Source organism: Acinetobacter sp. KAM396 (assembly GCF_021602765.1).
GTDB lineage: Bacteria > Pseudomonadota > Gammaproteobacteria > Pseudomonadales > Moraxellaceae > Acinetobacter > Acinetobacter towneri_A.
The window spans coordinates 1-57,671 of record NZ_BPPH01000013.1; the positions used below are offsets into that span (position 1 = coordinate 1).

Annotated in this window: 45 protein-coding genes and 4 tRNA genes (1 of these 49 running past the window's edge); 28 read left to right on the top strand and 21 right to left on the bottom strand. The window is 42.8% G+C overall.

Features of this window, described 5'->3' with window-relative positions; translation table 11 throughout:
• Positions 1-142: 142 nt before the first annotated feature.
• Positions 143-403 carry a sulfurtransferase TusA gene (tusA, locus tag L6C30_RS08330; protein WP_236162882.1) on the bottom strand — a complete coding sequence of 87 codons (261 nt, stop codon included), beginning with the start codon at positions 401-403 and terminating at the stop codon, positions 143-145.
• A 198-nt stretch (positions 404-601) separates the two neighbouring features.
• On the opposite strand from tusA, the gene L6C30_RS08335 reads away from it, so the two are divergent.
• Together L6C30_RS08335 and lnt are read left to right on the top strand one after the other, a co-directional pair.
• Positions 602-1,441, top strand: a complete 840-nt coding sequence (locus L6C30_RS08335) for a CBS domain-containing protein (protein WP_019836047.1) — start codon at positions 602-604, stop codon at positions 1,439-1,441.
• Positions 1,438-2,994 (top strand): apolipoprotein N-acyltransferase, encoded by a 1,557-nt coding sequence (gene lnt, locus L6C30_RS08340; RefSeq protein WP_230243944.1) that lies wholly within the window; start codon positions 1,438-1,440, stop codon positions 2,992-2,994. The genes L6C30_RS08335 and lnt overlap by 4 nt, the downstream gene beginning before the upstream one ends.
• A gap of 122 nt (positions 2,995-3,116) precedes the next feature.
• On the opposite strand, the gene gspG is transcribed toward lnt, so the two are convergent.
• Positions 3,117-3,551, bottom strand: coding sequence for a type II secretion system major pseudopilin GspG (gene gspG / locus L6C30_RS08345; protein WP_019836048.1), 435 nt, complete (start codon positions 3,549-3,551; stop codon positions 3,117-3,119).
• Between the two features lie 76 nt (positions 3,552-3,627).
• Complete coding sequence (gene gspF, locus L6C30_RS08350) at positions 3,628-4,833, bottom strand: type II secretion system inner membrane protein GspF (protein WP_230243943.1); 1,206 nt, start codon at positions 4,831-4,833, stop codon at positions 3,628-3,630.
• A gap of 151 nt (positions 4,834-4,984) precedes the next feature.
• Here gspF and L6C30_RS08355 point away from each other — a divergent pair, with 151 nt between their 5' ends.
• From L6C30_RS08355 to L6C30_RS08385, 7 genes are all read left to right on the top strand, one after another.
• Entirely contained in the window at positions 4,985-7,207 is a 2,223-nt protein-coding gene (locus tag L6C30_RS08355; protein ID WP_230243942.1) for a primosomal protein N', read from the top strand.
• Positions 7,208-7,279: 72 nt separating this feature from the next.
• On the top strand, positions 7,280-9,121 hold the full coding sequence (locus tag L6C30_RS08360; RefSeq protein WP_070154401.1) for a monovalent cation:proton antiporter-2 (CPA2) family protein: 1,842 nt from the start codon (positions 7,280-7,282) through the stop codon (positions 9,119-9,121).
• Positions 9,122-9,171: 50 nt separating this feature from the next.
• Positions 9,172-10,047, top strand: a complete 876-nt coding sequence (hslO, locus tag L6C30_RS08365) for an Hsp33 family molecular chaperone HslO (RefSeq protein WP_070154399.1) — start codon at positions 9,172-9,174, stop codon at positions 10,045-10,047.
• A 245-nt stretch (positions 10,048-10,292) separates the two neighbouring features.
• The gene (locus L6C30_RS08370; protein WP_070154397.1) at positions 10,293-10,757 is read left to right on the top strand and encodes a DUF2147 domain-containing protein; all 465 of its coding nucleotides are present in this window, start codon (positions 10,293-10,295) and stop codon (positions 10,755-10,757) included.
• 309 nt (positions 10,758-11,066) lie between these two features.
• On the top strand, positions 11,067-11,528 hold the full coding sequence (locus L6C30_RS08375) for a DUF2147 domain-containing protein (RefSeq protein ID WP_236162881.1): 462 nt from the start codon (positions 11,067-11,069) through the stop codon (positions 11,526-11,528).
• 382 nt (positions 11,529-11,910) lie between these two features.
• A complete protein-coding gene (locus tag L6C30_RS08380; protein WP_026437978.1) occupies positions 11,911-12,246 on the top strand; it encodes a chaperone modulator CbpM in 336 nt (111 codons plus the stop codon).
• A gap of 90 nt (positions 12,247-12,336) precedes the next feature.
• Positions 12,337-12,600: a YdcH family protein gene (locus tag L6C30_RS08385; RefSeq protein ID WP_070154393.1), complete on the top strand. Its 264-nt coding sequence runs from the start codon at positions 12,337-12,339 to the stop codon at positions 12,598-12,600.
• A gap of 290 nt (positions 12,601-12,890) precedes the next feature.
• Here L6C30_RS08385 and L6C30_RS08390 read toward each other — a convergent pair whose 3' ends face one another.
• The 6 genes from L6C30_RS08390 to L6C30_RS08415 form a co-directional block, all read right to left on the bottom strand.
• Entirely contained in the window at positions 12,891-14,129 is a 1,239-nt protein-coding gene (locus L6C30_RS08390; protein ID WP_236162880.1) for a magnesium transporter CorA family protein, read from the bottom strand.
• 224 nt (positions 14,130-14,353) lie between these two features.
• A complete protein-coding gene (pnp, locus tag L6C30_RS08395) occupies positions 14,354-16,441 on the bottom strand; it encodes a polyribonucleotide nucleotidyltransferase (RefSeq protein ID WP_171257431.1) in 2,088 nt (695 codons plus the stop codon).
• 259 nt (positions 16,442-16,700) lie between these two features.
• Positions 16,701-16,970, bottom strand: coding sequence for a 30S ribosomal protein S15 (gene rpsO, locus L6C30_RS08400; RefSeq protein WP_004975922.1), 270 nt, complete (start codon positions 16,968-16,970; stop codon positions 16,701-16,703).
• An 817-nt stretch (positions 16,971-17,787) separates the two neighbouring features.
• Positions 17,788-19,572 (bottom strand): exodeoxyribonuclease V subunit alpha, encoded by a 1,785-nt coding sequence (recD, locus tag L6C30_RS08405; protein WP_070154460.1) that lies wholly within the window; start codon positions 19,570-19,572, stop codon positions 17,788-17,790.
• Between the two features lie 67 nt (positions 19,573-19,639).
• Positions 19,640-23,359 carry a UvrD-helicase domain-containing protein gene (locus L6C30_RS08410; protein WP_374706590.1) on the bottom strand — a complete coding sequence of 1,240 codons (3,720 nt, stop codon included), beginning with the start codon at positions 23,357-23,359 and terminating at the stop codon, positions 19,640-19,642.
• Positions 23,360-23,403: 44 nt separating this feature from the next.
• The gene (locus tag L6C30_RS08415) at positions 23,404-27,144 is read right to left on the bottom strand and encodes an exodeoxyribonuclease V subunit gamma (protein WP_236162878.1); all 3,741 of its coding nucleotides are present in this window, start codon (positions 27,142-27,144) and stop codon (positions 23,404-23,406) included.
• Between the two features lie 222 nt (positions 27,145-27,366).
• Between L6C30_RS08415 and L6C30_RS08420 the strand changes: the two genes are divergently transcribed.
• Complete coding sequence (locus tag L6C30_RS08420; protein ID WP_374706589.1) at positions 27,367-27,876, top strand: hypothetical protein; 510 nt, start codon at positions 27,367-27,369, stop codon at positions 27,874-27,876.
• Between the two features lie 50 nt (positions 27,877-27,926).
• Here the strand turns inward: L6C30_RS08420 and L6C30_RS08425 are convergent, their stop codons facing one another.
• A complete protein-coding gene (locus tag L6C30_RS08425) occupies positions 27,927-29,345 on the bottom strand; it encodes a phosphate--AMP phosphotransferase (RefSeq protein ID WP_236162877.1) in 1,419 nt (472 codons plus the stop codon).
• 192 nt (positions 29,346-29,537) lie between these two features.
• Here L6C30_RS08425 and L6C30_RS08430 point away from each other — a divergent pair, with 192 nt between their 5' ends.
• From L6C30_RS08430 to L6C30_RS08495, 14 genes are all read left to right on the top strand, one after another.
• Positions 29,538-30,239, top strand: coding sequence for a hypothetical protein (locus L6C30_RS08430; RefSeq protein ID WP_070154383.1), 702 nt, complete (start codon positions 29,538-29,540; stop codon positions 30,237-30,239).
• A 171-nt stretch (positions 30,240-30,410) separates the two neighbouring features.
• Positions 30,411-31,355, top strand: a complete 945-nt coding sequence (gene ubiE, locus L6C30_RS08435; protein WP_236162876.1) for a bifunctional demethylmenaquinone methyltransferase/2-methoxy-6-polyprenyl-1,4-benzoquinol methylase UbiE — start codon at positions 30,411-30,413, stop codon at positions 31,353-31,355.
• Between the two features lie 11 nt (positions 31,356-31,366).
• Entirely contained in the window at positions 31,367-32,062 is a 696-nt protein-coding gene (locus tag L6C30_RS08440; protein ID WP_070154381.1) for an SCP2 domain-containing protein, read from the top strand.
• Between the two features lie 13 nt (positions 32,063-32,075).
• Positions 32,076-33,695: an AarF/ABC1/UbiB kinase family protein gene (locus L6C30_RS08445; protein WP_070154379.1), complete on the top strand. Its 1,620-nt coding sequence runs from the start codon at positions 32,076-32,078 to the stop codon at positions 33,693-33,695.
• 208 nt (positions 33,696-33,903) lie between these two features.
• A complete protein-coding gene (locus tag L6C30_RS08450) occupies positions 33,904-34,983 on the top strand; it encodes a patatin-like phospholipase family protein (RefSeq protein WP_070154378.1) in 1,080 nt (359 codons plus the stop codon).
• 126 nt (positions 34,984-35,109) lie between these two features.
• Complete coding sequence (gene hisIE, locus L6C30_RS08455; RefSeq protein WP_019836068.1) at positions 35,110-35,892, top strand: bifunctional phosphoribosyl-AMP cyclohydrolase/phosphoribosyl-ATP diphosphatase HisIE; 783 nt, start codon at positions 35,110-35,112, stop codon at positions 35,890-35,892.
• Between the two features lie 26 nt (positions 35,893-35,918).
• Entirely contained in the window at positions 35,919-37,421 is a 1,503-nt protein-coding gene (locus L6C30_RS08460; RefSeq protein ID WP_019836069.1) for a UvrD-helicase domain-containing protein, read from the top strand.
• A gap of 362 nt (positions 37,422-37,783) precedes the next feature.
• Positions 37,784-38,050, top strand: a complete 267-nt coding sequence (locus tag L6C30_RS08465) for a hypothetical protein (RefSeq protein WP_019836070.1) — start codon at positions 37,784-37,786, stop codon at positions 38,048-38,050.
• Between the two features lie 606 nt (positions 38,051-38,656).
• Entirely contained in the window at positions 38,657-41,494 is a 2,838-nt protein-coding gene (locus tag L6C30_RS08470) for a monovalent cation/H+ antiporter subunit A (RefSeq protein WP_236162875.1), read from the top strand.
• 4 nt (positions 41,495-41,498) lie between these two features.
• Complete coding sequence (locus L6C30_RS08475) at positions 41,499-41,864, top strand: Na+/H+ antiporter subunit C (protein WP_236162874.1); 366 nt, start codon at positions 41,499-41,501, stop codon at positions 41,862-41,864.
• Positions 41,864-43,672 carry a monovalent cation/H+ antiporter subunit D gene (locus L6C30_RS08480; RefSeq protein ID WP_236162873.1) on the top strand — a complete coding sequence of 603 codons (1,809 nt, stop codon included), beginning with the start codon at positions 41,864-41,866 and terminating at the stop codon, positions 43,670-43,672. Before L6C30_RS08475 ends, L6C30_RS08480 begins: the two co-directional genes overlap by 1 nt.
• A 2-nt stretch (positions 43,673-43,674) precedes the next feature.
• The gene (locus L6C30_RS08485) at positions 43,675-44,208 is read left to right on the top strand and encodes a Na+/H+ antiporter subunit E (protein WP_151835687.1); all 534 of its coding nucleotides are present in this window, start codon (positions 43,675-43,677) and stop codon (positions 44,206-44,208) included.
• On the top strand, positions 44,205-44,480 hold the full coding sequence (locus L6C30_RS08490; protein ID WP_151835688.1) for a monovalent cation/H+ antiporter subunit F: 276 nt from the start codon (positions 44,205-44,207) through the stop codon (positions 44,478-44,480). The genes L6C30_RS08485 and L6C30_RS08490 overlap by 4 nt, the downstream gene beginning before the upstream one ends.
• Positions 44,481-44,491: 11 nt before the next feature.
• The gene (locus L6C30_RS08495) at positions 44,492-44,890 is read left to right on the top strand and encodes a Na+/H+ antiporter subunit G (RefSeq protein ID WP_151835689.1); all 399 of its coding nucleotides are present in this window, start codon (positions 44,492-44,494) and stop codon (positions 44,888-44,890) included.
• Between the two features lie 129 nt (positions 44,891-45,019).
• On the opposite strand, the gene L6C30_RS08500 is transcribed toward L6C30_RS08495, so the two are convergent.
• From L6C30_RS08500 to tpiA, 10 genes are all read right to left on the bottom strand, one after another.
• Positions 45,020-45,424, bottom strand: coding sequence for a ribosome-binding factor A (locus tag L6C30_RS08500; protein ID WP_019836077.1), 405 nt, complete (start codon positions 45,422-45,424; stop codon positions 45,020-45,022).
• Positions 45,424-48,150, bottom strand: coding sequence for a translation initiation factor IF-2 (gene infB, locus L6C30_RS08505; RefSeq protein WP_019836078.1), 2,727 nt, complete (start codon positions 48,148-48,150; stop codon positions 45,424-45,426). Before infB ends, L6C30_RS08500 begins: the two co-directional genes overlap by 1 nt.
• A 10-nt stretch (positions 48,151-48,160) precedes the next feature.
• Positions 48,161-49,645 carry a transcription termination factor NusA gene (nusA, locus tag L6C30_RS08510; protein ID WP_019836079.1) on the bottom strand — a complete coding sequence of 495 codons (1,485 nt, stop codon included), beginning with the start codon at positions 49,643-49,645 and terminating at the stop codon, positions 48,161-48,163.
• 35 nt (positions 49,646-49,680) lie between these two features.
• The gene (gene rimP, locus L6C30_RS08515; RefSeq protein WP_019836080.1) at positions 49,681-50,205 is read right to left on the bottom strand and encodes a ribosome maturation factor RimP; all 525 of its coding nucleotides are present in this window, start codon (positions 50,203-50,205) and stop codon (positions 49,681-49,683) included.
• A 322-nt stretch (positions 50,206-50,527) separates the two neighbouring features.
• Positions 50,528-50,604 (bottom strand) — tRNA-Met (locus L6C30_RS08520).
• A gap of 91 nt (positions 50,605-50,695) precedes the next feature.
• A tRNA-Met gene (locus L6C30_RS08525) sits at positions 50,696-50,772 on the bottom strand.
• Positions 50,773-50,849: 77 nt separating this feature from the next.
• Positions 50,850-50,926, bottom strand: a tRNA-Met gene (locus L6C30_RS08530).
• Positions 50,927-50,975: 49 nt separating this feature from the next.
• A tRNA-Leu gene (locus L6C30_RS08535) sits at positions 50,976-51,060 on the bottom strand.
• A 53-nt stretch (positions 51,061-51,113) separates the two neighbouring features.
• Entirely contained in the window at positions 51,114-51,443 is a 330-nt protein-coding gene (gene secG, locus L6C30_RS08540) for a preprotein translocase subunit SecG (protein WP_004975868.1), read from the bottom strand.
• A 13-nt stretch (positions 51,444-51,456) separates the two neighbouring features.
• Positions 51,457-52,248: a triose-phosphate isomerase gene (gene tpiA, locus L6C30_RS08545; RefSeq protein WP_236162872.1), complete on the bottom strand. Its 792-nt coding sequence runs from the start codon at positions 52,246-52,248 to the stop codon at positions 51,457-51,459.
• Between the two features lie 278 nt (positions 52,249-52,526).
• Here tpiA and pilB point away from each other — a divergent pair, with 278 nt between their 5' ends.
• The 4 genes from pilB to coaE are packed head-to-tail and all read left to right on the top strand — an operon-like array spanning position 52,527 to position 56,965.
• Positions 52,527-54,239 carry a type IV-A pilus assembly ATPase PilB gene (gene pilB, locus L6C30_RS08550; RefSeq protein WP_070154366.1) on the top strand — a complete coding sequence of 571 codons (1,713 nt, stop codon included), beginning with the start codon at positions 52,527-52,529 and terminating at the stop codon, positions 54,237-54,239.
• A 30-nt stretch (positions 54,240-54,269) separates the two neighbouring features.
• On the top strand, positions 54,270-55,496 hold the full coding sequence (locus L6C30_RS08555; RefSeq protein ID WP_019836082.1) for a type II secretion system F family protein: 1,227 nt from the start codon (positions 54,270-54,272) through the stop codon (positions 55,494-55,496).
• Positions 55,496-56,356 carry an A24 family peptidase gene (locus L6C30_RS14915; protein ID WP_268920009.1) on the top strand — a complete coding sequence of 287 codons (861 nt, stop codon included), beginning with the start codon at positions 55,496-55,498 and terminating at the stop codon, positions 56,354-56,356. The genes L6C30_RS08555 and L6C30_RS14915 overlap by 1 nt, the downstream gene beginning before the upstream one ends.
• A 9-nt stretch (positions 56,357-56,365) precedes the next feature.
• Positions 56,366-56,965 (top strand): dephospho-CoA kinase, encoded by a 600-nt coding sequence (gene coaE, locus L6C30_RS08570; protein ID WP_004975860.1) that lies wholly within the window; start codon positions 56,366-56,368, stop codon positions 56,963-56,965.
• Positions 56,966-56,970: 5 nt separating this feature from the next.
• Here coaE and L6C30_RS08575 read toward each other — a convergent pair whose 3' ends face one another.
• Positions 56,971-57,671: the 3' portion of a DMT family transporter gene (locus L6C30_RS08575; protein WP_178318356.1), read on the bottom strand. Its footprint extends 220 nt past the window's final position; the window shows 701 of its 921 coding nt (coding positions 221-921); its start codon lies off the right edge, out of view; its stop codon occupies positions 56,971-56,973.

A 57,671-nucleotide genomic window follows, 5' to 3' on the forward strand; every position in this document is an offset into this window, starting at 1 on the left:
GAGGTACGCCAACCAAGCGTTTAAATTCAGAATCTGAAAAACGGTTTAAGTTCTGATATCTCATGAAACTTAGATTGAGGTGGTTTTTACTTTCGCAAGAGATCTAATATAGTGTTCTAAAAATGCTGAGGCTGATTTTTGCCTATTCGCCTTTTTTCACCAAATAATGAAATTCTTTATTACCCTGCTCATCCAAGCGTTCTTCTTGCAATAACAACTCATGCCCCAAATGCATACAAAATTTTGGAATATCCCAAGACGTCGAATTGTCAGTTGCAAATACTTCAACCACATCGCCAGACTTAGATTTGCGAATGGCTTGATGCAACATCATCACAGGTTCAGGGCAACGCAAACCGCGAGTATTCAGTTGAATGCTAGGTGTGACAGGAATTTCAGACATGCACAGACTCGGTATTAAAACATCGCGCTAGTTTAGCATAAAGCGCAGCCTTGTTTTATGTGTTCCCCATACGCAAAGCAGCACATCTGCGTGACGTAATTGCCGTCATTTTCTACCAAGATTAGCAATAGACAACTGTATTTTCTAAGGTATGATTAAGCTAAGTTTTTTAGATATAAAGAGTCTTTAGGAAAGATCATGCACGAGGAATCAGGCCCATCGTGGGGTATGCGTGGCCTAAGAAAATGGTTAGGCACAGCACCAGAAACCCGCGATGAATTGCTAAAATTAGTACAAGATTCACGTCGTTTTTTAGAACCCGATACGGTGGCAATGCTCGAAGGTGTTCTGGATTTACCTGCCACCAAAATCCGTGAAGTCATGACCCCACGTACCACGATGATTAGCTTACAGGAAGATGATGAGCTACTCGATATTTTGCATGTACTGGTCGAATCGGCACATTCACGTTTTCCTGTGTTCTCATCTGATCAACCCGACAACGTGGTGGGGATTTTATTAGCCAAAGACTTATTGCCTTTACTGACCGAACAAAGCACTAAAGTTGATATACGTGCCTTAATGCGTCAGCCGTTATTTGTGCCTGAAAGTGCTCGTTCAGACCAAGTATTGCGTATGCTCAAAAATACCCAAACCCATATTGCGGTAGTAATTGATGAGTATGGCACCACTTCGGGCTTGGTTACTTTAGAAGATATTTTGGAAGAAATTGTCGGTGAAATTGAAGATGAACACGACAATATTGACGAAGAAGCAGAATACATTATCCCCGATAACGACCCAAAAACTGCAAATACTTGGTTAGTACAAGCACTTACACCAATCGAACATTTTAATAATGTTTTAGATGCAGATTTTTCTGACGATGAAGTAGAAACTGTGGGTGGTTTATTGCTTCAGAAAATTGGTTTGGTGAGTGATTTGCAAGGGCAAGTGATTGTGATTGGCAATTGGGAATTCACCATTCTTGAAGCAGATGCCCGCACTATTCATCTGATTCGAGCCGTACGTCAATGAGGACTTTTTTTTCCAAGCTGTCTAATCCTGCAGAACATCAACAACTACCCTTAATTTATCCATTAATCATTGCTCTATTGGCGGGTTCAGTGTTTAGTTTTGCACTTGCTCCCTATCATTATTGGTGGATTGCCTTACTTTCTCCCGCTTTACTGTATGCGACCTTAAGCAAACGCACCCCGAAACAGGCCTTTTTGATTGGTTGGTCTTATGGGATTGGACTGTGGTTTGTCGGGGTTTTTTGGCTCTACACCTCTATTCATGTCTATGGCGACACCAATGCCTTTCTAAGCGTACTGATGATTGTCATTATGGCGCTGTTAATGGGGTTATTTACTGCCATACAAACTTGGTTGTATCGTCGATTTTTCCCTGAAACACCCCTGACTTTTGCACCGCTCTGGGTGTTGTTTGAATGGGCAAAAACTTGGGTCTTTACAGGTTTTCCGTGGCTGTTTGCAGGTTATGCTTTCACTGAACGCTTTTTGGATAGCTATGCACCACTGTTTGGTATTTTCGGCGTGTCTTTTGCGGTCATTCTACTGGCCTGTGCGTTGGTTGAAGTCCTTAAAAAGCGTATCTTCTGGCTGATTCCATCGGCAATTTTACTCTTGGGTGCATGGGGGGCAGCGCAGATCAGTTTTGTAACTGCAAAATCTGAAAAGCCGCTCTCGGTTTCTCTGATTCAAGGTAACATCCCTCAAGACTTAAAATGGCTCACCGAATACCAAATCAAGACCTTGGAAATTTATACCCGCTTAACCCGAACTGAATGGGGACGCGATATTATTGTCTGGCCTGAATCGTCCATTCCAATGTTCCAGACCGATATTGAACCGTTTTTGGATGCCATGAAAACACAGGCTGAAAAAACAGGCAGTTCGTGGGTGACGGGTATTCCGTATTGGGACTTGCCTGAATCACAAGTGCAGCAACATCCCATGTATTACAACAGCATTATGGCAACGGGAGATGCGGCAGAAGGATTATATAAAAAGCAACGTCTGGTGCCTTTTGGCGAATATATTCCGCTTTCAGGTTTACTCAGCTGGGTATTGCCTGCGATGCAAAATGACCCATCCATGAGTGGCTTCTCACGTGGCGCATCTGAGCAAAAACCACTCGCAATTAAGCAGCATCATTTGGGGGCAGCCATTTGTTATGAAGTGGCTTATCCAAACCTAACCCGTCGCAATGCAAGCAAAAGTGACTTTTTGGTAACAGTCTCCAATGATGCTTGGTTTACGGGTACTGCAGGGCCATTGCAACATTTACAAATGGTACAAATGCGTGCCAAAGAAAATGGACGTTGGTTTATTCGTGCCACCAATACAGGGGTGACCGCATTTATTGACCATCATGGACATATTGTCAAACAAGCGCCAATGGATCAGGAGTTTGTGCTGCGTGGTGATCTGCCTGCCATGCAAGGTCAAACGCTGTATACTCAACTCAGCGATTGGCCTGTGTTGATTTTTTCATTGCTGTTGTTAATTCTAGGGTGGATTTATCGACCACGTCAGGTAGATGTATCGTTTAAATCACGTCGTTAATAGTACTGTTCAATAGTGCTTAGAAATGACCATTCTTAAAAAAACCGAGCGCTTAATGCTCGGTTTTTTTATGGAAACTCACTAAATCAGGATATACAGATTCAGCCCATCTTCCATTTCCATTAAGGCTGATAATAAATATCGGCATCGGTGCCTTCACCACCTTGCTGACCATCTGCACCAAAAGAATACAAGTCAAACGGACGACCTTCTGAACCTGGAATCACATATTGAATGTCATTGTCCCAGCTGTCTTTCGGATAGCCTCCTTTCACATAACCGCCTGGCAACCAGTTTTTAGCCGAAGCAGGCTGATTCACCAAGGCATCTAAACCACCATCTTGCATAGAGGGATATTTTTGATTATCAAGTTTGTATTGATCGAGTGCGCCAGCCACACCTTTTAAGGTAATTACCGTGGTATCGACTTTGGCTTTTTCACCACGTCCCATTACATTCGGTACGATTAAAGCCGCCAACACACCTAAAATTACAATCACCACCATGACTTCAATCAGGGTAAAACCTGACTGTTTGCTCGATTGCTTCTGTTTCATTCCATCTCTCTCATTTATTGATATCAATTCGACATTTATTTTAGATTCTGTTTGAAGAACGATGCTTCAAAACGATTTAAATCATATTGTTCATATTCACAATTGGCAGCATGACCGCAATCACAATCACCAATACAATACTCGCCATCAGTATCAACATCAACGGTTCCAAGAGTGCCAAAAGAGTGGAAATAAGCGTAGTCACTTCACGGTCTTGCATGTCTGAAGCACGTGACAGCATACGGTCTAACTCGCCCGAAGCTTCACCACTTTTGATCATTTGTACCATCATCGGTGGGAAATAACCACTACGCTCCAATTGCGTCGCCAAGTTACCACCTTCGGTGACTTTTTCTGCCGCCAAATTGACCGCATCTCGAATGACCCAGTTGTTACTGACCGCAGCACCAATTTTTAGCGCATCCACCAAAGGCACACCCGACTGAGTCAAAATAGACAAGGTACTGGCAAAACGCGCAGCATTAATCCCACGTGATAATTTTGCAAATAACGGCAACTTTAAGGTTAAACGGTCAAAGGCATAATGCCCTGCGGTGGTGCGTAAAAAACGCGCCAACAACAATACTCCGACCACAGAAACCACCAGTAAAAACGGCCATGCAACACGGATAAAGTCACTGGCTTTCATTAATGCCACGGTGATCCACGGCAAGGCGTCTTTACTTTGATCAAAGGTTTTAACAATATCGGGTACGACATAGGTCATTAAACCCATCACAATCGCAAAAGACATCAGCATTAAAATAATGGGATAAATCATCGCCCCTTGAATTTTTTTCTGCATGGCAAAGCGGTTTTCGGTGTAATCTGCCAATTGTTCCAAAATTAAATCCAAATGCCCCGAACGCTCGCCTGCGGCAATAGTGGCAATATATAATTCTGGAAAACGCCCCGATTGTTGTAAAGCATTGGCCAATGAATAACCTTCCAATACTTTGGAACGCACCGACATTAGTAAATTTTGCACATGGGCTTTTTCACTTTGTTTACCCACAGCACGAACGGCTTCTTCTAAAGGAATCGCAGCAGCCACCAAAACCGATAACTGACGGGTTAGTAAAGCCAAATCATAGGCTGTGATTTTTTTCTTAAACCACTGTTTACCACTGTGTTTATCTTTTTGTTCAACGGCATCAACACTGACAGGAATCCATTCTTTGTCGCGTAATTGCTGACGGATTTGTCGTGCAGAATCACCCTCTAAAACACCTTTTTGCTGCTTCCCTGAAGCGTCAATGGCCGTAAATTGATATGCTGGCATTGTAATGCTCTAATTTTCCAAAATTTCTTGCAACGCGGTTGCGTCTGACCACTAAAATCATTCATATTCTTAGATATAAATTCTGTGCTCACTCTAACACATGCCAAAGTCGAGCACGAAGCCATTTTCACAGGACGATACGACTTTTTCTATGCCAGATTCAACTTTAGACCGACAGCCTGTTTATCGTATTCGAGTGGCTGTGCCCGTGTATCTTTACGACTGCTTCGATTATATGCTCAGTGCAGCTCAATATCAGCAAGCAGAAGTAGGCGCGCGGGTCTTGGTTTCTTTTGGTCGGCAAAACTTGGTCGGGATTATTGTCGAAAAACTAGCACTCGATACTCCAATTGATCCACGTTTTAAACTCAAAGCCATTAGCGAACTGTTAGATGAGCAAGCGATTTTAGACCCTAAAGTTTTAACTTTGTTGACATGGTCGGCACAATATTATCAATTCCCGATTGGTGAGGTGATGCAAAGCGCCTTGCCAAGTTTATTGCGCCAAGCCAAACCCTATAATTTATTGGCACGCACTTGGAAATTATTGGATGCACATGCCGAAGTCAAAATTACACGTTCGGAAAAACAACAACAAGCCTATAAAATTTTAAAGCTGCATCCTTCAGGCACTTCTGAAAATATTTTAAATTTGGCAGGTATTGAAACTGCAACTCTAAAAGCCTTGGCAAATAAAGAAATTTGCGCATGTGTTTTGGAAGCCCAAGATTTTAGCCCGATGCCCGTGACTTTGGCGCAAATGCCTTTAACCCCTAATCCAGATCAGAAAAAAGCAATTGACACTGTACTTAAAGTACGACAGCAATATAAGGCATTTTTGCTAGATGGTTTAACGGGCAGCGGCAAAACTGAAGTGTATTTGCACATCATGTATGAGGTGCTGAAACAGGGCAAACAGGTGTTGGTGTTAGTGCCTGAAATTGGTCTAACGCCACAAACCATTAGCCGTTTCCAGTCACGTTTTCATTGCCACATTGCCCTCTTACATTCAGGTTTAAATGATTCCAAGCGTTTGCAGGCATGGCAAGCCGCTCAAACGGGTAAAGCCTCAATTATTTTAGGTACACGCTCAGCCATTTATACCCCATTGCCAAATTTAGGCTTGATTATTTTGGATGAAGAACACGACCTGTCTTTTAAACAGCAGGAAGGTTTTCGCTACCATGCTCGTGATGTTGCGCTCTATCGTGCCCATCTGGAAAATTGCCCCGTTATTTTAGGTTCGGCGACTCCAAGCGTTGACAGCTATGCCTTAGTCGATCAAGGTAAAATGCAATGTCTGGAGTTAAATCAACGTGCTGGCACGGCACTCATGCCCAAAATCCACTTGATTGATTTAAAAATTGCCAAAAAACAGCACGGTATTAGCCAACAATTGATTGATGAAATCAAAAAACGTCTGGCCAAAAAAGAACAAGTCTTGGTGTTTTTAAACCGACGCGGCTATGCACCTGTGCTGATTTGTGAAAGCTGCGCATGGCAAGCCAAATGCCCGAATTGTGATGCCAACTTTACCTTGCATCATCAACCTTATACGCATTTACATTGCCACCACTGCGGTACAATTCATCGTAAACCTGAGCAATGCCCTGCCTGCAACCATACAGAACTCAAACCAATTGGCATGGGCACTGCAAAAGTCGAAGACAGTTTAAATGAGCTGTTTCCAACTGTAGACGTCATTCGGGTAGATCGGGACTCGACCAGCCGAGTAGGAAGTTGGCAAAAAATTTATGACCGCATCCAACGCAGTGAACCGCTAATTTTATTGGGCACGCAAATGCTGGCCAAAGGGCATCATTTTCCGTATGTGACCTTGGTGGCAATTTTAGATATTGATTCAGGCTTACTTAGTGTGGATATTCGCGCACCTGAACGCACAGCTCAACTGATTGTGCAAGTGGCGGGACGTGCAGGGCGTGGTGAGCATAAAGGTGATGTTTATTTGCAAAGTGTGCGTCCCGATCATCCACTTCTCACGACATTAGTCGAGGGAGATTACCGCAAGTTTGCCAAACAAAGTTTAAAAGAACGCAAAGCTGCACAATTACCGCCTTATCGTTACAGTGCTTTGATTCGTTGTGAATCTAAAAGTCAGGAATTAAACCAGCAATTTTTACAACAACATGCACAATGGCTTAGAGAACATTCAGAACAATTAATTGAAATTTGGGGACCGATTCCTGCGCCAATGGAGCGTAAAGCAGGACGTTTCCATGCACATATGGTGTTGTTGTCTAAAGATCGGGCACGCTTACATTTTTATATCAGGAACTGGTGGCAAAATATGTTGCATGAAAAGCCATCCAGCATGAAACTAAGTTTAGATATAGATCCGCAAGAATTTAGCTAATACTGTAAATTGAAACTTAGCTGTATCAGCACTTATTTCAATAATCCACCGCTTTAAACTTTGGATGACCACATGTCCTTATTGTTACAAATAACCATTTTTCTAGGCGCTTCATTGGTTTTGGTTCCCTTACTAAAACGCTTTGGTATTGCGACCGTATTGGGCTATTTGTTTACAGGCATTTTGCTAGGGCCTAGCGTCTTCAATATTGCCAGCGACCCCGATGATATTCAGGAACTGGCAGAATATGGTGTGGTGTTCCTGATGTTTATTATTGGCTTAGAACTGCGTCCACAACGGCTGTGGGAAATGCGCAAGCCCATTTTTGTTTTGGGTAGTTTACAGGTCGGCATCACGGGTATTCTACTTGCAATCTTGGCTTTTTTTGCCTTACAGCAAGGCATTGCCTCAAGTGTGGTGATCGGTTTTGCACTGGCACTTTCGTCTACGGCCTTTGTGCTACAAATGTTGCAAGAAAAGCAGGAACTCAGCAGTAGTTATGGACAACAATCCTTTTCCATTCTGCTATTTCAAGATATTGCTGCCATTCCATTAATTGCCATTATTCCCATGTTGGCAGGTGCAGAATCGACCCATCATGGCATTGCCTATTTTGCTGCGATCATCGCGACCTTTAGTGGTCTATTCTTATTTAGTCGTTATCTCATGCGTCCATTTTTTCGCTTTGTGGCCAAAAGTGGCGCACATGAACTGATCACGGCTGTCGGGTTGTTCATTGTGCTTGGCGTGGTCAGCATTATGGATGTACTGGGCATTAGCACCACCTTAGGCGCATTTTTAACAGGCGTCTTGTTGGCAGATTCCGAGTTTAGACATGAGTTAGAAGCCAGTATTGCCCCATTCAAAGGCCTATTACTGGGCTTATTTTTTATGACAGTCGGGATGAGTACGGAACTAGCAATCTTAATGAATACCCCTTGGCTGATTGTGGGCGGTGCATTGCTGCTCATGCTCATCAAACTGATTAGCCTCACGGCCATTGCCCGCTATTTCCAATATTCTTGGCGCAATAGTTTATTGTTGGCGACTTGCTTGGCACAAGGCGGTGAGTTTGCCTTTGTGGTCCTCAGTGTCGCACAAAGTGAAAGTGTGCTCAGCCAAGCCATGCTGCAACCCCTGACCTTAATTGTGACTTTATCGATGGTGCTGACCCCAATTTTATATTGGTTGATGAGCAGTCAAATTATCCCCCGCCTAGAACGTGAAAAAACGCCTGAATATGACGAAATTCCCGATACACATCACCCTATGATTATTGCGGGTTTTGGTCGTTTTGGACAAATTATTGCCCGTGTGGCGTACTTGCAGCATCTGCACTTTACTGCCATCGACAGCAATATGGATAAAATTGATTTCGTGCGAAATTACGGCGGTAAAGTCTATTATGGCGACGCGACTCAACCTGAAATTTTACGTGCCGCAGGCATCGAGCATGCCAAAATCTTTATTCTCGCGATTGATGATATTGAAGATTCAATGAATGTGGCACGACATATTCGCCTGAATTATCCAGCTCTAAAATTATTGGTACGCGCCCGTGATCGGCATCATGTGCATTTATTGCGGGATTTGGGCGTCAACTATATTTGGCGTGAAACGTATTTATCCTCTTTAGGCATGGCTTATCAGGCTTTACGTGATTTGGGTATTAATGAAGAAGATGCATATAAAAGTATTGAGCTGTTCCGTGATTATGATGAACAACTCTTGGCACAACAGCAGCACATATATACCGATGAACAAAAAGTGTATGAAACCCATCGTAACGCTTTGGCCGAACTAGAACACCTGTTTGAAAGTGATGCACAAAACCGTGAAATGCCCTTGGGTGTCGATTTAAAACGTGGATTGCATAACGGTCATATAGATGTAACACGTGATGCAGCAAACTGACTTGTGTTTTACAATATTGCCACCATTAAAACAGGGTTATGGAGAATTTTATGTCTGATTTACGCCAACGCTTTTTTATTGAAGATAGCCCTGTTCGTGGTGAAGTAGTTCATCTCGAAGAAACTTTGCAAACCATTTTGAAACAACGTGATTATGTGCCTGCGGTACAAGTGTTGTTGGGAGAAATGCTTTGTGCCACTGCCCTGCTAGCCAGTACCCTAAAAATTAAAGGGCGTATTAGCTTACAAATTCAGGCATCTGGGACATTTAAATGGGCCATGGCGGAATGTAACCACTTGGGTGAAGTTCGTGCGTTGGCAGAGTATGAAGAAGACCCACGCTTTTTACATGCTGAAGACAGCAGCACCGTCCTGAAAAGTTTGGTCAGTCCTGTGTTGTTTATTAATATCGAACCTGAATTTGGTGAGCGTTATCAAGGTATCGTGCCTTTAGACAAAGCCAATTTAGCTGAATGTTTAATGCAGTATTACGATTTATCTGCACAAATTCCAACCCGTATTGTGTTGGCAAGCAATGCCGAACGTGCGGGCGGTTTGCTCATTCAATTGTTACCGCGTAACAGTGAAGAAGAACAACAACGGGTCGATGAAGATTTATGGCCACGCGTGACCATGCTGACAGAAACCTTAAAAGCAGAAGAATTAACTGATTTAGATGTCAATGAAATTTTGTACCGTTTATACAATGAAGAACAAGTCCGTTTGCCTGAGGTGGAAGCCTTGCGTTTTGGTTGCACTTGCTCCAAAGAACGCTGTGCCAATGCATTAATTCAAATTGGTGTTTCTGCGGTAAGGGAAACTTTGGAATACCAGAATCCAATTACTATGGATTGCCAATTCTGCAGCACACAATATAGCTTTAGTGCCGAAGAAGCCTTGGGTTTATTTGGAGAACATCTCAGCTAAATTGCATGATCGAATGCCATGATTAATATGTGATGCAATCCAAAAAACTCAATAAAAATGAGCAGTCCATTTTGCTCATTTTTATTTGCCTGATGGCCATCTTCAAAACCTATTATTTTTTATTTTTCATGTAATTAATTTCATAAAACTTTCATACAATTAAAAAAAATACCGCATCAATAGGGTATCAGTAATCCTATATTTTTTATGCCATTAGGCTGCTTCTTCTGTGGGATATTGACTTTATGAACACCCAATTCTTCTCTCGTTTAGCATTCATCAGCGCGATTTACTGTTCAAGTTTAGCTTATGCCGCCAATGCAGACCCACTTTTAGGCAAGTGGAAAACATTAGACTACCGCACGGATTTTTCATTGTCTGACGTGATCATGAGTCAGGATAAACAAGGCGCGTATGCCGCTACAATTATAGAACTCAGTGCAGTTCCTTGCGCGCCGCGTTTGGAAAATTGCACACTCTGCACGTGTAAAAATAAAGATAAGCCGCTGTTAGGTTTTGTTCCATTAACTCACTCAAAAGCTACGCCAAGAAATACAATTGAATTTTATGAAGGTGATTATTTAGACCCACGTACTGGTAAGCAATATAAAACTCGCGCTCGCTTAAGCAACAGCGGCAAACATTTGACCCTCTCCAATGTAGACCTTGCCACCCATGCCAGACATAAAATGACGTGGGTGAAATATTAAAAGCTCACCTAATCACAAAAATTCAGTCGCGTCACGCATCACCAATACCGTTGGCTAAAAGCACAGATGAAGCAAAAATTTAAGCCAATAGGACTCTTCCTTCCAGAATCACCATCTCAGCTCTGCGTCATTTAGAATATTTTGTAAATGCAAACGCTTGTATTTTAAATTTTCACTAAAACTCTAATTGCATGCTTATTGCACCTTTTTAATGATCAATTTGCGTATTCGGATTTTTCTTGTTATAAAGCACAAAATAGAATTTTTACTCTATTCTTTTTTAATACTTAACATGTCTGGGGAACATTAATGAAAAAAAATTATAAAGGGATTTTAGCAGGGCTAATGTTAGCCGCGCTTTCTGGTCTGAGTTTTGCTCAAAGTGACCCTCTTATTGGTAAATGGAAAACCATTGATGATCGCACAGGTTATTCACGTGCCGATGTCGAAATTCAGAAAAAGCCAGATGGTACTTATGAAGGCATTATCGTGGAAACCCGTAATATTCCAGGTGCTGAAAAAATGGTGATTTGCAGCAATTGCCCAGGTAAGTTAAAGAACACACCTTTTATTGGCTTGCCGTTTATTTGGGGTTTTAAACAAGATCCCAAAAACCCACGTGAATTTATCCAAGGCCATGTTTTAGACCCAATTGGCGGTAAAGTTTATAAAGGTAAAGCACGTTTAAACGCTAACGGTAAGCGTCTAACCTTACGTGGCTATGTAGGTGTTTCGGTGATTGGCCGCAGTGTGACATGGGTAAAATACTAATTCCTTAAACTAAGATTTTGATTTATAGGGTTCTTATTCAAGAACCCTTTTTATTGCTAAATTTTGAAACAATCATTTTTAACACCACATCACCGTTCAATCCAAATAATTGAAATAAAGGATGGCATTGAACAAAAAATAGACTAATATCTATAGAACATCTATACGCATAAGCCAAATCAGCGCATCAATATAACAGACCTGAGCACAGCAAAGGATTGGCTGAATTTCACCAAAGCAATACAAATAACTGATTCTATTACAGCGCATACAGGCTAAATTAAAGAGAAGCGCTTATTGGATATCTACCAATTATTGATGTAAAGCAATCCCTCATTTCATGCGAGCCAACTCGTTTGAATTCGATCAGAAGGAGTATGCCATGACCACTATTTTATATCGTGAAATCACTTCAGACGGACAACACACAGAAATTATTGAAGAATTTAGTCAGTTAGATTTAAAAAAATTTGCCGAAGCTTGCGGGCAAAGCCCTGAATGGGTCTTACAACTTTTAGAATATGACATCCTGCCTTCCCGCCCTGCCGAACGTATCCACCAATTTTTTGGTGAAGATGTCAGTCGTGCACGCCAAGCTTATCGGCTGCAACGTGATTTCGACGCTAGTTTTTCAGCTGTTGCTATGATGCTTGACCTGATTGATGAAGTGCAAAAATTACGCAAACAAGTTAAACATCTAAGTTTTCAACATAGTTAATCCTCACGCTCTAGCTCTGTGCTTCATCACCTTGCTGGAGCGTTTTTCTTTTTATGCCCGTAAATTTATTTGATGAGAATGATCGACACAATGAAAACCAAAGACTGCAACAAGAAGATTAAAAATATGTTTCCTGAGTTTCGTGATTTAATTCAGGGATTACGCGACAGCAATCCACATTTTTCAAAAATTTTTGAAGATCACGAACAGCTTGACCGTGAAATCAGCCAGTTAGAGCTTGATCCTGTGCATCAAATTAATGATGACATTGAAGCACTGAAACGCAAAAAATTAAGACTGAAAGATGAAATGTATCATTTGCTGCGTCATGCACAAATTGATCAGTTGGCTTAACACACATACAGATCTGAACTGCAAATCCTCATACAATCAAATACAGGACACAGCAAGAAAAAGCAAAACAAGATGGCGTATTTAAACCCGAAACCCGTGTTCAAAGACCATTCAAAAATCTGCCATCTTGAGCTTAATATCCGCAATCTCGTTCAATCTGTGGATAAGCTTATCAGCCCTATGGATAACTCTTGAGCTCTGTGGACAACTTTTGCGATGAATGACCTTGTGATATCTCTATCGGATACAAAACTTTATCTATTACCATATCTGCAAGTTGAGCTTCTGAATTATTTAAGTTTAGTCAGTTTTTCGACTTCCTTTAAAGTGCCTTTCACGGTTTGCTTAATGGGTTCATAGTCTAAAAACCAAAATAAGCTCATGTGTTGATCGCTATGTTGTTGCGCCAACATATCAATCACACTTTTTTCACCCCGCCCCACCATGTGACGTCGATAGAAATAATACAGCAACAGTAAAGTGGTCATAATCATTACACCCAGCATAATCCAAAAGGCCTGTGCATGTTTTAAACCTGGCATAAACTCAAAGTTCATACCATAAATACCTGTGAACAAAGTCAAAGGTGCAAAAACTGCGGTAATGATGGCTAAAATCCGCATATTTTCATTGGTTTGGTTGGCAATGGCAGAAAAATGCAGATCAATTGCTGTTTGCACTGCAGAACGTAAGCGAATGGTATGCTTTTGAATTCGTTCAATATGACTGGTCAAATCATCCAAACGTACCAAAATAATATCCTGTCGTTCATTACGTTTTTTTCCACGTAAATGTGGGTAGTTATCGACAATTTCATCACGCAGCTCCTGCAAGGCTTCAATTTGCTCTTCACATAAATTTTCAACTTGCTGAAACGCCATATTTTCTTGCAGCAATTGATGCCAACGGGTAAAACGACGATGCCCCTGCAACAACTCTTGTTGCCAATATTCCACACGGCGGGTCAGTGGCATACGAATATCCAAATAATCATCCGCCACCAAATTCAGTAAACGCAAGGTTAAGTCTAACGGTGATGCTGCCAATTTACGTGCTTTATTCTGTTCTTCAATCGGACGTTGTACCGCAGCTTCCACACGTGACAAATAGCTTTCTATGACTTTATTGCCCTGTTCCCGCACCGTAATCAAAATCTGCGGTGTCATAATAAAGCTCATCGGCGTAGTAGCCAGTCCAAAAACCCGTTCATGTTTTTCCCCGACTTGCTGCCCTGTTGCTATACAGTCTTCAGGTGTGATCAGTTTTCGAAAAATCAATAAGTCATAATCATCTAAAGTATCAAACCCACAAGGATGCTCTATATTTAAAATATCGCGCACATGATATTCATTAAGGGATAATTGACTGAGTTGAAAAATCTCGTGGTGCCACTGTTCTGCTCGGTTAAGCACATCATCACGGGTGCAATCAATCCAGATAAATTCAGGTTCAAGCCCTTCAATTGGCTGTTTTTGCACATAAATATTGGTTTTGTGATTGGTATGCAGATAAAAATAATAACTTTGCATCGAACGGGCACTCTATTTTCAGTTTTCTTGTACGGTTTTTTGAGATTTTAAGACGTATTCAGTTTAAGCCTGCATCAGGCTTCTTTTCAAATACAGGCTGTAATTTATACCGCTTTTCATGTGACCAAGATGGTTTTTGTACGGTGCAACAAAATTTTTAGCATAAAAAACCCGCATTCAGATTGAATACGGGTTTTTGACCATTTCAGATCATCAACACAGCATTACGCTTGTTCGATGTCTTTCATGGTTAATTTGATACGACCACGGTTGTCTACGTCGGCAACCTGTACTTTCACTTCCTGACCTTCTTTCAACACGTCTGCAACATTGGCAATACGCTCATTTGAAATTTGAGAAATGTGAAGTAAACCGTCAGTACCTGGCAGGATATTGACGAACGCACCGAATTCCACAATACGGATCACTTTACCTGTGTAAATTGTACCTGGCTCGATTTCAGCAGTTAAAGCCTGAATTTTTGCAACAGCAGCTTGCGCAGCAGCTTTGGTTTCACCAAATACGCGCACTGTACCGTTGTCTTCAATATCAATTGCCGCTTTCGTTTCTTCTGTAATTTGGCGGATAGTTGCACCACCTTTACCAATTACGTCACGAATCTTGTCTGGGTTGATGTTGATCACTTGGAATGTAGGCGCATGCATTGAAATTTCTGGACGCGCACGTGAAATCACTTGGTTCATTGCATTTAAGATATGCATACGACCTGCATAAGCTTGGTTTAATGCAACTTCCATGATTTCTTCAGTGATGCCTTCAATCTTGATGTCCATTTGCAGCGCAGTAATACCGTTGGCAGAACCTGCAACTTTAAAGTCCATGTCGCCAAGGTGATCTTCATCACCCAAAATGTCAGAAAGCACAGCGAAACGCTCGCCTTCTTTCACTAAGCCCATTGCGATACCCGCAACTGGTGCTTTCAATGGAACACCTGCATCCATAAGTGATAACGATGCACCACAAACAGACGCCATAGAAGATGAACCGTTAGACTCAGTAATGTCGGATACAATACGAATCACATACGGGAAGCGATCTGCTGCAGGAAGAACTGCTTGCACACCACGACGTGCCAAACGACCATGACCAATTTCACGACGTTTAGGGCCAGATTCACGACCTGTTTCACCTACTGAATATGCAGGGAAGTTGTAGTGCAACATGAAGTTGTCAGTTTTAGTACCCGATAAGGTATCAACCATCAAGGCATCACGTGTATTACCTAAAGTGGTGGTAACCAAAGCCTGAGTTTCACCACGGGTAAACAATGCAGAACCGTGCGCACGGTCTAGAACGCCAACCTGTACGTCAAGCGCACGAACGGTTTTGGTGTCACGACCATCAATACGTGGTTTACCAGACAAGATGTTGTCACGTACGGTACGGTATTTAAGATCTTCAAAGAGTTCGTTCAAGTCATCTGCAATGCCAGTTTCGTCATTTTCAGGAACGAATTGCGCAACTGCTTCTGCTTGAAGTGCATCTAATGCAGCATAACGGTCTTGTTTGATCGCAATGGTGTACGCTTCAGAAATTTTTGCTTCAAACGCTTCTTTTAGTTTTGCACGAAGGTCTTCGTTTTTCTCTGGAGCAGTCCAAGTTGACTCAGTTGCACCTGCAGCCGCAGCAAATTCTTTGATCGCTTGAATCGCGATTTGCATTTCGTCATGACCGTAAAGCACTGCGCCTAACATTTGGTCTTCTGAAAGTTCTTTTGCTTCAGATTCAACCATCAATACAGCAGATTCTGTACCTGCAACCACAAGGTCAAGGTCAGATTGCGCCATTTGTTCAAAGTTCGGGTTAAGCACGTATTCGCCGTTGATTAAACCCACACGCGCCGCACCAATTGGGCCACGGAACGGTGTACCTGCAATTGCAAGTGCAGCAGACGTACCTAACATTGCAGCAATGTCAGCTTCCATGGTTTTGTCAGAAGATACAACAGTCGCAGTAACTTGAATTTCGTTGTAGTAACCTTCTGGGAACAACGGACGAATTGGACGGTCAATTAAACGTGAAATTAAAGTTTCTGCTTCAGAAGCACGGCCTTCACGCTTACCATAACCACCTGGGATACGACCTGCAGCATATTGTTTTTCTTGATAGTTAACAGTCAGTGGGAAGAAATCTTGACCCGCTTTTGCTGTTGGTTGAGCAACCACTGCAACCAATACAGTCACGCCACCCATAGTAATCATTACCGTGTTGGCTTGACGCGCTACACGACCAGTTTCCAGTACAACTTGGTGCTGACCAAATTGGAATTCTTTACGAATAATATTAAACATCGACATGTTTTATTTTTCCTAGTTCTTGTGAACAATTATTCTCGTGGAGACCCCTAAGGTTTGGCATTCACAATACAATTTTTAGGTAAATGACAAAGCTTAGAAGCCGACCTCACTCGAATGAAACACGAATTTTAAACACAAAGAAGGAGCGAATCATTCGCCCCTTCCACTGATCTAGCCACGGCTAGATATACTTTAGTTTTCAGTAATACAGCATTCAACATGCAATAGTCCGAAAATAAAAGCTTAAATCGAATTAACGACGTAAACCTAAAGCAGCAATCAATGCGCTGTAACGAGTCACATCTTTGCCTTTAAGGTAGTCAAGTAACTTACGACGTTGGTTAACCATACGGATTAAACCGCGACGGCTATGGTGGTCGTGTTTGTGCTCTTTGAAGTGACCTTGTAAGTCATTGATTTGAGCAGTTAAAAGCGCTACTTGAACTTCTGGTGAACCAGTGTCGTTTTCAGCACGAGCAAATTTAGCAATGATCTCTGCGCGATCTGCGTTTGTTAAAGCCATTCGATTTCTCCGAGATGCTTAATAAAAGATTTGATACCGATCAATTGATTGCTCAATTGACTGCCGTGCATCACTACAGCAAGGGCATCATTTTAAGGCAAAAACGTTCCGATTGCAAAACAGAACGACAAACACGCGCTTTAAATTTTTTAGATGTCTCAAAAAAATATGATTTATGCTAAGGGAATACTCATCATGTTAGATATAAAGTATCCAAGGAAAATAAATATACAATTGTATATCATTGATAATGCGTCACATTTTGCCAACTACTTTTCATCCACTGGAATATTTTGCCCTTAAAATAAAACAGCCCGAGCAGAGCTCGGGCTGTTTTTGCGCTGTAGTTTCTTGTCTTGTTATTCTTATTGTTTTGTTTATTGTAGTTATTTGCGCGTTTTCGCGTCTTTTTCTCTGAACATTCCTGTTCTGGGTTTCACTTCCTTGTGTGGTAGATTTTGCCATAATACAAAAGTCAAAGAAGTCGTATTTCTCGTATCTACTTGTAAGCTTTTTCTTACACCAGCTAAACTTTGTCTGTATTGTACAAGTCAACAAAATCTACAGACATAAAAAAGCCCTGTAGTCTCTCCCAAAACTACAAGGCTTAGCGGCTGTAAGTTTCCTCTTTTCACTCACGTCCTGTAAGTTCGCTGTCGATCGACAATTATCATTATTATTCTGCGATTGTGCTCAAAATCCTTATTGAGCTTTTTGTGTGAAGTCATCTTCTCAAAAAGTTACTGAAATCTCTATGCGCAAATTTCTCGAATCAATGTAAGCTATTTCGTACAAAGCCACCCATTGCTTATTTTTCTTAACAATTTAAAACGTCATCAATTCTGGCTAACAAACCACTGCTACGACGGGTGCGAATAGTCAAAGCTTGCTGCAAAGCTTGTACATCGACCAACAAACTCACCACTTTTTTAGCACGGGTAATGGCAGTGTAGATCAGCTCCTTACTCAGCAAGTTTTTTGCCGAAGCGTCTAACACCACAGCGGTATGAGTAAATTCAGAACCTTGCGATTTATGAATGGTAAGCACAAATGCAGTTTCAATATTCTTAGGCAGGCGAGTTGCAGGCACCCATTTGTTTAAGCTTGGAAAATACACTTCAAACTGGCGCTGATCATGCTGCGCTCGCATAAAACAGATGCCAATATCACCATTCGACAACCCCAGTTGATAATCGTTATAGGTCATCATGACGGGGCGTCCTACATACCAGTCACCATGTTTTGTTTGTTTTAACTGTTGCAACAAGCGTTTTTCAATTTGCACATTCAGTTGTTTCAGACCTAAATGTCCATGACGAATTGCGGTTAAAATACGGTAATCATCAAATACATTCACGACATCTGTAACATACGCTTGAAATGTTGTACTGGATTGTTCTAAGCCCAAGGTATGTGCTTTTAATACCGCCACATAAGCCTCATAACCATACATCAGCTGATCATAATAACCATCCAAATCTGTTGCAGACATTGGACTGCCTTGACTAGGTAGATATTGAAGCTGAACTTCATCGACCTGTATTTGTGCTAAATTGATTTTGCGCAACTCGGTTGCAGCAACTACCTGTTGTTCAAACTCAGCCAAAACCTGTGCAAGGGAATGCTCTTGCTGAATGAATTTGGCCATTGCGCCAATTTTAGCCCCTTCGGTAAAACGGCGTGTAGTGACTAAATTGACACGGTTATTTGCGAGTTCAGGCACTTGCTGTAAATCGGCCAATACCTTACCAACATCGACTGAAGCCAGTTGATTAGCATCACCCAACAGAATTAAACGCGCCTGCGCAGGAATAGCGGCCAATAACATCTGTGACAGGCTTAAATCCAACATCGAAGCTTCATCAACCACAATCACATCATAAGGTAAAGGCTGTTTGGCGTGAAAGCGTGGCTTGCCTGTATTGCCCAAGCCCAATAAACGATGCAAGGTCACAGGTTGTAATTGACGCAAGGCATCGACATTAAACGCTTGTAAAGCTTGACTATTTAAAGCATTTTGCAAGGCTTCCTGCATCCGCTGTGCCGCCTTGCCTGTAGGAGCCGCCATCGCAATTCGAATATTGGGTAAAGCTTGATTGAGCACCGCAATAATATGCGCCAAAGTATAGGTTTTTCCTGTACCTGGCCCGCCTGTAATAATGCTCAAACTTTGAGTTGCCGCAGTTTGTAACGCTTTTTGCTGCTGTGGATCTTGCAATAAATTAAGCTGATCGGTTTGTAATTCAAATGACAAAGGTGCCTGCGCCTGAATCCGTAAAATATCGTTGGCGACCTGATGTTCCAGTTTCCAGTAGCGATACAAATACAAACGCTGCCCGTCAAATACAAATGGCGCAATTTGTGGATCAGGATTTAAAGCGCCGCGCTGCAAGTTCATGTGCAAATGCTGCAATGCCGCCACTTGTTCTGCAGTTGCAGGAATACAGCTATCGCCTTGCTCAATGGCATCGAGTACCTGTTGCATCAAAATTTGTGCTGAAGCATCAAAAGCGACATTCCTAAACGGCTGCTGACACAGGTAATTCATCCACGCCTGCATTGGGGTTTGCTCTGAATTTAAGTGAATATGCTTGTTTTCCACACAGTTATCCTCAAAGTTATCCACAGGATAAGCAATTGTTTTATTAAGTCGATAAGCTAACTTAGCGTTATTTTTTAAGTTCAAAGTAACCCAATATTTGATCTAGTTGCAGAATAAATTCCGCATCTGGCCGCCAATGACAAACCCCTTGCCCTGCTTGCCCCTGCATACCACGCAAATACAAATAACTGGCTCCACCCAAATGTTGCCGAATATCATAATCTTGCAAACGACTGCCCAAATAACGGTGCAACGCCACCAAATACAAGGCCGCTTGTAACCAATAACTCGATTGGGTCATGTTGTGTTCAAGGTTGGTTTTTTCATAATCGCGCTGATCGGCACCCAAATAATTACTCTTATAGTCGGCAATGTGATAACACTGCCCATCAAAATAAACCAAGTCAATTGAGCCTGTCAGATAACGTGCAGTAGCGGCTTCATTTAAATCTTGAATAGGATGACCCACATCTTCAAACAATTGCTGAATCGCTTGAATAAATAAACGCTGATCTGCCAACGCCAAATAGAATGGAAACTCTGATAAATAATGTGCTGTAGATAAAGCCGAGAGCTGGAAAGTATCGTGCAAAGGCGTATTCAACACATCCTTCAGCCACTCGGTCATGTGCGCAAAAATATCTGCTTCCTGCACAGTCGCGCTGCCTTTGGCAGTGTCGAGTTTTGCAATCAAATCTACCAATAACACATCTGAATTAAACTCTTTGTCGTTATGAAAACGGCGTTTGACTTCTTCAAAAATGTCATCATGACTGGCTTGAAAGTCGATATATTCAAAGAGTTTATGTAAAAAACTCCCCGCTTGAGTACCACGCTGAAAATTAGCTTTGATCCATGCAATCGGTTGAGCCACCTGTACGATTTCCTGTTCCGTTTCGACAGGTTCCTGATTGATTTCGTCGGCAGCAGCAGCCTGCTCCTCGCTTGCCAATGCCAAAGTATCGCTACGCATGGCGGCAGGTAAATGTTGTGCCAAGCCACTAAAACTGGTTTTGGTTCGTGGATAAAAGCGACGCTGCGGAAAATCTGCAGCTTCAATCTTAATTTCTTGCACTTGTTCAAGTTGTAATGCTGCCGCTAATTGTGTCAGAGGTGCTTCATCACAGCTCCATGCTGCTGCAATTTCTGCTGAACTTGGCGCTTGTAAACGCCAGACATTTAAACCAGCAGATTTTGGTGCAGCCTCTTTTTTACCTTCTTTTGCAGGCGTAGGCTGTTTTAGCATCGCATAGACCCGGTAACTGGCACGGGTGAGTGCCACATACCAAAGCCGATTCAACTCTGCCAAACGGCGCTCACTGTGCTGCTGCATTGCTGTGGCATCTATGTCTTTATGTTTAATGGCAATGATACGTTGCTCAATGCCTTGCTCTTCCTGCGTTGCAAACACCAAAGCAGACTTGTCAGATTTGGGCGGCTGATCTGCCGACATCAAAAAGACCACTTTAAACTCCAAGCCTTTGGACTGGTGAATGGTCATCAATTTCACGCCTGCCGCATTAGAAAGTTTTCGTTCAATTTCCCAATCGCGTTTGGCAGGTGATTCAACTTGCTGTAAATACCAGTAATACAGCATGTAAGCCCCTTGATGGCGTTCACTTTGACGACTCAGCAATTCGGTTAAATGGCGTAAATTCACCACATGCCGTTCATTGTCAAAACTGCGTTTTGCCACCAAATTTTCCCAAATTTTAAATAAGTTCAGGCAGTAATTCCATGCGGTTAAAAAGCCTTTATTGACCCACATTTCACGAATGCAATCGAAGTCATAAATAAACTGACCCAAACCTTGTTGCTCAAGCTCAATCAACTGTTGCAGGTTATAGCCCAACAAACGTGTCAGCAAGGCACGCTTGACCTTGGCTTCATCATAAGGATGTAAAATTGCGGTTAAAATTGCCGCCACATCTTTGGCTAAAAAGCCTGTAAAAACACTGCGCTGACTACTTCTATTAACCTGAATTCCAATCCGTTCAAGCTCGTATTGGGCTTGATCAAGCTTTTGATGACTGGTCGATAAAATGGCAATATCATCAGCTTGCAAAGCAACTTTGCCTTCAGAATGATCAAAATATAAATCGCCTGCGATACCTTGATTTAATAACTCACGAATTTTTCGTGCAATTTGAATGGACTCATCCTGTTCATGTTCCACTGTTACCCAACGCAGCGGTGCGGGATTGGCCTGTTGCCGATCCATTAAGGCAGGATGAGGACGTGAACCAGCAATAACAGGATCATAAATCACTTTTTCACCAAAAGCGGGTTGGCGTTGAAATAACTCATCCACCACACTGACCAGCTCTTTCACTGAACGATGATTTTGTCTGAGCGAGTAAATGCGACCTTGTTTTTTCAGCACATCATCGCGGGCATTGTTATAGGTCAGCATATCACCACCGCGGAAACCATAAATCGCCTGCTTAGGATCGCCCACCATAATCATACAACCACGCGCATACCACTTTGGATTGCGCCAAATTTGTGCCAGCATGTCATCTTGATCTTGGTTGGTATCCTGAAATTCATCCACCAAAATCAGTGGATAACGCGTATGCACAAACTGTGCAAAACGCTGCCCACGTTCTCCCTGCAAAGCTTCAGCTAAACTGCGAATTTGTTGGGCAAAAGTGGTTTCCCCTTTTTGCTGTAAAAGTTGCGGTAAACGCTGTTTGACGTGTTGTACCAAATAGAATTTTAAATTGGTATCCACCAATTCAATTTGACGCTCAAAATTAAGTTTGGCATCCACCACTGCTTTAATTTTACGGATCACAGGATGATCAAAAAAAGCATCTTGCACCTCTTGCGTACATGGTGCTTTCGGATTGTTAAAAATTGATTTCCTGAGCTTACCGTCTTTAGTGAAATAAAGTGCAAAGACCGCATTAAACAACGCAGCAAGATGTGAATTAAAAAAATGTTCTAAAGGATTGTGCTTAATTTTTTCAATCAGTTTTGGCAAAGCATCCGTAAAAATTTGATGTATTACAGCCCCTTGTTCACCTGCCACAACCTTAGAAAAACCAAAAGTATATTCACCATCATAATATTCTTTTAATTCTTCAATTTGTGGGATGGTGATACTGGTTAAATTCTGCAACGCCTCTGCTAAATCTTGTACCTCCAATTGTGCCTGATCTATGCCCTGAATCTCTGCCGATGCAAAATTCAAACTGGTATTGACCAGCCCCTCATAGTCTGCTGCCGATTTCAACCGCCCACATAACAACATATAGTCCACAACATGCTGAGGCTGTGCCTGAATCCATTCACGCAGCACATCATGCAGCAATTGTTCGGTATAAACCGATGCTTGGTCGGTAATATTGGCACGCTCAATTTTGCCACTTTCAAAGGAAAATTCACGCAATAATTTTTGGCTAAAGCTATCCAATGTTCCGACAAATAATTCATCGAGTTGTGCAATCACCAACCTCAAACGTGAACTGGCATAGTCCAGTTTTAAACGATATTCCTGCAAAATATGTTTGAGTAAAGGATCTTGTAGTTGTGCAATTTTCTCTGCAAGGGCGCGTTGATCTAAAGACTGGTTTAAACACTGGTCGATATATTGTTGGGTTTCAAGCAAGCGTGCACGAATACGACTTTTTAGCTCGGCTGCGGCGGCACGGGTAAATGTGGTCGCAATCACTTGATTAGGCAAATAATCTTTCAGGAAAATCCGCACCATTAAACTCGATAAAGTATAGGTTTTGCCTGTACCTGCCGATGCTTCAATCCAATGCAAACCTTTAAATTGCATCTGTTGAATTGGGTCATAACAAATTGGGAATGGGCTCGATGAGTTCACGCAGATTCCCCTTGTTTTTGAAGATTTTTCGCAGACTCATAATTTTCAATGATGGGCTGATACAGTCGATGGCTATATTGCTTAAACGCCTCAATCAACAACGGTTCAGTTTCACTGTCTTGAAAAATAAATGCCCAGTCTGGGTGGTTTTTCTCACTTTCATCAATAAAACCTCCCCAAGCACCGTCATGCCAATGTTTTACGAAGCTTTCCATATTCAAAACCTGATCGGACTGAGCTTCATCCCATTGGATTTCAAATTCTTTTTTATCTTTCATTTTTAAAACTAAAGCCGCAGGCAATAACACAGGATATTGCTGTGCGTGTTTCCAGAACTCAAACCACTGGGCTAAATACTCGTGTGCTTGCTGTGCATTGATATTGGCAAAATGAATCACCGCATCTTTACACACCACAATCCGCTCTAAATCTTGTTGTTCTGTATTCTGATAGACCACCCAGAACAGATATTCCAACCACACTTCGGCATATTTTCTTGGTCTGGCACTCGCTGCCACCACGCTACACCAAAGCTTTGTCGGCTGTTCAGGCACTTGAATACGGATATGCAAATGTGGATTCATTTTCCATAGCTGTTGCGTTGTTGCGGTTGCTTCATCTGCAAATTGCTGCAGTGTGTCACGTAAATATTGCTGTTCTTGCAGTCCCGTTTGAAACGTGGCATTTAAGGTTTTGCCCACAGGCAAGGTATCTTGCAACAAGCTTTCTGCATCTTGCTCGCCATGTTGCAGTAAAAAATCACGCACACTATATTTTTCCAAGCCATTTAAAATCAGCGGCTCGTGGTTCATTGCAGCAGTGTCGGATTGTAAATTTTCGACCCCAATCGCTTTTAAATAGGCACGCGCAGGGAAACACACATCTCGAATCCATTGCATACTGTCTAAGACCACCACATCTTGCGGCAATAATGGATATTCTCCAAACCATGCTTCACGTGGTGTGGTTTCTTGCTGCATTTGTTTAGCCACCCGATACCATTGATCTTTAAAGCGAACTTCACGGCTTTCAGCAAAACGCAGCTGATCGAAAGGTTGCAAACTATGTAAATAATAAAGAGATTTCAATTGCGCAGGAATTTCGACACCATTCAAGTTTAAGCGTGAATCGCTAGCGCCATCAGGATGTTTCACAATCAATGCCAAATGCTGCACAAATTCCTGCACCACCACGGATGGATCACGTACCTCACCATCGCTGACATCAAAACCGTTATAAAATAGCCAAACACTGTCTTGCGCCAACAATAAACTGTCTAAAAATGCCCCCTGATCATCCTCAATCCGTGAACGATCTCCCAGTTGTGGTTTTAATAATTGCATCAAATCAAAAGCCAATTGCTGATCACGACTTGGGAACACGCCATTATCCAAATTCAACATCACAATCAGCTTATATGGCAGTGGACGAATTGCACCAATTTGGCTAAAGGTAATGGCGCCCGATGGGCTGGCTTGTTCGAGTTGGGTTTCGAGCTGGGCTGAAATTTCTTGCAGAATATAATCGAGCGGTAAGCTTAATTGACGCAAATCTTGACCCGATTGTGCATCAAAATAACTGGCTAAGGTCAACATACGATCATGTTTTTGCACCAAACTAAACACCGATGCCAACACATCTACCCCAGCATCCTGAAATTCACTCAAATCTTGCATCAGTTGCTTGAGCCAATATTCCACCGTTTTGGCTTGCCCCAATTCATGCTGAATCAGCCAATCACGGCGCTGTGCAAAATCCTGATAAATTTGAATCAGTTTAAAGATCAACTCAAAATCGCTGCTTTGCACATCAGCATAACTTAAAGTGTGTTGAACCACGCAATGCTCAGGCACCGCAACACCTAAAGCTAAACGATCTAAAGCAAACTTTAAGCTAAACCGATAATCTTGATCATCTGCACTCAGACTACGTTTTAAATGCTCGGCATCCAAACCACGTTTAAAACCCGCATTGGCCAACAACTCATTCATGCGCTCAATATTGTTTAAATTCAATGCATAACGCTGTTGTGTCGCAGCCAAACTCAACCAGTCGCCAAACTCTTCAAAGCTAAAACGTCCTTGTACCAACGTGATACGCCCAACCACTGCTCGCCATGCATTATGAATATCTAAAGAGCTGATGCCTGCAATTTGAATAGGCAAATACACACTGTCTTGAGTCAGTTGATGCCCTAAAGTGGCTTGATTCTGCTGTGATTTTTGTTGTCCTTTCTGATAAAGATCACGTTCACTTGGCGGTGCAGCAAATACACTGCGAATTAAAGACTCTTGTTCTTTGAGTTTCGGACTCAATACCAAAATATCACTGGCTTGGCGGCTGTCATCTTGCCCTAACCACGCAATTAAACGATCTTTGAGTACCTCAAGCTGACGTAAACTTGAATGGCACACATGAATCTGCAGTGACTCATCGGCAGGGTCTAAGTCATACGCCTGAGCGGCTGGCTCAACCAAATTCAACACATCAGATTGAATTTTACCCAGTAAATGTTGCGGCTCTTCTTCAGGGAAAAGATCGTACCACTCGCCTTCGTCACCACTCGATAACGCCGCCAACAAAGAAAAGTGATCCCGCGCCTGTTTACCAAAACGTGTTAGCAAGGGATGATGTGACTCACGCATATCAGCATTAAATTCACCATTATATTTTTTGATATACGCGGTAATATCATCATCACTTACCGCTTTATTTTGACTTTCCATCTCACGAATAAAACGACTTTTGATTCGCGCATCCATGTTTAATTTCCATTTAGGATCGACCATGTCTGCCCAATATTCTTGCGATGGGTTGTAATGCAGAATAAAAATATCCATATACTGTGCCAAACGGCGAATAAACCACAATTGACTTGGCGGCAAGTCTAATAAGGTAAAAATCACCAACTGTTTAGGTAATTTGTTCATACACGGATTTGGATTTTCAGGATCGCCCAAGGCTTGCCAAAATTGCTGGTCAATCTCCTGCATTTTTTCGAAATCGGCATGAAAAATATGCGACCATAACCAACTTTGCCATTGCTCTAATTCTTCGGCTTGCGCTTGAGTAAATGCGTAAATTTCTAATGCCGCTTGTTTTTCTTCTTCGCTCGCAAAGTTTTGAGGGGTATAAATTTGTTGCTTTAAATTCAGACGTTTCTGCTGCCCCCAAACCGCCAACCAATTGCTTTGGCACTGGCAGACACCCTCGCAGCCTTTTTGACAAAAACCACGATAAACCATGTAATTGCTAAATAAACGTGAAACTTTATCTGCCACCCAATACAGCATATTTTGCTTTTTAAGCTGCTTTTCTAAACCTTGTGGCAACTGCTCTGCACTGTCATAAATTCGTTGGATCAAAGAATGTAAAGCATGCTCGGCAGGCAATGGATTTTGTTCATGTTGTATCCACGGTTGCAAGTTATAAAACACACGCCATTGCATCACAATACGTGGAATATTTGCCTGACGAACCCGATCTTTATCATCTAAAACTGCCTGATAAGCCGCCCATTGAAAGGCACGAATACGATGATGAAATTCAGTATTGGCACTAATGCCTTTTTGTTCAGCAATTTTTTCCGTTAGCCATTTCTCTACAGCTAGCGAAGGTACAATAAAATGCTGAGTTTGTAGGACCTGAAGCGGATTTGATGTCGGTTGACGTATGGTTTTCAACATTTCATTGACTAAAACTTCTATACGTTGACTTTGTATGACATGAATCGCCATCAGCTGCCCTTAAATTTATTTAAAAAGAAAGTACGAGAAGGCAGTTGATCTGTCACTCGCCTAAGTACAACAAAAGAATAAAGATTATTAGCTGTACACTTACAATGGTATATGCCACTTTACAAGCATACTTTTATTGCCTACTTTTTTCAAAATTGCTTTGAACAAAGTAGTTTATTTAGCATACAGCATACAATTACTCGCCAATTTAAGGTTGTACCTATGATAAAAAGAGAGACAATTCCAGACAGCATTGATCCAAACCTAGACTTGGAAAAGATTCGTGCAGAATGCTTAGAACTGGTTAAAAAACGTGCCTATTTTTCAGCAGGTGCAGCAGTCATTCCTGTACCATTTTTGGACGTCGTGATTGATGTGGGCATTTTGTCGCAACTGGTTCCAGAAATTAATGCACGTTTTGGCTTATCTCCTGAGCAAATCAGTGTGTACGATCCTGAAACCCGAAAAGTCCACTGGAGCGAATTGCGTAAACGCGGTGTAGAATTTTCAGGTTTAGTCGTAGCGCGCACTGCAGTAAAAAAATCCCTGAATAATGTCGCAGCCAAATACATCGCCAAACAAGTCACCAAGTTTATTCCATTGGGTGGTCAAATGGTGGCTGCAGGGTTAGGTTATTTTATTATGAAAAAAATTGCCGAAACGCATGTTGAAGAAAGCTACAAACTGGCAAAAAGCATTCAGCTTAAACAAGCCAAAGTTGTGAATGCTTAATTCTTAAATCAAGCTCACTCAACACACAGACTTTACAGCCTCAAGGCAGATTATTCTGCCTTGAGTTGTTTCAAGATAGTTCTTAAAATTTCCAAACGTGCTGCATTTTTGTCATTACTTGGAATGATATGCCACGGTGCATATTCAGTACTGGTACGTTGCAGCATATCTGCCGCAGCCACCAAATAATCATCCCAGCGGCTACGGTTACGCCAATCTTCATCTGTAATTTTAAAACGCTTATGTGGGGTTTCCTGACGTGCTTTAAAACGCAGCTCTTGCTCATCTTTACTAATGGCTAACCAAAATTTAATCACGACAGTTTGATGGTCATTTAAATCTTGTTCAAAGCGGTTGATTTCGTCATAGGCACGCTGCCATTCCAGTGGACTAATCAAACTTTCTACACGTTCCACCAATACCCGCCCATACCAAGAACGGTCAAAAATATTGATTTTTTCTTCAGGCAGAATTTTCGTCCAAAAACGCCACAAATAAGGACGGCTGATTTCAAAGGCTTCAGGGGCGCTAATGGTATAAATTTCGTATTCACGCGGATCCAGTTTTTTTACAATCCGCTTAATCGCGCCGCCTTTGCCTGCAGCGTCCATCCCTTCAAAAACAAGGCTGACATTACGGTTATCAAAACGCAGTGCATCTGCCACTTTTTTAGTGAGTTTCTTTAACTCTGCTTTATAATCATCATCATTGACCGATTCAGATACAGGGTTAAGTAAAACTTCAGGAATTTCTGCAGCTTGCCAAGTAATCCCCGAACTGGTTGGATGCACAGGACAATGCTGTAATGCACGTAAAATATGCTGTGCAAATTGCTGATCGCGGATGGTTTCATCTTCGCAATCAATCATAATCCAATCATCGGTAAAGCGTTGGCGCAGCTTCTGTATATTGTCATATTGTTTTTTATTGCGCCAATCCAAACCGTGCAATTTATGCCAATGCACTTCGCTCGGCTCCATATCATCCAGTCGTTTTTGTAATGATTTCCACGATAAATCGAACCAGATTTTGATGACATCCACATGATTATTTTTTAAGTCTTCTTCATAGGCACGCATTTTTTCAACATAATTATCAAACATCGTGTCATCAATTTGTTTGGACACATGCATGGCTGTGCTTAATAAGTCACTATACCAGTTGCCAAACATCAACATGATTTGACCTTCGGCAGGAATAAAACGTGCATAAGGCTGCCAAAATGCCTGTTTGGGATTAAACGGATTGGGAGCATCGGCTTTTACCCTTAAATAACGCGGATCGACCCATTCTCTTAATTGTTTAACCGCCTCACCCTTACCTGCCAACTCAATACCACTTACTAAAATCAGCAAGCTTTTGGCATTTTTTTCACCTTTGGTATTTTTTAAAGCATATTGAGCTTCAATGAGCTTGACTGAAAGTTGTTCTTCTTCCATGAGTTTAAATTCAGTATTTGCTTTTGACATATTCTGCTCTGTTCTTGTGTTATTGCATCAGTATACAAATTTCGACCCATTTTTTTTTAAACTTTTGGCATTTTTTTGTAGATTCATCTCACACACTGACCTCTGCCATTAGGAATTCTGTGCAATTTGTCATAGCGAGAAGCCCAAACTCACATTAAGATTTGCCCATTCAACTCAATCATGAGACACCCTATGTCTAAACTTGCTGCTTTAGATAAGCTATTAGAACTGTATTATCAATTTAAATATCATAAAAATCCTGTTTTATTTCAACGCTTACAAGATGTGCAAGCATGGCAAAAGCAGCGTATGCAACGCACCCATGCCACACAGTTTGCCGAAAAGCACAATGTCTTAATGGCTGAATATTTTTTAAATCGCTTATATGGTGGCCCTGATTTTGACGCTTTGGCAGGTCAAATTGCCCGCCTATTGAAATATGCACATAAAGCTGAAAAAATCATTCCTGAAAATGCAATCAAAACAGGGACATCAGGAGTGAGTCTGGCGATTTTAGCGGTGCAGTTAGATGAACAAGTCGCGATACAATTGCTGCAGGACTATCCTGAAAATATGCCTTTAAATGATGAGATGATGCGTCTGACTTATTTAAAGCTTGATCAGGGCGAAGCGCGCTTACAGCAACTTAATATGTTAGATGAATTGGGTAAAAACCTAGATAAATATATGCGCTCTTTTGTGGTCTATACCGCTTTCAAAATGTGTAAAGGCGCAGCGCAAAAATACAGTTTTCAAATTATGTATGAGTTTATGCAAGATGGTTTTTTAGCCATGAAACCATTAAAGTCTGCAGAGAAATTTGTGAAACAATTTACTACTACAGAACGTGAAATTATTGCCAAAGTGCATGCGGGTGATTTGCATCCATTTTAATAATCCAAATGTGTGAAATAACCAACACTTATGCCGCACACTTACGCAATCTTTGGTTTTTTCTGTATATTATTCATAACAATTGCATGATGATTACTGTACAAGTGCTTAGAATCTGTCATCATGCATATACTGCAGCCTTAAGCCTTTTTATCCTGAGGAGTGACTCCAATGTCGAATGAAAATCAAACGCCTACCGCTACTCCCGAGTCGGCACAACCAACAGACAAAGTGAGTCCATTCTTAACCGAAGCTCTACCACAAGGCGCTCCACAAGGTCAGCAACAATCTTTAGAACAAAAATTAACGGACACGCCTGTCACGGGTTCAGTACCAAAATATAATTTGCCGCGCGGTGCCAATACAGGCAATGTCGGTGCAACCACACACTTCGGCTATCAAACCGTTAGCAGTGAAGATAAAGCCCACAAAGTCGCTGAAGTCTTCCATTCGGTTGCAAGCAAATACGACATTATGAACGACTTAATGTCATTTGGTATTCACCGTTTATGGAAGCGTTTTGCAATTAATATGTCTGGTGTACGTCGTGGTCAGCGCGTGCTGGATATTGCGGGTGGCACAGGTGACTTAGCTAAAGTTTTTAGCCGTGAAGTTGGCCCTACAGGTCATGTGGTACTGTCAGATATTAACGAATCTATGCTGAATGTTGGGCGTGACCGTCTCATTGATGCAGGCTGTACCAATGTCGATTTCGTACTGGCCAATGCCGAAACTTTAGAACCCTTTGAAGACAACAGCTTTGACTTGCTGACCATTTCATTTGGCTTGCGCAACGTGACCGATAAAGATGCAGCCTTAGCCGCAATGTATCGTGTACTTAAGCCAGGTGGTCGTTTATTGATTTTAGAATTTTCAAAACCTGTCTTTGAGCCATTCTCTAAGCTATACGACCTATATTCATTCACGGCATTACCACTCATGGGTAAAATTGTCGCAAATGACTCAGAAAGCTATAAATACTTGGCTGAATCTATTCGTATGCATCCTGACCAGCGTACCCTCAAAGGCATGATGGAACACGCAGGCTTCCGAAACTGTGATTACCACAATCTTACGGGTGGTATTGTGGCGGTTCACCGCGGCTTTAAACTTTAAGGTTTTATGTTATGTGGTCGATTCTGGCACTCGGTGCAGTTGAACGATTAATTCATCATATGATTGATCTGGATGCCATTACTCGCATTCAGCTCAATGAGTTGAAAGGCAAAATGTTACGTGTAGTGCTCGACTCGCCACAGCTCTCTGTCGATGTGTTTTTTGACGATGGCAAGGTTCGCCTGGAGCCGACGCCAACAGGACACACTGAAAGCGCATCCATCTTTGAACAACGCCCATTCGAGCAGCAGTCAAGCATGACTGAAGCAACGGCGACCTTGCATGTGAAGAATGTGGTGCAATTGCTCAAACTGTTGCTATCAGATGAAGTGGGCAATATTCCACTGCAAGGTGATTATCATCTTTTGCAAGATATACAGCGTATTATGCAGCAAGCTGAACCAGACTTGGCCGCACACTTAAGCCCGTGGATTGGCCCTGCTTTGGCGCATGAAATTGGCAAAATCCAGCTTGCGCCAAAATATTTAAAACGCAGTCTGGACAGTCATTTGTTCTTTGCTAAAGATGTCCTTAAAGAAGACAGTGGTCTATTTGCCCCACGCTGGCAAATGCATGATTTGCAGCAAGATACCCGAATTTTCAATCAAAATTTAGATCGTGCCGAAGCCAAAATTCGACAGCTACAAGCGCAGCTTGATGCACAGCCAGATACCGCTTCTGACACCTTAAACTCAACTCAATCCTAGGGAATAAGTCTTTATGATTCCGCATGTTTCACGTTTACTCGAACTTTGGCGCATTGCCGCGCACTATAGACTCGATACGTTGTTTCCTGCGGAAGAACTACCAGAAAAAGCACGTCATGCGCTCAGTTTTATTCGCATGCACCCTGCCGCTTGGTCAAGTAAAGAACGTAAAAACCCGCTGAAGCTCAAAGAGGCTTTAGAGGAAATGGGACCATTGGCGATTAAGCTCGGGCAATTACTGTCTACGCGTCGCGACCTGATTCCACCTGAGGTTTTACAGCAATTGGTGTTGCTACAAGACCGTGTCAAACCATTCGGGTCTGACGTGGCACAAATGCGAATTCAGCAATCGCTCAAGGCAGACATCAATACCCTGTTTGCGCGTTTTGATGAGCAACCCTTAGCTGCAGCCTCTATTGCGCAAGTCCATACCGCTGCCTTGCATGATGGCCGTGAAGTCGTAGTTAAAGTCACCCGACCCGATATTCGCCAGCAAATTCTGCAAGATTTCGAAATTCTGGAATGGCTTGGTGCAGCACTTGAAAAACGTCTAGAAGCGGCACGCGCTCTACATTTATCTGAAATTATTCAGGACTATCGTCAAATTATTCTTAACGAACTCGATTTGACCTTAGAAGCCGACAACACCCGCCGCATGCGTCACTACTTTACAGGCTCAAGCATGATGTACGTGCCTGAAGTCTATTTGGACAGTAAAGATGTGATGGTGGCAGAACGCATTACAGGTGTGCCGATTTCCGACACGGCAACCTTTGATCGTTTGGGAATGGATCGAGCCGATTTGGCAGAAAAAGGTCTCACCATTTTCTTTACCCAAGTGTTCCGTGACAACTTTTTTCATGCCGATATGCACCCTGGCAACGTCTTTGTGGAAACCATCAATCCGAATAATCCGCGTTTTATTGCGCTAGATTGTGCGATTATGGGCGAGCTATCTAAGCATGACCAAATGACCGTAGCGCGTATGTTGCTAGCAGTGATGAACAGCAACTTTATGCAGCTGATTCAAGTCGTACATCAAGCTGGCTGGATTCCACCAGGCACAGATCAAGATGCCCTCGCCCGCGAAATGCGTCGTACTGTCGGGCCAATGGTGTCAAAACCAATGCACGAATTGGACTTTGCTGGCATTCTGATTCAGGTCATGGATATTGCACGTCGTTTCCATTTGGAAATTCCACCACAATTGATGCTGCTCCTGAAAACGTTGGTGCATGTTGAAGGCTTGGGCACAGACTTATATCCTGAACTGGATATCTGGAAACTGGCAAAACCAATTTTAACGGATTGGATTAAAGCCAATATGAATCCAGTCAAAAATGTCAAAGAAATTGGACAGCAAATTCCAGACCTATTATTGGGTGCGCAAGACTTACCAAGTTTAATGATTGACAGTTTAAATGGTTTAAAAAACCAATCGGCTTGGCATTCCAAACAATTGCATGAATTACAAAGCATGCGTCTGCAAATGGAACATCAGCAAAAACGCAGCTGGATTTTTGGCAGCATTATGGCGATTTTCCTATCCATTGCGATTATTGCACCGTGGTATGTCTCTATTGTTTTAATCGCGTTGGCAAGTTTTTTGGCGATTTGGCGTATGGCTAAATAAAACCATACGTGTTGATAACGTATTAATAAAAGAATATAAAATACTAAAATCCTGTTTAAAGCAGGATTTTTTTAATTGTGCTGATTCGCCCTGACTCACCCCAAAAACCATGGCATGACTCATCAGTCACCAAGTGATGACTCTCGCCATTGTTGTAATAATCATCACACCTACAATTAATGCACATTTGTAGCGTTATAGATCAAGCATGACTCAGATTTTGCATAAACGTGCCCCTGCCCTCAGTATCCGTGCAGGACATTTGGCCCGCCAACTGATTGAACAAGAAGGTTTACACGCCCAACAGGTTGATATTATTCCTGGTGCAGCAGGTGGCCCCAAAGGCATTGGCATACAAGGGCTAGATCAAGCAATTTTTGGTGAGTTTTTTGCCCAAGCCCCTAAACGCCGTACTGTTGTTGGTTCTTCCATTGGCAGTTGGCGCTTTGCCAGTATTTTGGCTTGGGGCGCAAAACAAGGTACTGAGCGCCTGTCCGATTTATACACCAACCTATATTTTCATAAAAAAATGTCACGCCAAGAGGTGGCTGATATTTGTCAGAACATGCTGTTTGAACTGATTCAAGGACAGCAACAGCAACTGATTAACCACCCTGACTATCACCTAACGGTCATTTCAGTCAAAGCTCAGCATATTTTCCAAAGTGACCAAGCCTTACCTTTGCTCGCTTCTGTGGCAGGAATTATTGGCAGCAATGCCATTGCACGCAAACATAACCGCTTGTTTATGCAGCGTGTCATCAGCCAACCTGCGCAAGGGCAACAGTTTATGGTTGAGGATGATTTTGTCACCCATTATCAAGCCCTAAATGAACAAAATGTCGCACCGTGGCTACTCGCCTCAGCGTCTATTCCAGGGGTAATGTCTGCTATTCGTGACATCCCTGATGCACCAGTGGGTAGTTATCGGGATGGTGGCTTGATTGACTACCACTTAGATTTGCCATACCAGAGTCAGGGCATCGTGCTGTATCCACACTTTACTGACAGCATCACCCCGGGCTGGTTCGATAAAATGTTGAAAAACCGCAAGGCCAATCCTGAAAATCAGGCTCGTACACTTTTACTATCACCTTCGGCAGAATATTTGAGCAGCCTGCCTTTAGGCCGTTTGCCAGATCGTAAAGACTTCACTTTAAAAGGTCTAGATCAAGCGCAGCGAATTCGCTTATGGAAACAGTCCGTAGCGGAAAGCCAACGTTTGGGTGATGAATTCTTGGAAATGGTGGAAAAACAAAACTTCCCGCAGTTTATGCAAACGCTTTGACAGCATAAATCTAGCAAGATAATTTAGGTAAATTGTCCTGAATCACGTACACTATAGGGACGATGCAAAATCGTGCGCTTAAAAAATGGCGTCTATACAATTTAAATTAATTTTGGTGAACAACTCATGAATAACTTGCAATGGCTCGATGAAGTAAAATTTAACGAACAAGGATTAGTGCCTGCCATTGCACAACATCATCAAACAGGACGTGTGTTGATGGTGGCATGGATGAACCGTGAAGCCTTGGCACTGACTGCTGAAAAAAATCAGGCTGTATATTTTTCACGCTCACGCAATAAACTATGGCACAAAGGCGAAGAATCTGAACACTTTCAAACTGTGCATGAAATTCGCTTAGACTGCGATGCCGATGTCATCATTCTACAAATTGAACAGCATGGCGGCATTGCCTGCCACACAGGTCGTGAATCTTGTTTCTATCGCAAACTCACAGCCAACGGCTGGGAAATTGTAGATGCACAACTGAAAGACCCAAATCAAATTTACGGTAAACAAGCTGCCAATGCCCACACGCAGGCCATGAGTCAGTCTAAGGCACAAGCTGAACAGGTTGAAGTTTTGGCCTATTTAGGGCAAATGATGAGCGAGCGTAAAACCGCCAATCCTGACTCTTCTTATGTAGCAAAGCTGTACCACAAAGGCTTGAACAAAATTTTGGAAAAAGTCGGTGAAGAAACCGTAGAAGCCATTATCGCAGCCAAAGACTTCAACACCGAAGCCAATGCCAACAATAAAAATGACCTAATTTATGAAGTGGCCGATTTATGGTTCCACAGCATTGTGATGTTGGGTTATTTCGACATTGAGCCGCAAGTGGTACTGAATGAATTGGCACGTCGTCAAGGCTTATCTGGCTTAGTTGAAAAAGCCAACCGCAGCCACTAACGCTTAATTAAAACCAACGCTGATCTGTGTCTGTCATTATCAAGCCCAGCCCGACCTATGAGCAAACCACTGCCATAGACAACGCACGTCTGGGTAAATCCTTTAAAGTGATTGCCTATGCAGGCACAGGTAAAACCACGACCTTACAAATGATCAGTGATGCCATGCCTGAGCGGCGTGGCATGTATTTGGCTTTTAACAAAGCCATTGCCTCTGAAGCACAGAGTAAATTTCACCGTCAGGTCGATTGTCGCACTTTCCACTCGCTTGCTTACCGCAGCGTTCCACGTGGAGTCACCGACAAATTACGTCTGCCACGCTTAAGCCCTAGCTTTATTGCCAAAGAGTACCGTTTAGAGCCAATTACCCTTAGACGGATGATGGGCGGACGTTATGAAAAATATGTGCTGATGCCAAGTCGATTAGCAAGCTTGGTCGCAAATGCAGTCAGTTATTTCTGCTCGACCAGTTCACAATACCCTGCCCCACGGCATTTACAAGCACCTAGTTGGTTGCACCCAGACGACATCGACACTTTACAAAAACATCTTTACCCTGCGGTAGAGCGGCGTTGGCTGGAGTCGATTGACCCCAATCATCAGGCTGGTATTGGGCACGATATTTACCTCAAACTTTGGGCTTTGTCTGAACCGAACATTCCTGCCGATTATGTCCTGTTTGATGAAGCGCAAGATGCTGACCCGCTCATGTTGGGTATTTTACTCAAGCAACGCAATACGCAGGTAATTTATGTGGGCGATGCACACCAGCAAATTTACGCATGGCGTGGTGCAGTCAATGCCATGCAACAACTGCCCTTGCCTGAATCACGCCTGACCACATCTTTCCGTTTTGGTGAAGAAATTGCGCTGACGGCCAATGCCATTTTAGGCGGACTGAATGAAACCGTGCCACTCTTGGGCAATCCAGAATTACATTCCAAAGTGGTCAACAAACCGCATACCAAAATGCGTGATGCGATTTTATGCCGTACCAACGCCCGTGCCATGGAACTGCTACTGGCAGGTTTGGTGCATGGCGATAAAGTCAGTCTGCAAGCCGACCATGTGCGCTTAAACCGTTTTGTGGATGCTGCCGCAATGCTCAAACAAGGCAAACGTGTGACCGATGTTCCTGAATTGGCATGGTTTAACTCTTGGCATGATGTACATGAATATTGTGAAACCCACGATGGCAGCGATATTAAGCCTTTAGTCAAACTGGTGGATGATCATGGTACTGATCCACTCAAACGAGCGTTGGCAAAAATCACCCCAATTGACCAAGCCGACTATATTATTTCGACAGCGCATAAAGCCAAAGGTTTAGAATGGAATCGGGTACAGATTGAAGACGATTATCAATTTAAACTGAACGACAAGGACCATAAAATTAGTGATGAAGAATTAAGACTGCTGTACGTGGCATGCACACGTGCTAAAGTCAGCTTAAATATTCATCATATTTACGATTTGGTACAACAACTGAAAATAAGAATGCCGACATCGTTACGCAAAGCGGTGGGGTAATAGCAGCAGGTGCGCTATGAAAATTGCATCGGTTCATTTCAGACACATCACCTATTTTACAGCCCCAAAACTTTAACTCAATGCTCACGACTTGCCCATTACGCTTATTTTAGCCGATCAAAGCGCTGACAAAACTCGTTGTTAAAGTCTAGTTATCAAGCCACACGCAAATTGAAAGTACCCATCATGTTATATCCGTGTCGCGAGGGAAATGGCATTTTGGTGATTGACTAAATGGATCATCAACTCGATCAGTAGCAAGCAGCACAAATACTGACCCGTCTATATCAAGCTTTTCCTCCGCTTAAAAATTGCGACCACAGGCAACCACAGCGAACTTTTGGAGAATCGGAACGCTTTCTATGTTAAAACTGGGACATCAACCGTTACATCCCATCGCATGGCAAAGTTTACAACCGCAATTTGCAGAAATTTGTGCCGATGTGTTGGAAACCACTCACAGGGCAGAAGAAGTCAGCCTACAAGAACAAAATCAAACGCAATTAGGCACGGCTGAAATTTGGCAACAGATTCAACACCATTTAACTGCCGAACAAAAACAGGAATTGCTACAACGCTTTCAACAATTGGATAGTGTGCCAGCGCCTGATCAATTGCCTGAATCTTAATTGCCGAAGTCTTTCAACGCATACTTGGACAAAAAGCAAGGAAATACTTTATCCCGCCTATATCGGACGGTATATAATGACTTTGCTGAATGAAAAAAAATTGATGTTGTTTTATTCATGTAATAAAATCAGATTAATTTTGAACTTTTATAGTAAAATCCGATTTTGCTGTAGTGTCTAAAGTTGCGCAATACAACTTTTTATATCTTGAATAGTGTCTAATGACCTTTCAAACACGGTGAGAGCTGTAAAAAAAATGCGGTCGATGTAGATCAACTTCATCCATAGTTCAACTAGGTTGTAAATTGACACATCTCCATATTTTTAACACAGCTTTAACCAAACCCAGCACAACCTAATTCGCTGCATCGTCAGCGAAAGATCAGCATATTTTTGCTGCTTGAGCCGCCTAGCCATGTAAAATTATTTTTGCATGATCTTGTTTTGAGTTTAAGTTGCGACAATACGCTCATCAAAACAATAGACCACGTGTTTACTAACACAACTGATTGGCTTTCAAGATTGAATCTTTTGGATGGTGTGTTGCTGTCCTGTAATCCTTGGAAGATAAGATTCACCCTTTAGGTTTTCAACCTATTCACGACAATGGATATGAGTGTGCTACCGATTATTATATTGTTACCGTTAGTACTGGGCACAACCCTTGTCTCGTGGCTGAAACAATTTTCACGCGGGGTAACGGCTTTAGGGGCGATTGGCGTCAGTCTGAGTAGTCTTATTCTGCTCCTGACTCAAGCAAAAGCAGTCTTTAATGGCAAAACGATCATTCAAACATGGTCTTGGCTGCCACAATTGGGGATTGATTTAAGCTTTCGTCTAGATGCGCTTGGTTTATTATTCTCCTTGCTGATCACAGGAATCGGCACACTCATCTTTATTTATGCCTATTATTATTTAAGTCCGCAAAACTCGCTCAGTAAACTCTATTTTCTCCTCATGCTGTTTATGGCTGCCATGTTGGGAATCTCGCTCTCCAATAACCTGATTTTGTTGCTGACGTTTTGGGAACTGACCAGTATTTCCTCTTTCTTATTGGTGGGTTATTGGAGCAATTACGAAGCGGCACAACGCGGCTCACGTATGGCACTGACCATTACAGGTATGGGCGGACTCGCCATGCTCGGTGGTTTTGTGTTATTGGCGCAAATCACAGGCACCTATCAAATTGACCAAATCTTAATGATGACTGAACAAATTCAAAGTCATGATTTATTTGTGCCAACCTTATTGCTGATTTTACTGGGTGCATTTACTAAAAGTGCGCAATTTCCGTTTCACTTCTGGCTACCGAATGCCATGGCTGCTCCCACGCCTGTTTCTGCCTATCTGCATTCGGCAACCATGGTCAAAGCAGGGATTTTCTTGCTGGCGCGCTTATTGCCAATTTTTGCAGGCGCAGCGTTATATCACAACCTAGTCACCTTTATTGGTCTGTTTACGCTCTGTATGGCAGCATTCTTTGCCATTTTCAAAGAAGATTTAAAAGGCTTATTGGCATATTCCACCATCAGTCATTTAGGTCTGATCATGTGTTTACTGGGCATTGGTTCACCGTTGGCAGTGGCTGCAGCCATTTTCCATATCATCAACCACGCCACCTTTAAAGCGGCACTGTTTATGATTGCGGGAATTATCGACCACGAATCAGGCACACGTGATTTACGTAAACTTAGTGGCTTATGGCAACTGCTACCCTTTACCGCTACCCTCACCATGATTACCGCGGCTTCTATGGCTGGCGTACCGTTGACCAACGGCTTTTTGTCTAAAGAAATGTTCTTTACCGAACTGGTAGCAAACTTATCTGGCCCTGTACTGTGGGTTTCTGCAATTGTTGCCACACTGGCTGGTATTTTTGCAGTGGCCTATTCAATACGTTTGGTACACGGCGTTTTCTTTGACGGTCCTATTGGTAAAAATGTACCCAATAAAGAAGCTCACGAACCCCCGTTTGGCATGCGTGCACCCGCAACTTTATTGGCGGTTTTATGTATTTTAGTCGGCTTGATGCCTGCCTTATTGGTCGAGCATATTGTCAATAGCACAACTCGTGCCAGTACCCAACTGTTACAGTTTGAAGGCACACATTTAGCAATTTGGCATGGCTTTAACCTTCCCTTGCTAATGAGTGCAATTGCTTTGCTTGGCGGGATCATCTTCTATTTCTCGCTCGCCAAAGGTGGAAAAATCCGTGAAATTGACCTCGATCCACATTTAGGTCAATTCCAAGGCAAACTGCTGTTTCAATTATTCTTAAAACATTTACTACAAGTTTCTCGCAAAATTAAACGTAAAACTGAAAATGGTTCACTGCAAAGCTATTTGGTGTGGATCATTGTCTTTACAGTATTCATAGTCGCCCTACCATTATTCAATCAGGGCTTAACAACTGGTACACGCGAACTCACACATGCACCTATAATTGCCATTGTTTTATGGTTATTGCTGTTCTCTGCCTGTTGGATGATGCTGTGGTTCCACCATGAGCGCATCAAAGCTGTCTTAATCAGCGGTGCAGTTGGCTTGGTTGTCACCATGATATTTGTCGGACTGTCTGCACCTGACTTGGCACAAACCCAAATCACGGTTGATGTCGTCACCACTGTTTTATTGCTGATGAGTCTCTCCCTGCTCCCACAATTAACCCCTTATGAATCAAGCCGCTCACGTCGCTGGCGAGATGCCTTGATTGCGATTGGTGGCGGCATTGGTATCGGCTGGATTGCATGGCTGGTGATAACCCGCGACCATAATTCAATTTCATGGTTCTTTAATCAGCAATCCATTCCTCTCGGTGGCGGAACCAACGTGGTCAACGTCATTTTGGTAGACTTCCGTGTTTTCGATACCTTTGGTGAAATTGCCGTCTTGGGCATTGCCGCGATTGGTACGCTCTGTTTAATGGATGGTATGCGTGCGCACGGCACTATCATGACGCAAGGTTTAACCTACCGCTTTAATCCTTCACCGTTGATGCTGCGTATTACCGCCTCATGGATTTTACCTATCGCCCTTGTGATCAGTCTGTATATTTTCTTGCGCGGTCATAACTTACCGGGTGGAGGCTTTATTGCTGGTTTAATTACCGCAATGGCACTAATCATCCAATACATTGCGCTTGGTCAAGACCAGACCGAACAAATGCTCAAAGCCAAATCTGGACGTTTATACGAGATTTGGATTGGTGTGGGTTTAAGCATTGCAGGTCTGACAGGTCTTGCCGCATGGTTCTGGGGACGTCCTTTCCTCACTAGCGCACATATTTATGTCAATCCTCCAATCATTGGTGAAATGCACCTCGCTTCAGCCGCCTTATTTGATGTGGGCGTGTATGTCACAGTGGTTGGCGCGGTTATGTTGATGATTTCGGTCTTGGGCGATTCACGTCACTCAGGCATGTCTGGCCCACTTCCAAAGGAATAATGCAATGATTAGTATCGAGTTTTTAATTGCGTCTGCCATTGGGATGTTAGTCGCGACAGGGATTTATTTAATTTTACGTGCCCGTACCTTTCCTGTTGTTTTGGGTTTAGCGATGATTGGTTATGCAGTCAATATTTTCTTATTTAGTATGGGGCGTATTCAGACCAATGCGCCTGCAATTTTGACTGAAGCCGCGAAAGTCTCTGACCCATTACCGCAAGCCTTGGTGTTAACTGCAATTGTGATTGGCTTTGCCACCATTGCATTTATTGTGCAATTGGCGTTGCGTAGCCGTTATGAAACAGGGACAGACCACGTCGATGCCAAAGAAGAATATCCACTGCTTGACCCACGTGAGGATGAGCCATAATGACTGATTTCCTCCAATTTTGGCTACAGCATTCACCTATCTTTAGCATCTTAATTCCAACCTTTACCGCATTTATTTTGGTGCTATTAGGTAATCCGGGCTTTGGTTCACTCTCACATGACTGGCGTCAGCCATGGCGTCGTGGTATTAGTCAGATCTCTGCCACGCTCGGTTTAATCACTGCGATCAGCTATTTAATCCAAGTCAGCAGCGGACAAATTATTGTTTATAACTTGAGCGAATGGGCCGCACCATTTGGCATTGTTTTAGTGCTAGATCAACTGTCTGCCCTCATGTTGGTACTGACTTATTCACTTGCTCTGCCATTGCTTTGGTTTTCCAGCAAGAAATGGGATGAGCGTGGTCGCTATTTTCACACCATGGTGCATTTCCTGCTCATGGGACTTTGCGGTGCATTCCTCACAGGTGACTTGTTTAACCTGTTCGTTTTCTTTGAGGTATTACTCCTTGCTTCTTATGTGTTGTTATTGCACGGTCAAGGCAAAGCACGTTTTCAACTCGGGATTCATTACGTCACCATCAACCTATTAGCCTCTGCCCTCTTCCTAATTGGCTTAGGGATGATTTACGGTAGTGTCGGCAGTTTAAACATGACCGATGTGGCGCGTCTAATTCCCCTACTCGATGCTGATGCACATAAAATTGCGGTGGCAGGTGGCTTACTGCTATTTGTGGTGTTTGGTATTAAAGCTGCCATGCTTCCTGTCGGTTTTTGGTTACCTAAAACCTATGCCGTGGCAACAACTCCTGTAGCAGCCTTGTTCACCATCATGACCAAAGTCGGTGTGTATGCTATTTTGCGAGTCAATGGAACCGTATTTGATGATGAGCTGAGCCATAAAATCTTACAAGACTGCTTACTGACGATTGGTTTGATTACTTCCCTGTATGGAGTCATTGGCGCGATTGGTGCTGAGCGCTTACGTCGCTTTGTCGGTTTTATGATGCTGTCTTCAATTGGTACCATCCTGATTGCTATTTCAATGCTGAACACACAGGCATGGTCAGCTGCACTGTATTACTTGGTACACAGTACCTTAATTGCAGCGGCTTTCTATTTGCTGTGCGGTTGGATTACCTCTCAACGTGGCGCATTTAAAGATCACTTCAACATTGCCCCGCAAATGAAGCAACATAAAGTACTGGCTATCACGTACTTCATGATTGCATTAATGATGGCGGGCTTACCACCATTTAGTGGATTTTTGGGCAAGGTCTTTATTTTGCAAGCCTCTGCCAATATGGCACATCAAGGCTGGATTATTGGCATCATTCTCTTGGTCAGCTTGCTTAGTATTATTGCGTTCACCCGTGTCGGCTTTATTTTATTTTGGCGCGCGACCAAACCTGAAGATGATATACGCACTGAAGCCTATGATGAATATCAGAGATTGCCTGCAATTGCTCCGCCCCGCAATGACCGTGTCATTTATTTGCTCCTGACGGGTTTGGTACTGTACGTAGTATTTGCTAATCCAATTCAGCAATATATGCTGAATACTGCACAGCAAATTCAACATAATGCTGCCTATGAAGCACTGATTCTGAAAAAAGACCGTACTGGAAATGTGATTAGCGTACAACCTTATGATCCATTGTACTTACCTGAAACCAAGTACGGTGGCGAAGCAATCGATGCCAATGCACATTTAATTCCATACGTGATTCATCCAAATACCTTGGAAGGTGAACATATTTCTGACTATAAACAACGTCAAATTCAACAGCAAAATCGTGAGGAAGCGCAGCAACCTAGCGATACTCAACTCAAACCTGCGGAGCCCTAAACATGCAAAAAACGACATCGAAAACTTCGTTTTGGGACAACCTGCTGCCCCATCCATTTGTATCTGTATTGGTGGCACTGAGTTGGCTGATGTTGGCGCATAGTGTTTCTGCAGGAAATCTGTTGATGGCACTGGTTTTGGCACTACTAATTCCTAAATTGATCCAGCCCTTTATCACGCGTACACCAGACATCAATTGGACTGCAGCCAGTCGCCTATTCTTTGTGGTGGTCTGGGATATTATGATTTCTAATATTCGTGTGGCTAAACTGGTACTTGGCCCGACAGATCGCATGCAGCCAAAATGGTTCCGTGTCCCTCTCGAAACACAGCACGAACAGGTCAACAGTATTTTGGCGATGATCATTACCACCACACCAGGCACGGTCACGGCTGGTATTGACCAAGATCGTGGTGATATTTTGGTACATGCCTTAAACACTACAGATGAAAGTGTAGATATTCAAGACATCAAAAATCGTTATGAAAAACCACTGATTGAAATTTTTGATGCGCAGTCAGGAGAAAAGCAATGATGATTCTGCCTTATGCACTTGGAATCTGCATGGTTGCGATTACACTTTCCATGTTGTTGTGCTTATACCGTCTGATTATTGGCCCTTCTATTGTGGACCGTCTGCTGGCCTTGGATACCTTATTTTTAAATGCAACCTGCTTGGTGGTAGTTCTGGGTATCTATTGGAGCACCACCTCCTTATTTGAAGGTGCATTATTGGTGGCGATGCTAGGCTTTGTGTCTACTGCAGCACTGGCGCGTTATTTTACCAGTGGTCATGTCATTAATTAAGGAGAATGAACATGCAATTACTCATGGAAATTTTAGTGTCATTCTTTTTAATCATTGGCGCATTTTTCATGTTAGTGGGCGGCATCGGCATGGTTCGCCTGCCCGACTTATTTATGCGACTGCATGCCCCTACAAAATCCAGCACTTTAGGACTGGGAAGTTTCTTAATTGCAGCCATTATTTATGCGGCATTTGAAGGACGATTTGGCTTTCCAGAAGTATTAATCACCCTATTTGCATTTATTACCGCACCTGTTTCTGCCAATTTAATGGCACAGGCAGCACTGCATTTACGTTTACGTTCGATGAGTGGTAATGTGCCTGAAACCTTAGATCGTCCATTACCGTGGCAACGCCAACGTCGTAATTTACGTCGCTACGAAAAAAAATCTAATGATGATTTGGTGTAGAGCAAAAAAAAGCATCGTATCCCATATGATCTTGCTTACATTGCAAAAGCTCAAACATGATAGATAAACATTCATTGATTCTGATAGACAAAAAAATGCCACCCGAAGGTGGCATTTTTTATTACTGAGTTATTCTTCATCTTGCTTAGGTGCTGCAGGAGGTAAATCTTTTACCGCTTCTGCAATCAAACCAAACATATAGTTACCGTAGGCATTGGTTTTATCGTAGTGAAAACGCAAACGTGGGGTAATACGTGTCTTAATACGACGGCTTAACTCATGGCGCAAGAAGCCCGATGCTTTATTCAACACATCCAAGGTTTCTTTATTTGCCGCTTCGCTTTGCTCATCGCCTAATTCACGTCCCATGACGGTCACGTACACTTCGGCATATCCTAAGTCTGGGCTCACCTTCACCGCAGAGATGGTCACCAGACCACCTAGGCGTGGATCTTTCAGCTCTTGGCGAATCAGTTCTGACAGCTCGCGCTGTACTGTATCCGCCATACGCTTCAGACGTTGACTACCCGCCATTAAAGACTCCGTTTAATCAATTGAACATCGTACACTTCAATCTTATCAAGTGGTTTGATGTCTTTATAGCCTTTCACTGCAAGACCACATTCCATACCTGCGCGAACTTCTTCGACCACTTCTTTATAACGACGAAGTGACTCAAGCTCACCTTGGAATACCACCACATCATCACGCAATACGCGAATTGGTTTGTTACGGTGAAGTACGCCTTCAAGTACCATACAACCTGCGGCTGCCCCAAACTTACTCGAGTGGAACACTTCACGCACTTCTGCAACACCCAAAATAGTTTCACGATGTTCAGGTGCAAGCTTACCGCTCATTGCATCTTTCACATCATCAATTAATTGATAGATGATACTGTAGTAACGAATGTCAATGCCATCCGCATCGGCTTTTTGACGCGCAGTATTGTCAGCACGTACGTTAAAGCCCAGTAATACAGCTTCTGAAGATTCTGCAAGCGTAACGTCAGACTCGGTGATTGCACCTACGCCTGAACCAATCACACGTACACGTACTTCATCGGTGGACAACTCGCCCAAGGCAACAATCAAGGCTTCCAAAGTACCACGTACATCTGTCTTCAAGACCACATTGACAAATGGAACATCTTTTTTGCCCATAGATGCCATGATGTTTTCAAGACGCATCGCGCTTTGACGCTCAAGACGTTTTTGACGCTCACGATCCATACGCGCATCGGCAACTTCACGTGCTTTCTTCTCGTCATTTACAACAAGAACTTCATCACCCGCCATTGGCGCTTCAGGTAAACCTAAAATTTCAACTGGAATTGAAGGGCCTGCAGATTTAATACGCTTACCGTTTTCATCAGTCATGGCACGAACGCGGCCATAAGATGAGCCTGCAAGTACCAAGTCACCTACATTCAAAGTACCGTTTTGTACCAGAATTGAAGTCACTGCACCACGACCTTTATCTACACGCGCTTCAATCACCACACCTTGCGCTGCACCTTCTTCAGATGCTTTCAATTCCATCATTTCTGCTTGAATTGAAATTAAGTCAAGAAGTTCATCAATACCTTGACCTGAATGCGCTGAAACCATTGCGACAGGTACGTCACCGCCCCATTGTTCAGGTACGATTTGTTTAGTGGTCAATTCATTCAATACGCGGTCTGGATCAGCTGACTCTTTGTCCATTTTGTTAATGGCAACAATGATTGGCGTACCCGCTGCACGCGCATGGTCAATGGCTTCTGCAGTTTGTGGCATCACACCATCATCTGCAGCAACTACCAATACCACGATATCTGTTGCTTTCGCACCACGTGAACGCATTGCGGTAAACGCTGCGTGTCCCGGTGTATCCAAGAAAGTGATAATACCTTTCTCGGTTTGCACGTGGTATGCACCAATGTGCTGGGTAATACCACCCGCTTCGCCTGCAGCCACTTTGGCACGACGAATACGGTCAAGTAACGACGTCTTACCATGGTCAACGTGACCCATGATGGTCACCACTGGTGGACGTGTTGTTTGAACACCACGTGCCTCTTCAGCTGCTTCAAGTAAGTTATCTTCAGCTTGCGTATCCGATACTAAAACTGGGTTATGACCCATTTCTTCAACCACAAGTGCCGCAACTTCTTGCTCAATCGCTTGATTTTGTGTAACTAACTCACCCATTTTCATGAGTGATTTAATCACCTCACGGACTTTAACTGCCATTTTTGCAGCCAAGTCAGCAACCACAATCGTTGCACCAATTTCAACATCATACACTTGTTTTTTAACTGGTTTTTCAAAGCCGTGCTTGTTGGCTTGGCTCGTTTTCAAACCGCGTTTATGTGGATTTTGGCTGAAAGATTGCTCTTCCTGACCACGACGACCACCTTTTTTCGGTGAACGTGTATTAGTGGTACTGGTACCACGCTTAATTTCGCGGTCTTCTTTAGCAAATGAATCTTCATATGCCTGACCCACAAGACCAGCCGCCAATGGAGAATCATCTACAACACGAATAGTCGCGGTGGCATCTTCATTTGAGTATTTAGATGCCATCTGACGCATTTGCTCAAGCGTACGTTGCTGTGCTTCTTCAGCCGCTTTACGACGTGCCGCTTCTTCAGTCGCTTTCAACTGAGCTGCTTGCGCTTCACGCGCTTTCTTTTGCTCAGGTGTTTCAGTGACTTTTACTGCTTGCTTCACAATTGGCTTGTTGGTTGACTTACGTTTCACCACAACCGCAGCTTTCGCAACTTCTTGCTTAGCTGTTTCTTGCTTCGCTGCTGCACGCATTGCATCTAAAGCTTGTTTCGCTTTTACAGCACCTGCTTGAGGCGCATCTGCTTTTGCATTGCTCTTTTCTGTCACGGCACGGGCTTGCTGTTCTGCTTGCGCTTTTTCAGCTGCTTCTGCCTGTGCTTTTGCCAGTGCTTCCGCTTTAATCTGTTCAGGATCAGGCTTTGTAAATGTATGCTTTTTGCGAACTTGTACATTAATCGTTTTCGCTTTGCCCGAAGTACTTGCCACTTTAGCGGTACTGGTGGTTTTACGTTTCAACGTGATTTGTCCTGCTTTACCCTCTTGACCGTGAACCTTTTTTAAATGGTTCACTAGGGTACTTTGTTGTTCCGTGGAAATAATATCGTCAGCATTACGCTGTGGTAAACCTGCGTCACGAACCTGTTCCAGGAGTTTCTCAACTGGACGACCTACACTGAGCGCTAACTCTTTAATCGACTTGTCCGTCATATATTACCTCCTAGTTAAACCATGATTCGCGCGCTTTCATAATCAATTGACCCGCTTTTTCTGTACCTAAACCTTCAATATCTTCGATATCGTCAGTCGCTTGGTCAGCTAAATCATCAACTGTAATGACACCACGAGCGGCAAGCGCATAAGCGATCTCTTGTGTCATGCCTTCCATTGCTAGAAGTTCTTCACTCGGATCTTGGATATTTTCTTGCTGTTGCAATGCATCTGCCAAAGCCACTTCTTTGGCACGACTTTGTAACATTTCAACAAGTTCTTCATCTAAATCAATTTCGTCAAATGTTTCCGCAGGAACATACGCAATTTCTTCTAATGAAGTGAAGCCCATTTCTACCAATGCCATCGCCAAATCTTCAGCAATGTCTAGACGTGAAACAAACAAGTCCAAGTATTGTTGCGCTTCATTTTGCTGACGTGCGTGATACTCTTCTTCAAGCATCATGTTCAGCTTGTAACCTGTGAGTTCAGAGGCTAAACGTACGTTTTGACCTTGTGAACCAATGGCACGCGCTAACTGATCGCTAGTGGCGAAAATAATATCAGCAGTACGTTCTTCTTCATCGATCACAATACCCGATACATCGGCTGGCTCTAAAGCACTGGCGATATATTGTGCAGGATCATCAGACCACACCACAACATCAATACGCTCACCATTTAACTCTTGCTGTACCGCTTGGATACGTGTACCACGCATACCAATACATGCACCTACAGGGTCAATACGGTGGTCGTTGGTTTTTACTGCAATTTTTGCACGTACACCAGGCTGACGCGCTGCCGCTTTAATCTCGATGATTTCTTCAGAAATTTCTGGAATTTCTTTTTTCATCAAAGCAATCAGCATTTCAGGCTTAGCACGTGACAACAACAATTGAGCACCACGACCTTCACGGTTCACACTGTACAAAATTGCATTCACACGCTGCTTAGGACGCAAAATTTCTTTGGCAATCATTTCTTCACGCGCCAAATATGCTTCTGCATTGTCGCCTAAATCAATAATAAAGCCATCTTTGGTTTGCTTTTTCACTTCACCGTAAATCAGCTCGCCTACTTTAGCTTCATAAGCATCTGCAACCAACGCGCGTTCTGCTTCACGAATTTTTTGCACAATCACTTGCTTGGCAATTTGCGCAGCAATACGACCGAAGTCAATTGACTCAACTTCAAGTTCGCGAATATCACCAATTGACCATTGTGCAGGGTCTACATCAGAAATTGCATCTTGGCATGCAGGCATTTCATGATCTTCATCTGCCACCACTTCCCACTGACGGAAAGTTCTGTAGTCACCTGTTTTACGATCAATTTCCACACGTAAGCGTGCTTCTTCTGAGTTTGTGCCTTCATAGAATTTCTTTTTCGTCGCAGCAACAAGAGCCTGTTCAAGCGCCTCAAAAATTGCCTCACGACTTACACCTTTTTCGTTACTAACCGTTTCAACGACGGTAAGAATTTCACGTGCCATAAGTCACCTATTCGTTCAGATTCTTATTAATTTGGTTAATCCTGGTAAATCAGGTTTGCTTTATCAATATTGTGACTGTCAATCTCCAATACCTGCTGTTTTTCCACTTCGACCTGAATGGTTTCATTTTCCAGATCTACAGCAACCAATTTCGCTTGAAATTTACGACGGTTTTCTACAGCACTGATTAAACGTAACGCAATAGTATGCCCAATATACGCAGGCAATTGCTCTAATTGGAAAAATGGACGATCCCAACCAGGTGATGACACTTCAAGTGCATATTCACCTGAAATTGGATCATGCACATCAAGCATTGCACCAACTTGCTGGGTTACACGTACACAATCTTGCACACCAATACCACGACCTTGCTCTAATTCGCCATCTTCATTTAAGACAGGTTCTGCATTTTCATCGACAGCTTTGTCGATATAAATACGTAACAAAGAACGCTTACCTTGTGGAATAAACTCGATTCCCCAAAGATCCACATCACATGCTTGCACTGCTGGCGCAATTAAGTCCTGAAGTGCTTGAGTTTTATTTGATAGCTTCATTTACTCTCGTCATTCTGCTGCGGTTCAATGGTCTTATTTGACCACTACACATTCATACAAACTATAGTAGTAGTGAAACATGACACTTTGACTTTAGGCCGCGCACGGCTTGTATCGACACTACACGATAGCCAATAAAAAAGGGCGTAATCGCCCCTATTCTTGCACAGTAAAACCTATATCCACTGTGCAAAAAGGCCCACCTAGTTGTGAGCCTCTTTAGAAACTTGGCTGTGGGGATTAGACTAAATCTAACCATCTTTGCTAGTTTATTGTGCTGAATTCAATCAACTAAAACTAACGTACCACAGCATTAGAAACTTGGTAGCGGGAGCTGGATTTGAACCAACGACCTTCGGGTTATGAGCCCGACGAGCTACCAGACTGCTCCATCCCGCATCAACGTGCAAAAAATTATATACAAAAATGAATAAGTTTTCAATCAAACTTCTCATATTTGCCTGACTTAAGTTGCACCTTAGTCAGATTTTGGTAGCGGGAGCTGGATTTGAACCAACGACCTTCGGGTTATGAGCCCGACGAGCTACCAGACTGCTCCATCCCGCAACAAAATGTAAATACTTATCTCAACCCAAAAAAATTTAAGTCGCCCACGCTTAATTTACCAAAAGCTTAGGATTGATTGGTAGCGGGAGCTGGATTTGAACCAACGACCTTCGGGTTATGAGCCCGACGAGCTACCAGACTGCTCCATCCCGCATCAACAGATTTGCTGCTTAACACCAACTTATGTTTTCTGGATTATAAGTTGGTGCGGAAGGGGGGACTTGAACCCCCACGCCCGAAAGCACTACCACCTCAAGGTAGCGTGTCTACCAATTCCACCACCACCGCAGCTGTGACGCATTCTAGTCGCATCATGCGAAAAAAGAAAGTGCTAAATAAAATTATTCAGCGCTTTTAGGCGCAGTTGGTGAAGTTTCAGGCGATACTGGCTGTGCAGGGGCAGTCGTTTGCACAGTCTGCAAACTATATGCACCTGTGGTTTGTTTCTTGGCAAACACCGCTAAAGTTAAACTCGTTGCAAAAAACAACGCTGTCAAAATTGCAGTTAAACGCGTTAAAAAGTTGCCTGAGCCTGACGCACCAAATACGGTTGCCGCACCACCGCCACCAAAAGAAGCGCCTGCATCTGCACCTTTACCATGCTGAACCAAAATTAGTCCAATCATTAAAATGGCTAAGATAATATGTACTACCAGCACAAATGTTTGCATGCTGAACTCCTCATTATTGTGTATTTGCAAAGGCTTGCGCAATTTGATGGAACGATGCTGCATTTAAAGATGCACCACCGACCAAAGCACCATTAATGTCTGGGCAGGCTGCTAACTCTACGGCATTTTCTGGTTTTACACTACCACCATATAAAATCGGTAGAGTCACAGCATAAGCGGTGATTTGACTTAAACCTTCACGAATTTTTGCATGCATGGTTTGCGCATCTTCAGGTGATGCTGTCTTGCCTGTGCCAATTGCCCAAATAGGTTCATAGGCAATTACAATCTGTTGCCATTGCTCAGCGTCAACCACGGCAGCAATATCACAAATTTGTTGCAAAACAACTTGCTCTGCCTGACCACTTTCACGTTGTTGCAGACTTTCCCCCACACAATAAATAACAGTCAAACCAGCCTGCAAGGCATTTTTAACTTTTTCATTCAAAATGCTTGGTGTGTCTGCAAATAGTTCACGACGTTCTGAATGCCCAACCAATACATAATCAATTTGACTGTCTTTTAGCAATTCTGCACTGACTTCGCCCGTATATGCACCCAAACCCGCAATACGAGACAGGTCTTGTGCAACGGTATAGACAGGACGTACTGCTTCACTCAAAGCAGCTTGAGTTTGTGTCAAAGCCAAAGTGACAGGTGCAATCCCCAAATGACACTTTTCAGCCTCTACAGGGCTGTCTTGTAATAATTTTTTAAATTCAGAAATAAGTTGCTGAGCATCGGCACGCATCGGATTCATCTTCCAATTGCCAACCACCCAAGGCTTAAACGTCGTAGCCGACATAGAATAACCTGCAAAAACAATTCATTTAATCGCGCACATTCTACACGCAAATCACATTTCTGCTGAGTTTTTTGTGCAAGCTTTGCATCAAACTGCTGCATGAAGTATCTTTTCATGGCAGGACTTACAATTTTTTTAGCAGATTAATGTAACTGGTTCATGCTTTTAGGCGATACTTAGGTGGTGACAGCACTTTCAGATATGGTATTTTTGTGCAACAAAAGTATAATTTTAAAGATACCAATTATAAACAATCTTGATTTTGAGGACGTTGGGGAATGTCAGTACAACAAGCTACACCTAAATTCACAGGTTTTATTCGACGTTTGGTCGAAGACGGGCTCGTTTCTGCTGAGACTATGCAAACCGCCATTATGGCTGCTCACAAAGAAAAAGTAGATATTGTTCCCTATCTCATTCAGAACTTAAATATTTCACCTCTGCTGATTGCTGAAAAAATTTCCAATGAGTTTGGTGAACCTATTTTTGACTTGAGTGTCTATGATTCCGCTTTGATTGTGCGTGAAGGCATCGATGAAAAACTGTTCAGCAAATATTGTCTACTGCCTATTTTTAAGCGTAATCACCTGCTTTACGTTGCGACCAGTAACCCCACCAATATCGAAGCAATGGATGCAATTCGTTTCAACAGTAAAATGAATGTTGAAGCCATTGTAGTTGAACATGACAAATTGGTAAAACTGATTGAACAGAACTTTGCCAACGAATCTAGCTTTGAATTTGAAGATGATGACTTCGATCTCAACTTTGAAGATGGCAATAGCGAACCAGAACAAGCTGCAGAAGATGAACCGCAGGGTGATGAATCCCCAATTGTTAAATACATCAACAAATTACTGATTGATGCAATTCGCATGGGCGCTTCGGACTTACATTTTGAACCGTATGAAAAAACCTATCGAGTGCGTTATCGTGTCGATGGTGTATTACGTCAAATTGCCACACCACCCTTACAGTTAGCCAACCGCTTGGCATCACGTTTAAAAGTGATGTCCCAAATGGATATTTCTGAAAAACGTGTACCGCAAGATGGTCGTATTAAATTAAAACTATCTAAAAACAAGTCCATCGACTTCCGTGTGAACTCGTTGCCAACCTTGTTCGGTGAAAAAATTGTACTGCGTATTCTTGACCCATCTAGTGCGATGCTTGGGATTGACGCTTTGGGTTATGAACCAGAACAAAAAGAATTGTTCATGGAAGCTTTAGAGAAACCGCAAGGCATGTTACTGATTACAGGTCCAACGGGTTCGGGTAAAACGGTATCGCTATATACAGGCTTAAATATCTTAAACAGAGAAGATACCAACATTTCCACCGCCGAAGACCCAGTGGAAATTAACTTAGAAGGTATCAATCAGGTTAACGTTAACAATAAAGTGGGCCTAACCTTCGCAGCCGCTCTGAAATCTTTCTTACGTCAAGACCCTGATATTGTCATGGTGGGTGAGATTCGTGACCTTGAAACTGCAGAAATTGCAATTAAAGCAGCCCAAACAGGTCACATGGTTTTATCTACCCTACACACCAACAGTGCACCAGAAACTTTAACGCGTTTACGCAATATGGGCGTTCCCTCCTTTAACATTGCAACTTCGGTGAACCTCGTCATTGCGCAGCGTTTGGCACGACGCCTATGCCCGCATTGCAAAGCACCTTCTGACATTCCAAGACAAAGTTTATTGGAAATGGGCTTCACTGAAGCCGATTTGAGCAATCCAGAATTTCAGGTCTATCAACCTGTAGGCTGTTCTGAATGCCGTGAAGGTTATAAAGGACGTGTTGGTGTTTATGAAGTGATGAAAGTCACACCAGAAATTTCCAGAATTATTATGGAGGATGGTAATGCCATCCAAATTGCTGATGCGTCAGCAAAATCGGGGTTTAACAATCTGCGTCGTTCGGGGTTACTTAAGGTCATGCAGGGGGTGACTTCATTGCAAGAAGTCAATCGTGTGACCAGTGAATAGTTGTAAAATTTAAAATAAGGATAAATACGCATGGCTGTCAAAAAAGCACAGATGATGCCCACCTTCGTTTATGAAGGGATTGACCGCAAAGGGGCTAAGTTAAAAGGGGAAATTCCAGCGCGTAATATGGCTTTAGCAAAGGTCACATTACGTAAACAAGGGATTACCATCAAGACGATTCGCCAAAAGAAAAAGAATATTCTTGAAGGCTTAATGAAAAAACGGGTGTCGACCTTAGACATCACCATTTTCACGCGTCAGCTTGCCACCATGATGAAAGCAGGTGTGCCTTTGGTGCAAAGCTTTGAGATTGTTGCCGAAGGTCTTGAAAACCCCGCCATGCGTGAAGTGGTTTTAGGCATTAAAGGTGAAGTGGAAGGCGGGAATACCTTTGCTGGCGCATTGCGTAAATATCCTCAATATTTTGACAACCTATTCTGCTCTTTGGTTGAATCTGGTGAACAATCGGGTGCCCTTGAAACCATGCTAGATCGTGTCGCGATCTATAAAGAAAAGAGTGAGTTACTCAAACAAAAAATTAAAAAAGCCATGAAATACCCTGCAACGGTCATTGTGGTAGCCGTGATTGTGACCATTATTTTGATGGTGAAAGTCGTACCCGTATTTGAAGAGTTGTTTAGCTCTTTTGGTGCAGACTTGCCTGCCTTCACTAAAATGGTGGTGAACATGTCACAATGGATGCAGAAATACTGGTTTATTCTGATTATTGTGATTGGGGTCATCATCGCAGGTTTCTTGGAAGCTAAAAAACGCAGTAAAAAATTCCGTGACTTCTTAGACAAAGCGGCACTGAAAGCGCCTATTTTTGGTGACTTGGTTTATAAAGCCATTATTGCACGTTATAGCCGTACTTTAGCCACTACTTTTGCTGCAGGTGTACCCTTAATTGATGCTTTAGAATCCACAGCAGGGGCAACCAATAACGTGGTCTATGAAGAAGCGGTGATGAAAATCCGTGAGGATGTCGCAACAGGTCAGCAGCTACAATTTGCCATGCGTGTCACCAATAAATTCCCGTCTATGGCAGTGCAAATGGTAGCCATTGGTGAAGAATCAGGTGCGCTAGATGCCATGCTAGATAAAGTCGCAACCCACTATGAAAACGAAGTCGACAACGCAGTAGATGGCTTAACCTCAATGATGGAGCCGTTGATTATGTCTGTCTTGGGTATTTTAGTGGGTGGTTTAGTTGTCGCCATGTACCTTCCAATCTTCCAAATGGGTTCTGTGGTTTAATGCAAGAATTAATCGCGTACTTTATCCAAAATCCAACTGCGCTCTATATCGCAGTTGGACTTTTTAGTTTATGTATTGGCAGTTTTTTGAATGTGGTGATTTACCGCACCCCAAAAATGATGGAACAGGAGTGGCGTAATGACTGCCAAATGTTATTACATCCTGAACAAGCCATTATTGATGAAAGTAAAATCACCCTGAGCAAACCTGCATCGACCTGCCCCAAATGTCACAACCCAATTCGTTGGTATCAAAATATTCCTGTGCTGAGTTGGTTGGTATTACGCGGTAAATGTGGCAACTGCCAAAACCTGATCAGCGTACGTTATCCAATGATTGAAGTATTAACCGCTGTTTGCGCCCTGATTGTGCTTGCGGTATTTGGCCCAACTGTACAAATGCTGTTTGGTTTGCTGCTCACTTATACCTTGATTGCACTCACCTTCATTGATTTTGATACACAACTCTTGCCAGACCGTTACACCCTGCCTTTGGCTGCACTGGGTTTGGCAGTAAACAGCTATGCCACCTATACCTCACCGACATCGGCAATTTGGGGTTATGTAATTGGCTTCCTATGTCTATGGGTGGTGTATTACCTGTTTAAAATCGTCACAGGCAAAGAAGGCATGGGCTATGGTGACTTCAAGCTCCTTGCCGCTTTAGGTGCATGGATGGGGCCGATGATGTTACCCCTGATTGTGCTGCTATCGTCCTTAGTTGGGGCTATTATTGGCATTATTCTGTTAAAAGTGCGTAAAGAAAACCAACCCTTTGCATTTGGTCCGTATATCGCCATTGCGGGCTGGATTGCCTTTTTATGGGGCGAGCAAATCATGAAAGTATATTTGGGACAATAAGGACAGCACATGCGTTTTGTTTTGGGTCTAACAGGAGGAATTGGCAGTGGCAAGTCTGCAGCCAGTGCGTGGTTCGAGACCCAAGGCATTGTTGTGGTCGATGCGGATGTTGTTGCACGTGAAGTGGTTGAAAAAGGACAGCCTACCTTAAAGCAAATTCAACAACACTTTGGCGATTGGGTTTTACTTGAAAATGGCGAACTAGATCGTCGTGCCTTACGTGAACACATTTTCAAAGAACCAAGTGCACGACAAGCACTTGAAAAAATCACCCACCCTGCAATTCGTGAATCGATTATTCAACAATTAGATACTGCCGACAGTCCCTATGTGGTTTTGGTTTCACCACTCTTGTTTGAAACCAATCAACATCAATTGACCCGACATACATTATTGATTGATGCTACTGAAGCCCTACAAATTCACCGTGCTTCACAACGTGATGGTCAAACGGTTGAGCAAATTCATAAAATTATTCAAGCACAAATGCCACGTGCTGAAAAACAACGCCTAGCCGATGACATTGTGCTAAATGATGGGCATTTAGATCATTTGTATAGCAAACTTGAAGTATTGCATCAGCAGTATTTAAAGCGAGCGATGCAGTAAGCAAATTAATCTGACTGTTGTTTTTGCTGTTCAAGTTGAGCTTTTAAGCTGTCAGGTCGAGCCCACCAACGCCAAGGTTGCAAAGCACCAATCCCCATACCCACCAAGCCACATAAAATTGCTAAACTCAAAGGTTCACCCAATAAAGGGACAGCAAGAATCGCAGCGATAAACGGCGCCAAGGTCACAATACTGCCAGTTTTGAATGCTCCCAAACGCTTAATTGCCTCGACATAGCTAAGTGTTGCGATGATCACCACAAACACTCCATGAAAAATAGTTTGCAGCAATAAATGAATCGGTTCAGGTGTGCTGAGTTGTTTCGGGAAAAACAGTACGTAAATCGGGACATAGACGATTGCCGACCAAATTGCGACACCCGCCATAGCATGCCAAGCGGAAAGCTTCCATTGTCTTAATAAAACCGTAAACACACCCCACCAAATAGCGCTGATAAAAAACAGTCCATCCCCAAGTCCAAAGGCAACACCTGTTTCTTGATACATCAGCGCACTCATACCCGCAATGGCAGTCAACATAATTACAATACTGATCCAGGTATGTCGGTCAAAAGGCACTCGAAATAATACCCAAGCCGCAATAGCGGTACAAACAGGAATACAACCATTCAGAAAAATAGCAGCATGAGCAGCAGGTACATAATGAAAAGCGCTATACGCAGTCAGGCAATAGCCCACTCCGCCAA

Coding starts and splice junctions, on each gene's coding strand:
- tusA (WP_236162882.1), bottom strand. CDS start 403: ATGTCTGAAATTCCTGTCACACCTAGCATTCAACTGAATACTCGCGGT.
- L6C30_RS08335 (WP_019836047.1), top strand. CDS start 602: ATGCACGAGGAATCAGGCCCATCGTGGGGTATGCGTGGCCTAAGAAAA.
- lnt (WP_230243944.1), top strand. CDS start 1,438: ATGAGGACTTTTTTTTCCAAGCTGTCTAATCCTGCAGAACATCAACAA.
- gspG (WP_019836048.1), bottom strand. CDS start 3,551: ATGAAACAGAAGCAATCGAGCAAACAGTCAGGTTTTACCCTGATTGAA.
- gspF (WP_230243943.1), bottom strand. CDS start 4,833: ATGCCAGCATATCAATTTACGGCCATTGACGCTTCAGGGAAGCAGCAA.
- L6C30_RS08355 (WP_230243942.1), top strand. CDS start 4,985: ATGCCAGATTCAACTTTAGACCGACAGCCTGTTTATCGTATTCGAGTG.
- L6C30_RS08360 (WP_070154401.1), top strand. CDS start 7,280: ATGTCCTTATTGTTACAAATAACCATTTTTCTAGGCGCTTCATTGGTT.
- hslO (WP_070154399.1), top strand. CDS start 9,172: ATGTCTGATTTACGCCAACGCTTTTTTATTGAAGATAGCCCTGTTCGT.
- L6C30_RS08370 (WP_070154397.1), top strand. CDS start 10,293: ATGAACACCCAATTCTTCTCTCGTTTAGCATTCATCAGCGCGATTTAC.
- L6C30_RS08375 (WP_236162881.1), top strand. CDS start 11,067: ATGAAAAAAAATTATAAAGGGATTTTAGCAGGGCTAATGTTAGCCGCG.
- L6C30_RS08380 (WP_026437978.1), top strand. CDS start 11,911: ATGACCACTATTTTATATCGTGAAATCACTTCAGACGGACAACACACA.
- L6C30_RS08385 (WP_070154393.1), top strand. CDS start 12,337: ATGAAAACCAAAGACTGCAACAAGAAGATTAAAAATATGTTTCCTGAG.
- L6C30_RS08390 (WP_236162880.1), bottom strand. CDS start 14,129: ATGCAAAGTTATTATTTTTATCTGCATACCAATCACAAAACCAATATT.
- pnp (WP_171257431.1), bottom strand. CDS start 16,441: ATGTTTAATATTATTCGTAAAGAATTCCAATTTGGTCAGCACCAAGTT.
- rpsO (WP_004975922.1), bottom strand. CDS start 16,970: ATGGCTTTAACAAACGCAGATCGCGCAGAGATCATTGCTAAATTTGCT.
- L6C30_RS08410 (WP_374706590.1), bottom strand. CDS start 23,359: ATGCAATTTAAAGGTTTGCATTGGATTGAAGCATCGGCAGGTACAGGC.
- L6C30_RS08415 (WP_236162878.1), bottom strand. CDS start 27,144: ATGGCGATTCATGTCATACAAAGTCAACGTATAGAAGTTTTAGTCAAT.
- L6C30_RS08420 (WP_374706589.1), top strand. CDS start 27,367: ATGATAAAAAGAGAGACAATTCCAGACAGCATTGATCCAAACCTAGAC.
- L6C30_RS08425 (WP_236162877.1), bottom strand. CDS start 29,345: ATGTCAAAAGCAAATACTGAATTTAAACTCATGGAAGAAGAACAACTT.
- L6C30_RS08430 (WP_070154383.1), top strand. CDS start 29,538: ATGTCTAAACTTGCTGCTTTAGATAAGCTATTAGAACTGTATTATCAA.
- ubiE (WP_236162876.1), top strand. CDS start 30,411: ATGTCGAATGAAAATCAAACGCCTACCGCTACTCCCGAGTCGGCACAA.
- L6C30_RS08440 (WP_070154381.1), top strand. CDS start 31,367: ATGTGGTCGATTCTGGCACTCGGTGCAGTTGAACGATTAATTCATCAT.
- L6C30_RS08445 (WP_070154379.1), top strand. CDS start 32,076: ATGATTCCGCATGTTTCACGTTTACTCGAACTTTGGCGCATTGCCGCG.
- L6C30_RS08450 (WP_070154378.1), top strand. CDS start 33,904: ATGACTCAGATTTTGCATAAACGTGCCCCTGCCCTCAGTATCCGTGCA.
- hisIE (WP_019836068.1), top strand. CDS start 35,110: ATGAATAACTTGCAATGGCTCGATGAAGTAAAATTTAACGAACAAGGA.
- L6C30_RS08465 (WP_019836070.1), top strand. CDS start 37,784: ATGTTAAAACTGGGACATCAACCGTTACATCCCATCGCATGGCAAAGT.
- L6C30_RS08470 (WP_236162875.1), top strand. CDS start 38,657: ATGGATATGAGTGTGCTACCGATTATTATATTGTTACCGTTAGTACTG.
- L6C30_RS08475 (WP_236162874.1), top strand. CDS start 41,499: ATGATTAGTATCGAGTTTTTAATTGCGTCTGCCATTGGGATGTTAGTC.
- L6C30_RS08480 (WP_236162873.1), top strand. CDS start 41,864: ATGACTGATTTCCTCCAATTTTGGCTACAGCATTCACCTATCTTTAGC.
- L6C30_RS08485 (WP_151835687.1), top strand. CDS start 43,675: ATGCAAAAAACGACATCGAAAACTTCGTTTTGGGACAACCTGCTGCCC.
- L6C30_RS08490 (WP_151835688.1), top strand. CDS start 44,205: ATGATGATTCTGCCTTATGCACTTGGAATCTGCATGGTTGCGATTACA.
- L6C30_RS08495 (WP_151835689.1), top strand. CDS start 44,492: ATGCAATTACTCATGGAAATTTTAGTGTCATTCTTTTTAATCATTGGC.
- L6C30_RS08500 (WP_019836077.1), bottom strand. CDS start 45,424: ATGGCGGGTAGTCAACGTCTGAAGCGTATGGCGGATACAGTACAGCGC.
- infB (WP_019836078.1), bottom strand. CDS start 48,150: ATGACGGACAAGTCGATTAAAGAGTTAGCGCTCAGTGTAGGTCGTCCA.
- nusA (WP_019836079.1), bottom strand. CDS start 49,645: ATGGCACGTGAAATTCTTACCGTCGTTGAAACGGTTAGTAACGAAAAA.
- rimP (WP_019836080.1), bottom strand. CDS start 50,205: ATGAAGCTATCAAATAAAACTCAAGCACTTCAGGACTTAATTGCGCCA.
- secG (WP_004975868.1), bottom strand. CDS start 51,443: ATGCAAACATTTGTGCTGGTAGTACATATTATCTTAGCCATTTTAATG.
- tpiA (WP_236162872.1), bottom strand. CDS start 52,248: ATGTCGGCTACGACGTTTAAGCCTTGGGTGGTTGGCAATTGGAAGATG.
- pilB (WP_070154366.1), top strand. CDS start 52,527: ATGTCAGTACAACAAGCTACACCTAAATTCACAGGTTTTATTCGACGT.
- L6C30_RS08555 (WP_019836082.1), top strand. CDS start 54,270: ATGGCTGTCAAAAAAGCACAGATGATGCCCACCTTCGTTTATGAAGGG.
- L6C30_RS14915 (WP_268920009.1), top strand. CDS start 55,496: ATGCAAGAATTAATCGCGTACTTTATCCAAAATCCAACTGCGCTCTAT.
- coaE (WP_004975860.1), top strand. CDS start 56,366: ATGCGTTTTGTTTTGGGTCTAACAGGAGGAATTGGCAGTGGCAAGTCT.